This is a genomic window from Serratia sp. LACPHL-BACT-2024-00286, assembly GCF_043109535.1.
Classification (GTDB): domain Bacteria; phylum Pseudomonadota; class Gammaproteobacteria; order Enterobacterales; family Enterobacteriaceae; genus Serratia; species Serratia sarumanii.
Map to the genome: position 1 here is coordinate 168050 of NZ_JBICNA010000003.1, position 55468 is coordinate 223517.

Genomic DNA, 55468 nt, shown 5'->3' on the forward strand with positions numbered 1-55468 from the left:
TCGCCAATTCGTTGCTGCACTGCGCATTTTTGCACAGCGCATACTGGGTATCCGGCAGCGGCGGCAAACCTTCCACCGCCCCCAGCACCCGCAGGTCGGGGCTCATCATCTCGATCGGCCGCGCGGTCACGCCCAGGCCGGCCTTACAGGCCGCCCGCACCGCGGACAGCGTGGAGGCAACGTAGGCGATGCGCCACGGGATACCGGCTTCGTCCAACTGCTTGATCGCCAGCGCACGGAACGGGCTTGGCTCATCCATCACCACCAGCGGGATCGGTTCGCCGGCCTGATAGTGATAATCGGCGGCGCAGTACCACAGCGTCGGCGATGTGCGCAGCACGATGTGCGGGTGCCCGGCCGGATCGGCCGTGGTCACCGCCAGATCGATCTCGCCCTCTTCCAGCAGATCGACCATCGTCGTGCTGCGCTTTACGCGCACGTCAATGGACAGCTTCGGATAGATGGCGGTCACGCGGTTCAGCAGGAAAGGCAGAATGGTATCGGCGGTGTCGTCGGAAGCGCCGATGGTCAGAACACCTTTAATATTGTTGTACATCAGCGAGGTACAGGCTTCGTCGTTAAAGCGCAGGATCTTCCTGGCATAACCGAGAAGCTGAATACCATGCTCAGTCAGGAGTTTGTTGCGCCCATGGCGGGCAAACAGTTCTTTGCCGACCAGTTGCTCTAATCGCTGCATTTGTTGACTGACGGCTGATTGAGTACGGCATACGGCGACGGCCGCCGCCGCGAAGGTATTCAAATCAGCAACCGCAACAAAGGTTCTTAGCAGATCGAGGTCGAGATTAAGTATCGGACGATTTGCAGTTGTCATAGTGTATTCTTCACTTTTTTAAATTCTAATTTACGAACTACTACCCTGGTGTGTTTCTCAGACGCCGTTGAAAAGGACGGAGCCTGTTATGACAGTACCCCACTCATAAGTGGAGGGCAAAAAAATTACTTATGATTCGTTACCTCTATCGCTTTTTAAAATGCGATCTATCGATGGTGCTTATAGAACGCGGGGGGCTGAATATCGGTAGAAAGGGAAAACCCCCACCGAACCTGAGATTTTACTCATTCATACTGCCTAATTTCCACTCCATTCGTGCTACTGAGAACCCTTATCAACCGGCGTTCAGACTGCATTACAGAGCAAAACAGATAAATAATTAACGCTACCGACTTCGTGTTACTACTCAATGAATTTAATAAATTCAATCAGTAAGATTTTTACTTTAAATAATAATCCTATAACCACATAAACAATGCTTAAGCTAAAATATAAAGTAAAGCTAATGTAAATATGCCATTTTCTTAGTGTGGTGCGCTAACCGACAACCCGCTATCAGACAACTCCGGTATTATCGTTCCTTTACAGTTTATTGAAGCCCATTCTCACTTTCGGCTTATCAGTTCACTGCTGCCGGCCGCGATCGCCGGCACGTCGCGTTTATCGATGCGGGATTTTACAGAACAAAACCCTAGTAAAATTATAGTTCATGAAATTATGAACCACAAAATAACTTTACCTTTGCTTATCATAACTAAAATCTCCCGTTACGACATGCATTTGCACCAAAGGCGTGCAAAACCCTTCAAAAGCAACTACGCCAGGAGTACATTGGGCGGGTTGCGGCGTCCCATGGTAGGAGCGCCCCTATCCCAGCAAAAGGCTCAACTTTTTATGTCCCCCATTGAGAAATCCAGCAAACTGGACAACGTCTGCTATGACATTCGCGGCCCGGTGCTTAAAGAAGCTAAACGTCTTGAAGAAGAAGGCAACAAAGTCCTGAAACTGAACATCGGCAACCCTGCCCCGTTCGGTTTCGACGCCCCTGACGAAATCCTGGTCGACGTGATCCGCAATCTGCCCACGGCGCAAGGCTATTCCGACTCCAAGGGCCTCTTCTCGGCGCGTAAAGCGATCATGCAGCACTATCAGGCGCGCAACATGCGTGACGTGACCGTTGAGGATATCTACATTGGCAACGGCGTCTCGGAACTGATCGTCCAATCCATGCAGGCGCTGCTCAACAGCGGCGACGAAATGCTGGTGCCGGCGCCGGACTACCCGCTGTGGACCGCCGCGGTATCGCTGTCCGGCGGCAAGGCCGTGCACTACCTGTGCGATGAGCAGGCCGGCTGGTTCCCGGATCTGGACGACATCATCAGCAAGATCACCCCGCGCACCCGCGGCATCGTGATCATCAACCCGAACAACCCGACCGGCGCGGTTTACAGCAAAGCGCTGCTGGAACAGATCGTCGAGATCGCCCGTCAACACAACCTGATTATCTTCGCCGACGAGATCTACGACAAGATCCTGTATGACGAAGCCGAGCACCATTCGATCGCCGCGCTGGCGCCGGATTTGCTGACCGTCACCTTCAACGGCCTGTCGAAAACCTACCGCGTGGCGGGCTTCCGCCAGGGCTGGATGGTGCTGAACGGGCCGAAGAAGCACGCCAAAGGATATATCGAAGGGCTGGAGATGCTGGCTTCGATGCGCCTGTGCGCCAACGTGCCGATGCAGCACGCCATTCAGACCGCGCTGGGCGGTTATCAGAGCATCAGCGAGTTCATTCAGCCCGGCGGCCGCCTGTACGAACAGCGCAACCGCACCTGGGAGCTGCTCAACGACATCCCGGGCGTCTCTTGCGTGAAGCCGCAGGGCGCGCTGTACATGTTCCCACGCATCGACGCCAAGCGCTTCAACATCCACGACGACCAGAAACTGGTGCTGGATCTGCTGCTGCAGGAAAAAGTGCTGCTGGTGCAGGGCACCGCGTTCAACTGGCCTTATCCGGATCACGTGCGCATCGTCACCCTGCCGCGCGTAGACGAACTGGAAATGGCGGTCGGCAAGCTGGGCCGCTTCCTGGAAGGCTACCACCAGTAATCGCCTGGGGCGCAGCGCCTTGTTGCGCCCTTCTCTCACTGCCCGGTTGCAAAATTCGCCGTCACTGCTTCACAATGGGGCCCTCACTTGCCGTTAAAGAGAGCACCATGAGCCAGAGCCATTTCTTCGCCCATCTGTCCCGCCTGAAACTGATCAACCGCTGGCCGCTGATGCGCAACGTGCGTACCGAGAACGTTTCCGAACACAGTCTGCAGGTGGCTTTTGTCGCCCACGCGTTGGCGGTGATCAAAAACCGCAAATTCAACGGCAACCTCAACGCCGACCGCGTTGCGCTGCTGGCGATGTACCACGACGCCAGCGAAGTGATCACCGGCGACATGCCAACGCCGATCAAGTACTACAATCCGCAGATCGCCCACGAATACAAGAAGATCGAAAAAATCGCCCAGCAAAAGCTGCTGGACATGATCCCGGCGGAGCTGCGCAACGATTTTCGCACCATTCTCGATGAGCACTACTACAGCGAAGATGAAAAGCAGGTGGTGAAGCAGGCGGACGCGCTGTGCGCCTACCTGAAATGCCTGGAGGAACTCTCTGCCGGCAACAACGAATTCACCCTGGCCAAGGCGCGGCTGGATAAAACCCTGGAACAGCGCCGCAGCCCGGAAATGGACTACTTCATGGACGTGTTCATCCCCAGCTTCAGCCTGTCATTGGACGAAATCAGCCTCGACAGCTCGCTGTAACCCCGCCGGCGCAGCCTCGCTGCGCCGTTAAAAGCCGTAGAGCCACGGCACCACAATCACGCTGACCGCCATCACCAGCAGGGTGAACGGCACGCCGAGACGCACGAAATCGCCGAACTTGTAATTGCCCGGCCCCAGCACCAGCGTATTGACCGGTGAAGAAACCGGCGTCATAAAGGCGGCGGACGCGGCGATGGCGATAATCATCGCGAACGGGTATGGCGAAACGTCCATTTCGCGCGCGGCGGCGATGGCGATCGGCGCCATCAGCACCGCCGTCGCGGTGTTGGAAATAAACAAGCCGATGGTGGCGCACAAGACGAACAGGCACAGCAGCATCACGCGCGGCCCCGCGCCGCCGGCGACGTCCATCAGCCCGCTGACGATCAGATCCACCCCGCCGGTCTTTTGCAGCGCCTGCGCGAACGGCATCATGCCGACGATCAAAATGATGCTCGGCCAATGGATCGATTTATAGGCGCTCTCCATATCGATACAGCGGAACTTGCCCATCAGCAGACAGGCGATCAGCGCCGCGATCGGGTTGGGGATTTCGTCGGTCAGCATCATCGCCACCATCAGCGCCAGGCAAAACAGCGCGTGCGGCGCCTGCGTGATGGCCGGCGCCACTTCGTCCACCTCGGCCGGCAGATTGAGCACGATAAAGTCGTGGGTTTTGGCCTGCAGCTGACGGATCGCCTTCCAGTCGCCGATCACCAGCAAGATGTCGCCCAGCTCCAGCGGCTCGTCCACCAGCTTGCCGCCCAGCGTCTCGCCGTGGCGGCGGATGCCCACCACGTTGAGATCGTAGCGGCTGCGGAACGCCGCTTCGCGCAGGCTTTTGCCCAGCAGCGCCGAGTCCGGGATCAGCGACACCTCCGCCATGCCGACGTTGCGCGACTGTTCAGAGAAGTAATCACCGCGCAGCACCATCGGCTCCAGCCGCTGCTCGCCGCAGAATTCGCGCAGATCGACCTGGCTGTCCGACATGTCGATCAAGAGGACGTCGCCCTCGCGCAGCTCGGTGCTGCCGGAAGCGCTGACCATCACCCGCCGGAAGCGTTTCCAGCGCTCAATGCCCACCACGTTGGCGCCATAGCGCGCGCGCAGGTGCAGCTCATCCAGCGAACGCCCGATCAGCGGCGAAGCGCTGCGGACAGCCAGCCGCCGCGCGCGGCCGGTCAGCTTGTAGTCGCGGATCAAATCGCGGAAGGTTCGGCGCTGCCAGTCATCGCCGGCTTTGCCCGTGTCACCGCTACCCAGCCAACGCCGAGCGATCAGCATGTAACCGACGCCCAGCGCCAGCACCGCCAGACCGATGGGCGTCACGCTGAAGAAACCGAAACCATGGATGCCTTCACGCACCAGTTCGCTGTTGACCACCATGTTGGGCGGCGTGGCCACCAGCGTCATCATGCCGCTGATGAGCCCGGCGAAGCTGAGCGGCATCATCAGCCGCCCCGGCGCAATCTTCATTCTCGCCGTCACGCTGAGCACCACCGGGATAAAGATCGCCACCACGCCGGTCGAGCTCATGAACGCGCCCAGCCCGGCGACCGTCACCATCAGCAGCATCAACATTTTGGTTTCGCTGCTGCCGGCCACTTTCACCAGCCAGTCGCCGACCTGATAGGCCACGCCGGTGCGCACCAGCCCTTCGCCGATCACGAACAGCGCGGCGATCAAAATCACGTTGGGATCGCTGAAACCGACCGTCGCCTCCTGCAGGCTGAGCGTGCCGCTCAGCACGAAGGCGATGATCACCAACAGCGCCACCACGTCCATACGCAGCTTGTTGGTGGTAAACAGCACGATGGCAATCAGCAGTAAACTCAGCACCCACAGTAATTCGCTGTTCAAAACGGCCTCATCCGGCAAATGTCCAAGGGCCTAAAAAATAGCATAAAAAAACCCCGCCGAAGCGGGGTCTAATCAATTAGGGTAAAGATAATGCCGCTCAGGCCAGCCGGCGAACGATCGCGCCCTGCGCCGTTTTATCGACGGCGATCTGCGCCAGCGAATCCAGCCGCAGGTCGACCTGCTCCAGCTTCGGCGCATCCGCCGGCGCGTTGACCGCGATCACCTGGCAGCCCGCGGCCAGGCCGGAGAGAATGCCGGCCGGCGCGTCTTCAACCACCACGCACTCGTGCGGCGCCAGCCCCAGGCGCTCGGCGCCCAGCAGATAGGCGTCGGGCTGTGGCTTACCGTGTTTAACCTGCTCGGCGGTGATGAACACCTCCGGCTGCGGCAAACCGCCGGCCTGGCGGCGAGCGCTGGCCACCGGCACCGAACCGGAGGTGACGATCGCCCAAGGGATGCCGAGCGCGTTCAGGCGCTCCAGCAGCGCAATCGCGCCCGGCAGCGCGCGAACGCCGTCGGTATCCTGCGCTTCCACCTGCTCTAGCAACTCGAACTCGCGCTGAATTTCCGCTTCGCTTTCGCCCGGCATAAAGTGGCGCAGAGAAGTAATGGCCTGTTTACCGTGAATGAAGTCCAGCACCGCTTGCGGGTTGACGCCGCGGCGTTCGGCCCAGTGCGTCCAGGCGCGCTCTACCGCCGGCAGCGAATCCACCAGGGTGCCATCAAGATCGAACAGAAAACCCTTACACTCCACAGAAAACCTCTTCTTAATCAAGCATTGATGATTTGCGCTATCTCAACGGCGCTCAAGTGATACTGGCGCGGACAGGCCAACCAGATCGCCAGCATGCGCTGGTATTTTTCCCACATTTTGGTCTGGGCGTTGAAACCGTGGCTGCCGGAATCGAAGTGAGTATAGCGCCCCTCGGTGCTGACCAGGAAACGCACGTAGCTCAGGTAGCGCGCCTCGGTGGCGGCGTCGAAGCCGAGAAACGCCAGGCGGCGCTCGTCCAGATCCTGCTTCTCTTTCAGGTTGCCCCAGGAAACCTGCAGCGCATGGTGCATCTCCATCACGTTGATGATGGTGCGGCACACCTCTTCACTCAGTTCGCCGAAGTCGCGATCCAGTTCGCGCATTTGCAAACCGAAGCCGCGTTCGACGATGGTTTGCAACCGGCGATAACGGTCGCCGTTGTCCGGATCGAGCAGGGTCATCATCTTGTACTGGTTCGACAGGATCAGCCGCTGGGCGTTGGTCATTTCCATCAGGATTTCCTCATTTCTGTGTGATGGCGGGAGCATCGCACAGCGCAAGAACGCAGGAAATCACAACTCGACCGTTCTTTGATTTAAACCGGGGTTATTGGCGCTTTGACGAGAAAGGCCGCACAACGCGGCCTTTTTCATTTACAGATCGTCGAGGAAAGTTTTGTCCAGCTGCTTGAAAGCGCGCTTGAGCAGATCGGCCAACGTCTGATAGGTCGGCGTGCCTTCGAGCGGCGCCACCGCCTGCCCGGCTTCCGTCAGCTTGTTGCGCACCTCATGGAACCATTGCAGCAGCGTCGGCGGCAGCGGCGTGACCGAACGACGCCCCAGCCACCACAGCCCCTGCATCGGCAGGCTGCAGGCGAACAGCGCGGTGGCGATCGCCGGGCCGAGCTGGCCGCCGAGCGCAATCTGCCAGGTCAGCGTGAAAATCGCCAACGGCGGCATGAAACGGATAGCGAAACGGGTGGCACGCGCAACGCGGTTCTCCGGAAAGACCGGTGCCAGACGTTTGTCCGACGGCCAGGTTTTCATATAATGCTGCCCGCGCTGGAAGACCTGAAACCAGCTTACGGAACCGGACGGTTTGCTCGTCATTGCGTACCTCAACGTCACGTAAAGAAACTAAAAGCGTGCTGCCAGAGACCATACTAAAAAATTTGAAGCTTTAAATTTATTTTGTGTTTACACCGGGCTATCGGTATCCTAAGCCGGCCTTGTGGCCGGTAGAAGATGACGCAAACTTTGTCAACTTTTAGCCCTATAAAAATCAAGATTATTTAAACCGCAGAGAAATCATCGGTTTTTCCATCATCCTGTGATTTGTGCACGTCACATGATGTTAATCATAAATGTCATCGGCACTATGCGCTACGCTTGTTGTCTGATTGACGATTAATTCACCACGTGTTTTCGATTTTCTTTTAACAACACGACTATTTAAGTAGGTACTTCCATGTCGAGTAAGCTAGTACTGGTTCTTAACTGCGGCAGTTCTTCTCTGAAATTCGCCATCATCGATGCCGTTAACGGCGACGAATTCCTCTCCGGTTTGGCCGAGTGTTTCCACCTGCCTGAAGCTCGCATCAAGTGGAAAATGGACGGCGCCAAACACGAAGCTGCCCTGGGGGCCGGCGCTGCACACAGCGAAGCGCTGAACTTCATCGTTAATACTATTCTGGCACAAAAACCAGAGCTTTCCGCGCAGCTGACCGCCATCGGCCACCGCATCGTGCACGGCGGCGAGAAGTTCACCGCTTCCGCCGTGATCAACGACGAAGTTCTGCAGGGTATCAAAGATTCCGTGCCGTTTGCACCACTGCACAACCCGGCTCACCTGATCGGCATCGCGGAAGCGCTGAAATCCTTCCCTCACCTGGCCGACAAGAACGTTGCCGTGTTCGACACCGCGTTCCACCAGACCATGCCGGAAGAATCTTACCTGTACGCCCTGCCGTACAGCCTGTACCGCGACCACGGCGTTCGCCGCTACGGCGCGCACGGCACCAGCCACTTCTACGTGACTCAGGAAGCCGCGAAGATGCTGAACAAGCCGGTGGAAGAAGTGAACGTGATCACTTGCCACTTGGGCAACGGCGGTTCCGTTACCGCAGTGCGCAACGGCCAGTGCGTTGACACCTCCATGGGCCTGACCCCGCTGGAAGGCCTGGTGATGGGCACCCGCAGCGGTGACATCGATCCGGCTATCATCTTCCACCTGCACGATTCTCTGGGCATGAGCGTTGACCAGATCAACAAGATGCTGACCAAAGAATCCGGCCTGCTGGGCCTGACCGAAGTCACCAGCGACTGCCGTTACGTTGAAGACAACTACGACAGCAAAGCCGACGCCAAACGCGCCATGGACGTGTTCTGCCACCGTCTGGCCAAATACGTCGGCGCATACAGCGCGCTGATGGAAGGCCGTCTGGACGCGGTGATCTTCACCGGCGGCATCGGCGAGAACGCCGGCATGGTGCGTGAGCTGACCCTGAACAAACTGGGCCTGCTGGGCTTCGAAATCGACCACGACCGCAACATGGCCGCTCGCTTCGGCAAATCCGGCGCCATCACCAAAGACGGCAGCCGCCTGGCGCTGGTGATCCCGACCAACGAAGAGTTGGTCATCGCGCAGGACGCATCCCGCCTGACCGCGTAATGCTCTCAAAACACCGTCAGCCCAGGCTGACGGTGTTGTTTTAGCCTCATGTTAATCGTGAAGAGGACTATTCTGTGTCACGTACTATTATGTTGATCCCCACCGGCACCAGCGTCGGCCTGACCAGCGTCAGCCTGGGTGTCATCCGCTCCATGGAGCAAAAAGGCGTTCGTCTGAGCGTGTTCAAGCCTATCGCTCAACCGCGCACCGGCGACAACGCGCTCGACCAGACCACCACCATCATCCGCAGCAACTCCACCATCCCGGCGGCCGAACCGCTGCGCATGGACTACGTTGAGGGCCTGCTGAGCTCCAACCAGCAAGACGTGCTGATGGAAGAGATCGTGGCGCGTTACCACGAGAACACCAAAGACGCGGAAGTGGTGCTGATCGAAGGCCTGGTGCCGACCCGCAAGCATCAGTTCGCCAACGCGCTGAACTACGAGATCGCCAAAACCCTGAACGCCGAGATCGTCTTCGTGCTGGCGCTGGGCAACGACTCCCCGGCGCAGCTGAAAGAGCGCATCGAACTGGCGCGCACCAGCTTCGGCGGCAGCAAGAACAAAAACATCACCGGCGTGATCATCAACAAGCTGAACGCACCGGTCGACGATCAGGGCCGCACCCGTCCTGACCTGTCCGAAATCTTCGACGACTCCACCAAAGCCAGCATCGCCCACGTCGATCCTGCGCAGCTGTTCGCCAACAGCCCGCTGCCGGTTCTGGGCTGCGTGCCGTGGAGCTTCGATCTGATCGCCACCCGCGCCATCGACATGGCTCGCCACCTGAAGGCCCGCGTGGTCAACGAAGGCGACATCATGACCCGCCGCGTGAAGTCCGTGACCTTCTGTGCGCGCAGCATCCCGCACATGCTGGAACACTTCCGCCCAGGCTCTCTGCTGGTGACCTCCGCAGACCGTCCTGACGTGCTGGTCTCCGCCTGCCTGGCGGCGATGAACGGCGTGGAAATCGGCGCCATCCTGCTGACCGGCGGCTACGCCATCGACGAGCCGATCAAGAAGCTGTGCGAACGCGCCTTCCAGACCGGCCTGCCGGTGTTCATGGTCGATACCAACACCTGGCAGACCTCGCTGAGCCTGCAGAGCTTCAACCTCGAAGTGCCGGCGGACGACCACCAGCGCATCGAGAAAGTGCAGAACTACGTGGCCAGCCACATCAACACCGAATGGATCGACTCGCTGACCGCCACCTCCGAGCGTTCACGCCGCCTGTCTCCACCGGCGTTCCGTTACGAGCTGACCGAGCTGGCGCGTAAAGCCGGCAAGCGCATCGTGCTGCCGGAAGGCGACGAGCCGCGCACCGTGAAAGCGGCGGCCATCTGCGCCGAACGCGGCATCGCGGAATGCGTGCTGCTCGGCAACCCGGAAGAAATCCAGCGCGTCGCGGCAGCGCAAGGCGTTGAGCTGGGCAAAGGCATCGAAATCGTCGATCCGGTCGCCGTGCGTGAAAACTACGTGCCGCGTCTGGTTGAGCTGCGCAAGAGCAAGGGCATGACCGAAGTGGTCGCGCGCGAGCAGCTGGAAGACAACGTGGTGCTCGGCACCCTGATGCTGGAACAAGGCGAAGTCGACGGTCTGGTCTCCGGCGCGGTTCACACCACCGCCAACACCATCCGTCCGCCGTTGCAGCTGATCAAAACCGCGCCGGGCAGCTCGCTGGTGTCCTCCGTGTTCTTCATGCTGCTGCCTGACCAGGTACTGGTCTACGGCGACTGCGCGATCAACCCGGATCCGACCGCCGAGCAGCTGTCTGAAATCGCCATCCAGTCTGCGGATTCCGCCGCGGCCTTCGGCATCGAGCCGCGCGTAGCGATGATCTCCTACTCCACCGGCAACTCCGGCGCGGGCAGCGACGTCGAGAAAGTGCGCGAAGCGACCCGCCTGGCGCAGGAAAAACGCCCGGACCTGATCATCGACGGCCCGCTGCAGTACGACGCCGCCATCATGGCCGACGTTGCCAAGTCCAAGGCGCCGAACTCACCGGTAGCCGGCCAGGCGACCGTGTTCATCTTCCCGGATCTGAACACCGGCAACACCACCTACAAAGCGGTACAGCGTTCCGCTGACCTGGTCTCCATCGGGCCGATGCTGCAAGGCATGCGCAAGCCGGTGAACGACCTGTCGCGCGGCGCACTGGTTGACGATATCGTCTACACCGTCGCGCTGACGGCGATCCAGTCTTCCCAGGCTGACGCTGCCGCCGCCAAGGCGTAATAAACCGTTAAAAAAAGCCAGTCAGGTAATCCTGACTGGCTTTTTTATGCCTGATATTCTTGGTGATTATGCTGTTTTAGACAATATCCGCCAAATCCGCTGCACCCACCATCATCGCCAGGCGCTGACGCCCCGTGCAGAAAAATCAATGGTGGGCATGATGGGCGTTTGGCTGTTCGTGGTATAGAAAAATGCCGAATTCGTAAAGGAATACACCTTCCCGGAAAAATTGATGGTGATGCGGTTACCCTCGCCGCGGATAGTTGCATCAGCCCGATCCGCCGTCAAGATTGGCGCGCTTTGCCCCAGCACTTTGATAGGGTCCCCATCCAGGCTTCGGTTCAAATAGTAACGATACACATCCGTGTCGGTAGCCCCCGCATTCTGGTACTCGGTGATGTAGAGCCAAATATCGTCGGTCAACTGCTTTTTGCTATAGAGCTTATCGTCATAAGTATCGCGGGTGGCATACCAGTATCCCGCCAATCCGACGACAATAACCAACAAAATTGCCGTCAGCAGCCGATGAGCCCATTTAGTAACCATGCCGATTTGCATAATCAATTCCTTGCTTGATCCAATATTGATCCTGAGGGTCATCACCATACGGCGGGCGTTGATACCAATGACTCCATTCTGGCCGCGATGTTCCTGCTTTTGACTGAGCAAATCCAGCGCCCATCAACAAAATATCTGCGGGAATTCCAGCCGCGGTACCGGTCGCACCATAATTGAAATTACCAAAGTTAGCCAATGCGCGATTTTGCTGTTTGTAATCCCAAGGGCCCCGATTTTTTACCTGCTGGTAGAACCAATAGTAAGTACCTGGCAACGCCATGTTGCGAGGTTGCCCCTGCCTGCGCGCCTCGCGCAAATTTCTGGCAAGAACAGTAAAACCGCCTGGCGGCAGTAATGGAACCACGGCCATAATCTCCTCCTTGAGAGCCGAATGCAATTCAATCATAGGGTTAATGGAAAAATTACCCCCTCCCTTATTCACTCCATGTATGAATAAGAGAGGGTGATGTATATTATTCACAAAATAAATATAAACAATTGTTTTTATTTGCTTATTTACAAATAATAAATTTTTATTCCTGCATTGGCCAGTTATTATCAATAAAAAAAGAAAAAGTCCCCTAGGGGACTTTACAATGGGTAGCATGTTGATAAACGTCTCTGGGCAGAACAACACGCGGGGAATAACCGATTTGATTACCGAAGAGAATGCCGGTAATTCCTATTCTGCTTTACAATAGCTGCCCGGCGGCCTCCAGAATATGCTCGGCGGTCAGGCCATACTCCTGTTGCAAGAACGCTTGGGTGCCCACCTGGCCGTAACGCTCCTTCACCCCCACGCGCCGCATCGGCGTCGGGCACTCTTCCGCCAGCACCTCCGCCACCGCCGATCCCAGTCCGTTATGAATGCTGTGGTTTTCACAGGTGACGATGCGCCCGGTCTTGGCCGCGTAGGTTTTGATCAGTTCACGGTCGATAGGCTTGAGGGTGAACATATCGATCACCGCCGCGCTGACGCCCTGCTGCGCCAGCCTCTGCGCCGCCTTCAGCGCCTCCGACACCATGATGCCGTTGGCGATCAGCGTAATGTCGTCGCCGTCGCGCAGCAGGTTGCCCTTGCCGATGGTAAAGCGCGAGCCCTCCTGATAGATGCGCGTCGCCTGCTTGCGAATGGTGCGCACCCAGTAGAAGCCGCGCAGATCCATCAGCTGGCGCAGAATGTCGGCGAACATGGTGGCGTCGGTCACTTCCAGCACCACCGAATGCGCCAGCCCGCGCACGATGCCCATGTCCTCGAACGACATGTGGGTGCCGCCGTTGTGGCAGGCGCTCACCCCGGCGTCGGAGGCGATCACCTTGACGTTGTTGCGCTGATAATCCAGCGACATGAACAGCTGATCGAAACAGCGGCGGCTGGCGAAGGCGGTAAAGGTATGCACGAACGGCACCCGGCCGGTGAGCGACAGCCCGGCGGCGACGCCGATCACGTTGGCCTCCATGATGCCGCAGTTGATCACGTGCTGCGGGTGATCCTTGTGTACGCCGTCCATCGCCATCGAGCTCATCAGATCCGCCTCCAGCGCGATGATCGGCGCGCCCGCCTCAATCTGCCGACGCACCGCGCCGGCGTAGACTTTGCGCATTTCGACGGCGTCGTTTTCCAACTGCGTCACTACGTTAAACATGGGCGGCCTCCAGTTCGGCGATGGCTTTTTCGATTTCCTGCTGCACGTCCGGCGTCAGGCGCAGGTGGTGAGAGTTCGACAGGTTTTCCAGATAGGCAACGCCCTGCCCTTTGATGCTGTCGAGCACGATCGCCAGCGGCCGCTGTTCGCCGCCGCGCGCCGGCGCCACCGCCGCCAACAGCGCCGCGATGTCGTCACCCTTGATGGTCTGCACCTCAAAGCCGAAGGCGCGGAACTTGGCGGCCAGATCGAACGGTTGGATCACCTCGTCCAGCGCGCCGTCCAGCTGTTGCTTGTTGTAATCGATGAACAGCGTCAGGTTGTTCAGATTGTGGTGGGCGATAAACTGGAACGCCTCCCAGCACTGCCCTTCATTCAGTTCCCCATCGCCGAGGATGCTGAACACCCGATTGCGGCGCCCCGCCAGCCGATGGGACAACGCCATGCCGGCGGCGATCGACACGCCCTGCCCCAGCGAGCCGGTGGTGGCGTCCACGCCGCGCGTGCGCAGCCGGTCCGGATGGCTCGGCAGACGCGTGCCGTTCTGGTTGAGGGTCTTCAACTCCGCCAGCGGGAAGTAGCCCTTGATCGCCAGTGTGCTGTACAGCGCCGGGCCGGCGTGTCCTTTCGACAGCACGAAGTCATCGCGCTCCGGCCAGTCCGGATCCGCCGGATCGATGCGCATCACGCTGCCGTACAGCACCGCCAGCGTCTCCACCACCGACATGCAGCCGCCGTAGTGGCCGAAGCCCAGCCCGGTCAGCGCTTTCAGCGTTTCCAGGCGGATCGCGCGCGCCAGGGCATGCAGCTCTTCAATTTCCGTTTCGCTCGTTGTGTAGTTCATCAGTCTGCCCTCGTTATTTCTCGACGCGGTCAGCGGCCGGCGCGCCTTTGCGTTTTCCCAGGAAGTTATGCGCCACCAGCAGCGCGAACACGGCGACGATCGCCAGCATGATCATCTCTTTCGACATAAAGCGCGCCATATTGCCCAGCAGGATGCCGATCGCGCCGAAGTCGGCGTCGGAGAAGGTGGTGTTGGCAAAGCCCAACGCCCCCAGCACCGGCAGCAGTAATACCGGCAGGAAGGTGATCAGCAGCCCGTTGGCGAAGGCGCCCAGCATCGCGCCGCGCCGCCCGCCGGTGGCGTTGCCGAACACCCCGGCGGTAGCGCCGGTGAAGAAGTGCGGCACCACGCCGGGCAGGATCAGCACCATCTTCAGCTGCCCCAGCAGGAACAGCCCGGCCAATCCGCCAAGGAAGCTGAACAAGAAGCCGATCAGCACCGCGTTGGGGGCATAGGGATAGACCACCGGGCAATCCAGCGCCGGCCGCGCGTTAGGCACCAGTTTTTCCGAGAAGCCGGTGAACGCCGGCACGATTTCCGCCAGAATCAGGCGCACGCCCTGCAGGATGATGAACACCCCGGCGGCGAAGGTGATGGCCTGAATGATCGAATACACCAGGTAGTTCTGGCCGCCGCTGAGCTCGCTTTCCACATAGGCCCGCCCGGCGCAGATCGCCAGGATCAGGTAGATGACGATCATGGTCATCGAGATCGAAATGGAGCTGTCGCGCAGGAAGCTGAGGTTTTTCGGCAGGTTCATCTCTTCGGTCGAGCGCGAGTTTTTACCCACCTTCGAGCCGATCCAGCCGGACAGCACGTAGCCCAGGGTGCCGAAGTGGCCGAAGGCGATATCGTCGTTGCCGGTGATGCGGCGCATATAGCGCTGGGCGATCGCCGGGAAGAACGCCATCACCAGCCCCAGGGTCAGCGCGCCGGTAAACACCAACTGCACGCCCTCGAAGCCCGCCACCGTCAGGATGATGCCGATCATGCAGGCCATGTAGAAAGTGTGGTGGCCGGTCAGGAAGATGTATTTCAGCCGGGTGAAGCGTGCCACCACGATATTCGCCACCATGCCGAACGCCATGATCAGCGCGGTGGAAGCGCCGTATTTCTCCAGCGCGATGGAGACGATCGCTTCGTTATTCGGAATGATGCCCTGAATATTGAACGCATGTTCGAACATGCCGCCCAGCGGATTGAGCGACCCGACCAATACCGTGGCGCCGCCGCCTAAAACGATAAAGCCGAGAATGGTTTTTACCGTGCCTTTCACCACGTCGGAAAACGATTTCTTTTGCGCCAGCAAACCGATCAGCGCAATAAGCCCGACCAGCACCGAAGGCACCTTTAATATATCCACCACAAACTTAAGCGTTTCCTGGATAAACATATCCACCTCGCCAATCGTTTTATTCAGATGATTGAGTGGGCTTCGAAGTAAGCGCGCAGCTTGGCTTCCAGCTCATTAATGTCGATGATGTTGCTGATCACCACCAGCTGCTCGGCCGGTACGCTGGCGCTGTCGGCGATGTCTTTCGCCATCACGAACACGTCGGCGGCGCCGGGAGTGGCGGACGACAGATCGGAGTGTTCGACCTCGGCCTCCACGCCCATCTTTTTCAGCACCTTTTTAATGTTCATTTCCACCATAAAACTGCTGCCGAGACCGGAACCGCAAATCGCCATGATTTTCATAATATCCACCTGTTGAATTTAGCGTGTAGGGTAGCGCCGCCGGTCATATTCCCGGCGTTGTTAGCATTGATGGTATTCCTGGTGATTAAGCGTTAATAGCGGGCGATAATATCCTCGATTTGCCGTTTATCTTTGGCGTGAAATAACGCCGCCATGGCCTGATTGTCTGAAAATAATTCCGCCAGTTGCGAAATCAATTCGATGTGGCTGTCGCCGTCGGGCGCCGAAAGCATCACCACCACCTGAACCGGATCGTTATCTGCGGAATGAAAATTCACCCCCTGATGGATCTTCAACAGCGATAATCCCAACGCGTTGGCACCCTCTTCGGGCCGGGCGTGCGGCATGGCAATGCCCGGTGCCAGGACGAAGTAAGGGCCGAGCTTCTCCTGCTGATCAAAGATCGCCGTCAGGTAATTCGGCGTGATCACGCCGTCTTGCAGCAGCGGCTGCGCGCTCAGCGTGACCGCCTGGCGCCAGTCCTCCACCCGTTCGCACAGCTGTATATGATCGGCGGTCAGCCACTCTTTCAGCACGTTACCCTCCTAAAGGTTGATGGTTTCGGCCGGTGATTAATTCACCGACGACGGTAAAACTTTAATCAACCCCTCCCGGCCACACAGTGATGGATATCACAAAGATAGCGCTACCAAAGCGCTATCATGCAGATCTGTGATAGCGCTATCAAAACGCCGCGCCGCGGCATGGCGTTAACCACAATTTTTTCTCGCTCTTTCGGGTAACGGGGTAGAATGTGCCGCATACGGGGATCGTCGAAGCCGCGCCGTCGGCTTCCCGCCCTCACCATTTTTATGCGCCGCGCGCGCATTTCAGTCGGGATTAGGCATGTCGATCGGTAAAAAACGACGCAGCACGGGCAGGGTGACGTTGGCTGACGTAGCGCAGCTGGCGGGCGTCGGCACCATGACGGTGTCGCGCGCGCTGCGCACGCCGGAGCAGGTTTCAGACAAACTGCGCGAGAAGATTGAAGCCGCGGTAAGCGAACTGGGGTATCTGCCCAACCTGGCCGCCAGCTCGCTGGCGTCGGCCTCGTCCTACACCATCGCCATGGTGGTGCCCAGCCTGTCCGAATCCGGCTGCGCCGAGATGTTCGCCGGCCTGCAGAAAGTGCTGCAGCCGGCCGGTTATCACATCATGCTGGCGGAATCGCAGCACCATCTGGAGCGCGAAGAGAAGCTGCTGGAGACCCTGCTTTCCTACAACCTGGCGGCGGCGGTGCTGCTCAGCGTCGAGCATTCGCAAAACGCCCGCAACGCGCTGATCGCCGCCAACATTCCGGTGGTGGAGATCGGCGCCGTACGCGCCGATCCGATCGACATGAGCATCGGCATCGACTACGTGGCGGCGATGTATCAGCTGACGCAAACGGTGATCGCCAGCGGCTATCAGAACATCGGGCTGCTGTGCGCCAACCAGGAACAGTGGATCTTCCAGCAGCACCTGCAGGGCTGGCACAAGGCGCTGCTGCGCAACCATATGTCGCCGCATCGGGTGATCAACGCCGCGCAGCCCGCCAGCTTCAGCACCGGCGCGCAGCAGCTGCCGGAATTCTTGCTGGCCTGGCCGGAGCTGGACGCGCTGGTGTGCGCCTCGGACGAACTGGCCGGCGGCGCGCTGTATGAATGCCAGCGGCGGCGCATCAAGGTGCCGGACAATCTGGCGGTGGTGGGGTTCGGCAACAGCGAGTTCAGCCGGGTGTGCCAGCCGCCGCTGACCACCATGACCATTCCGCATCGCGACATCGGCATTCAGGCCGGCCAGGCGCTGCTGGCGCGGCTGAACGAGCAGCCCTGGCAGCCGGCAGGCTCCCTGCCCGCCACGCTGTGCCGCCGCGACAGCTGCTGAATCCGCACCATAAAAAAAGCCGGTCGATGACCGGCTTTCTTACGCGTTGGCGTCTCAGTGGTTGTCGAGCGGCTTGCCGTAATCCTGTTCGTTGTTGCGCGTCAGCCACAGCGACAGCGCCTTCAGCGAATCCGGAGTAAACTCGTCGCAGCGCGCGGTGATCTCTTCCGGCGTCAGCCAGCACACCTCGGCCACTTCTTCTTCCTGCAGCGCGAACGGGCCGTGCGATACGCAGCTGAACAGCGCGCCCCACACCCGGCACTGCTCTTCTTCGAAGTAGAAAAGACCGTGTTCGGCGAAAGGCACGCCGGCGATGCCCAGCTCTTCTTCCGCCTCGCGGCGCGCCGAGTCCAGCACGTTTTCACCGCTTTGCACCACGCCGCCCGCCGTCGCGTCCAGCCAGCCCGGGTAGAAGTCTTTGATCTCGGTACGACGCTGCACCAGAATTTTTCCCATTCCATCATGCACCACAATATAGGTAGCACGATGACGCAGCCGCTCCGCCCGCATCTGTTGACGACTGGATTGCGCAATCACCTCGTTTTGCTCGTCGACGATATCAACCCATTCGGTATCTGCAGCCTGACCCTGTTCCGCCATCCTCTAAAACCTTCTATTTTGGCGCGATGCATCCCGCGCGCTGGTTAATCAATGAGTGCTTTTCAAAGATTTTTATTGTGTGTGTATAAATTAGTGCGTTTAGCGTGTTAACGCCACTTCCGCGACGACCTTGCCGTCGTCGAGCGTCAGCACGCGCAAAGTGCCCCGATCCAACATGCCGTAGCTGGCCGGAAAGCCCCCTTTGGGGATGCTGACCGAGCCCGGATTGAAGCAATAGATCTCACCCTGCCGCTCCGCCTGCGGCAGATGCGTATGGCCGTAGGCCAGGACGTCACCGCGGGATAACGGCGGCAGTGCCGAGGGATGATAAAGGTGACCGTGGGTCAAAAACAATCGTCTTTTTTGCAGTAAAACCTGTTGCCAGGGCGCCTCGATGGGAAACGTCAGCAGCATCTGATCGACCTCGCTGTCGCAATTGCCGCGAACGGCGATGATCTTGTCGCTATAGCGATTCAATCGTTCGGCAACCTGAGCAGGCTGATAGCCGGCGGGCAGCGCGTTGCGCGGGCCGTGATTCAGCAAATCACCCAGAAGAATCAGCCAGTCGGCGCCGTTTTGTGCGAACAATTCCAGCACGCGTTCGGTGGCCGGCAGCGAGCCGTGGATATCCGAGGCGAACATCAGCTTCATAACCTTGTCCTATAGAGGGAAATAAGCGCCATTTTACCGCGCCGGCGCCGTGCGGCAAACCGCCGCCCGCCCCGATGGAGAATTGTGATCCAGCCGCGCAGATAGCATCGGACGAATCCCACATAGCCTGCTATCCTTAGCTGCTATTGTTGGATCTCTGATATACCTTTGTGCGCGGCGAAGACCGCAGCAACGTGTAATGAATTACAGATCACCTTACCGCAGGAGGCAACATGATTGACCTGTATTACGCGCCTACTCCCAATGGTCACAAGATCACCTTGTTTTTGGAAGAGGTCGGCTTACCCTACCGTATCCATCGCGTAAACATCAGCGCCGGCGAGCAGTTCAAACCGGACTTTCTGAGCATTTCTCCCAACAACAAAATCCCGGCGATCGTCGATCAGCAACCGGTGGACGGCGGCGAGCCGATCAGCCTGTTCGAGTCCGGTGAAATCCTGCTGTATCTGGCGGAGAAGACCGGCAAACTGCTGAGCAAGGGCCTGCGCGAACGCGCCGCCACCCTGCAGTGGCTGTTCTGGCAGGTGGCCGGGTTCGGGCCGATGCTCGGGCAGAATCATCACTTCAACCACTACGCGCCGCAGCCGGTGCCTTACGCCATTGAGCGCTACCAGCTGGAAACCAAACGGCTGTATGGCGTGTTGGAAGCCGAACTGCAAAAACATCCGTACCTGGGCGGCGACAACTACAGCATCGCCGATATCGCCACCTACCCGTGGGTGGTGTCGCATCCGCGCCAGCGCATCGATCTGGCGGATTACCCGGCGGTGCGCAACTGGTTCGAACGCATCAGCAACCGCCCGGCGACCGAGCGCGCCTATAAGCTGGCCGAACAGGGCTAATCCCGCTCCCCGACTCCCCGTCGACCGGGGAGTCACATCGTCCCTGCGTTATCATTTCCCTACTTTCCGTGTATTCTGAACGCCAATAATCAGACCTATGGAGAATCTCTGATGTCTTTCAGTCAACCCGACGCCGTTATTCGCATTAAAAATCTGCGGCTGCGCACGTTCATCGGTATCAAGGAAGAGGAAATCAACAACCGACAGGACATCCTGATCAACGTGGTGATCCACTACCCGGCGGACAAGGCGCGCAACAGCGAAGACATCGCCGATGCGCTCAACTACCGCACCATCACCAAAGCGATCATCCGCCATGTGGAAGATAACCGTTTCGCGTTGCTGGAAAAATTAACGCAGGATGTGCTCGATATCGTAAAAGAACACGCCTGGGTGACCTATGCTGAAGTGGAGATAGATAAACTTCTGGCTCTGCGCTACGCCGATTCTGTCTCCATGACCATGAGCTATCGCAGGGACTAACTCAGGGAGGTCGACCATGCGGATCCTGATCACCGGCGCAACGGGATTGATCGGCAGCAGCCTGACGGCCAGGCTGCTGGCGCTTTCTCACCATATTACGGTACTGACGCGAGACGAACGGCGGGCCCGGGCCCGGCTCGGCGACCAGCCGAGCTATTGGCGCACGCTGGACGACCGGCAGTCGCTGGATGACTTCGATGCGGTGATCAATCTGGCGGGCGAACCTATCGCCGACAAGCGCTGGAGCGCACAGCAGAAGCAGCGGCTGTGTCATAGCCGCTGGGATCTGACCGAACGCTTGGCGCAGTTGATCAAGGCCGGCAGCACGCCGCCCGGCGTGCTGATTTCCGGTTCCGCCGTCGGCTACTACGGCGATCAGGGGCAGGCGGTGGTCACCGAAGAGGAGCCGCCGCACGACGAATTCACCCACCAGCTGTGCCAACGCTGGGAAGCGCTGGCGCTGCAGGCGCAGAGCGACGCTACCCGCGTCTGCCTGCTGCGCACCGGCGTGGTGCTAGCGCCGCAGGGCGGCGCGCTGGCCAAAATGCTGCCGCCGTTCCGCTTCGGGCTGGGCGGCCCGATCGGCGACGGCCGCCAATACCTGCCGTGGATCCATCTCGACGACATGGTCAACGGCATTATTTATCTGTTGGATCACGCCACGCTCACCGGCCCGTTCAACATGGTCGCCCCCTACCCGGTGCATAACGAGCAGTTCGCCGCCCAATTGGCCAACGTGCTCGATCGCCCGGCGTTTCTGCGGGTGCCGGCGTTCGTCATGCGTTTGTTGATGGGGGAAGCGGCGGTGCTGGTGCTCGGCGGCCAGCGGGCGTTGCCGAAGCGGCTGGAGGAGGCCGGCTTCCACTTCCGCTATCTGGAGCTGGAGCAGGCGCTGGATGACGTGATTAATCAGCGGGCCGAAGCCCGCTGATCTGAAGTTACTTCAACGCGCCGGACAGGAACTGCTGCAGGCGCGGGCTTTTGGGGTTGCCGAACAGCTCGGCCGGCGGCCCCTGTTCTTCAATCAACCCTTTGTGCAGGAAGATCACGTGGTTGGAAACGTGGCGCGCAAACTCCATTTCGTGCGTCACCACCACCATGGTTTTCCCCTCCTCCGCCAGCTTCTGCATGATGCGCAGCACCTCGCCCACCAGCTCGGGATCCAACGCCGACGTCGGTTCGTCAAACAGCAGCACTTCCGGCTCCATCGCCAACGCGCGGGCGATAGAAACGCGCTGCTGCTGGCCGCCCGACAGGTGCACCGGGTATTTGCCGCGCGCCCGCTCATCGATGCCCACCTTATCCAGATAACGCACCGCGCGCTCGTGCGCGTCGGCCTTGCTCAGCCCCAGCACCTGCACCGGCGCCTCCATCACGTTCTCCAGCACCGTCATGTGGCTCCACAGGTTGAAATGCTGGAACACCATGGTCAGGCGGGTGCGCAGCAGCTGCAGCTGCTTCTTGTCGAACACCTTCAGCTGGCCGTCTTTGTCGCGCACCATGCGGATGTCTTCGTTGTTCAGGCTGATCGAGCCCTCGCTCGGCTTCTCGAGGAAGTTGATGCAGCGCAGAAAGGTGCTTTTGCCGGAGCCGGAGGAGCCGATGATGCTGATCACATCCCCGGCGTTGGCCGCCAGCGAGACGCCCTTCAGCACTTCGTGGTCGCCATAGCGTTTGTGCAGTTCCGTGACGGCTAATTTATTCTCAGACATGGTTTTTCTTCCCGTCATTTATCAGTGACTAACGTGTGCCATCCAGCGTTTTTCAGCCTTGCGGAACAGGCTGATTAACACGTAGGAGATGATCAGGTACAGCACCGCCGCGATGCCGAAAGCGTAAAACGGCTGATAGGTCGCGGCGTTGATGTCGCGCGCAATCTTCAGCAGATCCGGCACGGTGGCGGTAAACGCCAGCGCGGTGGAGTGCAGCATCAGGATCACTTCGTTGCTGTAGGCCGGCAGCGCGGTGCGCAGCGCCGAAGGCAAAATGATGCAGCGATACATCTTGAAGCGCGAGAAACCGTAGGCGTTGGCGGCCTCGATTTCACCGTGCGGCACCGAGCGGATCGCCCCGGCGAAGATCTCGGTGGTATAGGCGCAGGTGTTGAGCGTCAGCGCCAGGATGGTGCAGTTGAGCCCGCTGCGGAAAAACGCATTGAGAAACTCGCTACCGCGCACGATCTCAAGGCTGTACATGCCGGAGTAGAACACCAGCAGCTGCACGTACAGCGGCGTGCCGCGAAACACGTAGGTATAGAGCCACACCGGGAAACGCACCCAGCGGATGGAAGAGACGCGCGCCACCGCCATCGGGATCGCCAGCAGCCCGCCCATCACCACCGAAGCGATCAGCAGCCACAGCGTTACCGCCACGCCGGTGAAACGGTAGCCGTCGCTCCACAGCAGCGACTGCCAATACTGTTGCAAAATCTCGATCATAGCTCGGCCCTCTTGACGCCCAGTGAGTAACGCCGTTCAAGCCACAGCAGCACGCCGTTGGAAACGGTCGTGAAGATCAGGTACACCACGCCGGCCACGATGGCGAAGAAGAACGGCTGATAGGTGCCTTTCCCCGCCAGCTGAGTGGCTTTCACCACGTCGTTCAGGCCGAGGATCGACACCAGCGCCGTCGCCTTCAGGATCACCTGCCAGTTGTTGCCGATGCCCGGCAAGGCGAAACGCATCATCGCCGGGAACAGAATGCGCCGGAAGATCTGCGCGCCGCTGAAGCCGTAGGCCGTCGCCGCTTCGATCTGCCCTTTCGGCACCGCCAGATAGGCGCCGCGGAAGGTCTCGGTAAAATAAGCGCCGTAGATAAAGCCGAGGGTAATGATGCCGGCGCCGAGCGGATCGATATCGATCTGCGAGAAGCCCAGCAGCGTAGTGATATTGTTCAGCGCGATTTGCAGACCGTAAAAGATCAGCAGCATCAGCACCAGATCGGGCACGCCGCGGATCAGCGTGGTGTAAGCGCCGAACAGGCCGGAAATAAGGGGGTTGTGGGAGAGTTTGCCGCCGGCGCCGATCAACCCGATCACCACCGCCAACAATACGGAACTGAGGGCCAACTCCAGCGTCACCAGAGCCCCCTCGAAAATCAGTTGGGAATAGCCTTGCAGCATCTACTTCACCCTGTGGTCTAGGATCCGAACCATCGGGGCCGGCGCACCGGCCCCGCAGTCACAGCATGGAACGGTTAGCGGATTACCCGCCGTAGACGTCAAAGTCGAAGTACTTTTTCGCGTATTTATCGTAGGTGCCGTCTTTGCGCATTTCGGCGAAGGCTTTATCCAGCGCGGCTTTCAGCTCGGTATCGGCTTTGCGCAGCCCCATGCCGGTGCCGACGCCGAAGAATTTGTCATCCTTCACCGATTCGCCGGCGAACGCGTAGTCTTTGCCCGGCGGCTGTTTCAGGAAGCCGTCGCTGCCCGCCACTTCATCCTGGAAAGCGGCGTCGATGCGCCCGGACGCCAGATCGGCGTAGACCAGATCCTGGTTCTGGTAAGGCACCACCGTGACGCCCTTCGGCTGCCACATGGCGTTGGCGTAGGCTTCCTGGGTGGTGCCCTGCAGCACGCCCACGCTCTTGCCTTTCAGGGCGTCCACGGTAGGCAACAGCTTGGAGCCCTTCGGCGCGATCAGACGCGCGTTGGCGGCATACAGCTTGTCGGTAAAGGCGATTTCCTGCTGGCGTTTTTCAGTGATGGACAGCGAAGAGATGATGGCGTCGATTTTCTTCGCCTTGAGGGATGGGATCAGCGCGTCAAAGTCGCTCTCCACGAAGGTGCATTGGGTATTTATGCGTTTGCACAGCTCTTTGGCCAAATCGATATCGAAGCCGACCAGCTCGCCTTTGGCGTTTTTGGATTCAAACGGCGCATAAGTCGGATCGGTGCCGATCTTCAATGTCGATGGGATAGCGGCGAATGCGCTGTTTGCGGCCGCCAAAGCCAAGACTAAAGGAAGAACCTTAACCAGCTTTTTCATAAATTACCCTCAAATTGATTTTTTTGATGCCACTACGGGCATTACTTTTCCCCACCAAATCAATTTGCAGTAATCGTGCCACATTAGGTGCTACGGGCGGAAGGAACGGCTCCGGCCTTCACAATACTGTTTCCTGGGACGATAACCGCAAAATTAAATCGGCCGCTCGGGGCCGCGCCACTGGCAGCCGCGACAAGGCGGCGCCATGAAACAGTGAACGTGATGAAGTAGGATCATTATGGTGCATGCGCCGCCCTAATTCAGTGCGGTGTTGCACAAATGTACCAATTTGGGGATTAAAATGTTAACTAACGCCCTGCCAACGGGTGAACAGATCGGCCGGCAGTTCGATATCAAACTGATCGATCACCCGATTGACGGTCTGATCGATGATGTCTTCCACGCTTTTCGGCTGGTGGTAAAACGCCGGCACCGGCGGCATGATCACCGCCCCCATCTCCGCCGCCTGGGTCATCAACCGCAGGTGACCCAAATGCAGCGGCGTTTCCCGCACGCACAGCACCAAACGGCGGCGCTCTTTGAGCACCACGTCGGCGGCGCGAGTCAGCAGCCCGTCGCTGTAACTGTTGACGATGCCGGACAGCGTTTTGACTGAGCATGGCAGGATCGCCATGCCCAGGGTTTTGAAGGAGCCGGAGGAGATGCCGGCGGCAATGTCGCGCGCATCGTGCACCACGTCGGCCAGCGCCTGCACTTCCCGCAGGCTGTACGGCGTTTCCAGCGCCAGCGTCTGTCTTGCCGCGTTGCTCATCACCAGATGGGTTTCCACCTCTGCGACGTCGCGCAAAACCTGTAACAGGCGCACGCCGTAGATGGCGCCGCTGGCGCCGGAAATGCCGATGATGAGTCGTTTCATGGAAAATGGCCTCTGCCGTAAAAAGTAAGATCAGGCAGACTTTGCCGCAATGGCGAGGGATAAGCAAGTCAGAGGAGCAAGGCGCACCGCCGCAGACGCGGCGATGCACCCTGATGGATCAACGCAGGCGGTTAGCCTTCGTTATGCAGTTCCAGGTTTTCCGCTTCGGTTTGCACCCGCAGCGCCTTGGCGTCGTCGCTGCGCAGCGACTCCAGGTATTCCAGATAGCTTTGATCGACGTCTTTGGTCACGTAGATGCCGTTGAACACCGAGCATTCGAACTGGGTGATGTCCGGGTTCTCTTCGCGCACCGCTTCGATCAGATCGTCCAGATCCTGGAAGATCAGCCCATCGGCGCCGATAATCTGGCGGATTTCATCCACTTCGCGCCCGTGGGCGATCAGTTCGTTGGCGCTCGGCATGTCGATGCCGTAAACGTTCGGGAACCGCACTTCCGGCGCGGCGGAAGCCAGGTACACCCGCTTGGCGCCCGCTTCGCGCGCCATCTCGACGATCTGTTCCGACGTGGTGCCGCGCACGATGGAGTCATCCACCAGCAGCACGTTCTTGTCGCGGAACTCGGCGCGATTGGCGTTCAGCTTGCGGCGCACCGACTGACGACGCGCCTGCTGGCCCGGCATGATGAAGGTGCGGCCGACGTAGCGGTTCTTCACAAAGCCCTGGCGGTAGGGCTTCTCGAGAATGCGCGCGATCTCCAGCGCGATGTCGCAGGAGGTTTCCGGAATCGGGATCACCACGTCGATATCCAGATCTTCCCACTCGCGGGCAATCTTCTCGCCCAGCTTCTGGCCCATGCGCACGCGGGCGCTGTAGACCGAGATCTTGTCCATAAAGGAGTCCGGGCGCGCGAAATAAACGTATTCGAACAGGCACGGGTTGGTTTTCGGGTTCTCTGCGCACTGGCGGGTGAACAGCTGGCCCTTGGTGGTGATATACACCGCTTCGCCCGGCGCCACGTCGCGCAGGAACTCAAAGCCCAGGGTATCCAGCGCCACGCTTTCGGAAGCCACCATGTACTCGCTGCGGCCATCCTCCAGCGTGCGCTTGCCGATCACCAGCGGGCGAATGCCGTTCGGATCGCGGAACGCCAGCAGACCGTGGCCGATGATCATCGCCACGCAGGCGTAAGCGCCGCGCAGTTGCTGATGCATGGCGGCGACCGCGGTAAAGATGTTGTCGGCCTCCAGCGGGTAGTGCGGGAAACGGTCCAGCTCGCTGGCCAGCACGTTCAGCAGGATTTCCGAGTCGGAGGTGGTGTTGACATGGCGGCGGCCGCTTTCGAACAGCTTTTGGCGCAGCTCATGGGCATTGGTCAGGTTGCCATTGTGGGCCAGCGTAATGCCGAACGGCGAGTTGACGTAGAAAGGCTGGGCCTCAGAGGCGCTCGAGCTGCCGGCCGTCGGGTAACGCACATGGCCAATGCCCATGTTGCCCTGCAAGCGTTGCATATGGCGCGCCTCAAACACATCCTTCACCAGGCCGTTGGCTTTACGCAAACGGAACCCGTTGTGGGCGTCAATGGTGACGATGCCTGCGGCATCCTGGCCACGGTGCTGAAGCACCGTCAGCGCATCATAAATCGACTGGTTTACCGGCATGAAACCGGCGATACCGACAATACCGCACATGTTGTCTTTTCCTCATCAGCGCTACCGCCCCGGCAATTGGGTCGGCAAGAAACTCGACGTGCTCTGCAGGTAGTCAAAGAACCACCTGATGACGTAACTGAACTGGGGAATGAGCTGCGACTGTTTCCAGTCGGCACTCTGTGAAAAGCCGGTAAAGGTATCCAGGAAGAACAGGATCGCCGCGACGATCAATACTCCGCGCAGCGCGCCGAAGCAGATGCCCAGCACCCGATCGGTGCCCGACAACCCGGTTTTCTCTACCAGTGAGCTAATCACATAGTTAACAATAGCCCCTACGATCAAGGTCGCGATGAACAAAATCGCGATCGCGATGCCGTTTCGCACCAGTTCATCTTCAAAACGAGTGAAATAGACCGCAAGGTAAGAGTAGAAATGGCTGGCAACAAAAAACGCACATCCCCATGTCACAAGTGACAATGCTTCGCGAACAAACCCTCGGATCAGGCTCACCAGAGCCGAAAATCCAATTACCGCTATAATGACGTAATCAATCCAGACCATGAACTATTCCAATGATGAATCGCCCCTGCATCCAATTCGCGGCGAATTCTAACAGAAAAAGAAAACGTTTGCGTAGGGGATTTCCTACCACGTTACAAATAAAAAGCGGCGATCAAAAAATTCTCAATCGCCGCGCCTACATAGGTGATTTCGCCGGTAAAAGGCGCGGTTTTTCTCGCTTTCTCTCCACCACTCCTTCATTCAGGGGCGCATCGTGCTGCGCCCCTGCGGGGTTTAACGGCCGTACGGCTTCACCTGCCCGCTCAGCCCGCTGATCGAGTTCAGCGACGGCAGCGCCGCCTGCAGCTTCTGCCTGGAGGCGTCCGGGCCGACGTAGATGCGGGTGATCTGCCCCTGCACCGGCGTTGATGGCACGGTGAAGGCGCGATAGCCCGAGAGGCGCAGCGAGGCGACAATCTCGTTCGCCTTGGCGGCGTTCTTCAGCGCCCCGAGCTGCACGACGTAGGCTTGCCCGGCCGGCGCTTTTTCTTCCGCCGGTTTCGGCTGCGGCGCCGGCTCAGGTTTCGGCGTCGGCTCCGGCTTCGGCACCGGCTTCACTTCCACCGGCTTCGGTTGCGGTGCCGGTTTCGGTTTCACTTCCACCGGTTTGGTTTCCACCGGTTTCGGCTTGGGCTGCGGCACCGGCTGAGGACGCGTCTCGACCGGTGGCGGCGCCACCTGCGTCGGCTGCTGAGCGCTCTGCCGCACCGCCTGTTGCGCCGCCGCTTCATTGGCCGCCTGCTGCTCGACCAGCGCGCCCGCCCCTTCCGGCGGCTGCGCCGGCAGCGGTTGCGTCACCGGCGGCAGCACGTCGTTCTCTTCGACATCGCCCGGTTTCGGCACCAACGGAATGGCCGCAAATTCATCCTCGTAATGCTTCTTTTTGCCGTCCAGCAGCCCTGGCAGGATGATCACCCCCAGCGCCACCAGAATCACGGTTCCGACCAGTCGGTTCTGAAATTTACTCGCCACTCACACTCCCCGCATCTCGTCTAACGCCGCCATCACCTGCGCCACGGTGTGGAACGATCCACAGACGATCACAATATCCTGTTTATCAGCATCCTGCATAGCCTGCCGCCAGGCAGTTTCGACATCATTAAAGCGGCGCGGTTCCTTCAGATGTTGCGCCAGCTGTTCGACGCTGGCGCCGCGCGGCCCGTCGAGCGGCGCGCAGTACCATTCATCCACCTGCTCGCTCAGGCAGGCCAGCGTGCCGGCGATATCCTTGTCCGACAGCATGCCCACCACCGCGCGCACCTTGCCGCCTTCGCGCGGCAGTTTGGCCAGACGCCCGGCCAGATAGCCGGCGGCGTGCGGGTTGTGCGCCACGTCGAGGATCAGCGTCGGCTCCCGCCGCACGATCTGGAAACGCCCCGGCAGCGTCGCCTGCTGCAGCCCGGTGAAGATCGCGCGTTCGTCGATTTCCAGCGGGGAGCAGTTCAGCGCCGCCAGTGCGGTAGCGGCGTTGGCCAGCGGCACGTTCGGCGTCGGCAGATCGGTCAGCAGCGTGTCGCCGCCCTGCCACTGCCAGCGATCGCCCTGCTCGCTGAAGCTCCAGGCTTCGCCGCGGCGATACAGCGGCGCGCCCAGCGTTTCGGCAACCTGACGAATGCTCTCCGGCATGTCGGGTTCGCCCACCACCGCCGGCTTGCCGCTGCGGAAAATGCCGGCCTTCTCGCGGCCGATGCTTTCGCGATCGTTGCCCAGCCAGTCGGTGTGATCGAGCGCGATGCTGGTAATCACCGCCACGCTCGGATCGACGATGTTGGTGGCGTCGAGACGCCCGCCCAGGCCCACTTCCAGGATCACCACGTCGAGCCGCGCCTGTTTGAACAGCTGCAGCGCCGACAGGGTGCCGAATTCGAAATAGGTCAGCGACGTTTCGCCGCGGCCGGCCTCAATGGCGGCGAACGAGCGGCTGTGCTCCGCTTCGCTCAGCTCTTCCCCCTGAATGCGCACGCGTTCGGTATAGCGCACCAGATGCGGCGAACTGTAGACGCCGACGCGCAGGCCGGCGGCCAGCAGAATGGCTTCGAGGGTGCGACAGGTGGTGCCTTTGCCGTTGGTGCCGGCAACGGTGAACACCGTGGGGGCGGGGGTCAGTAAATCCAGATGCGCCGCGACGCGCTGTACGCGCTCAAGGCCGAGTTCGATCGCCTGGCTGTGCAGACGTTCCAGATAATAAAGCCACGAGCTCAATGGCGACGTGGCTTGGGGAATTTGGTGGTTTTGCATGAGTCCCATCACTGAACTTGGGTTCATTAATCCATCAGGGCACCACCCTCACCGCGGTAAAGGCGATGCGCTTCGTGACTGCCGCCAGCCTGCAAACTGCAGCGAGATAGGCCACGGCCGGCAGGGAACGGGCATCAGCCGTCACTTAGCCACAAAGTGGCGGCTGAACCCGGGCGGGATCTGTCTTTGCCTCAGGCGTCGGCCTGCGGCTCCGGCTCAATGACCGGCGCGGCCTCATCGAAATGCGGCTGCGGCTGGTTGGTCAGCTTGGACAGAATGCTCGCCAACGTTTGGCGCATTTCCGGACGGCGAACGATCATGTCGATCGCGCCTTTTTCGATCAGGAACTCGCTGCGCTGGAAGCCCGGTGGCAGTTTCTCGCGCACGGTCTGCTCGATGACGCGCGGGCCGGCAAAGCCGATCAGCGCTTTCGGCTCGGCGATGTTGATGTCGCCCAGCATCGCCAGGCTGGCGGAAACGCCGCCCATAGTCGGGTCGGTCAGCACGGAGATGTACGGCAAGCCGCGCTCCTGCATCTTGGCCAACGCCGCGCTGGTTTTCGCCATCTGCATCAGCGACATCAGCGCTTCCTGCATGCGCGCGCCGCCGCTGGCGGAGAAGCACACCAGCGGACAGTTGTCCTCCAGCGCCTGCTCAACCGCACGCACGAAACGCGCGCCGACCACGGAAGACATCGAGCCGCCGATGAAGGCGAATTCGAAGGAGGCCGCGACGATCGGCATGCCGTACAGCGTGCCCTTCATCACCACCAGCGCGTCTTTCTCGCCGGTCGCTTTCTGTGCGGCGACCAGACGATCTTTATAGCGCTTGGAATCCTTGAATTTCAGAACGTCCTTCGGCTCCAGATCGCTGCCCAGCTCCACTTCGCTGCCTTCGTCCAGCAGGGTATGCAGACGCGCGCGCGCGCCCATGCGCATGTGGTGGTCGCACTTCGGACACACTTCCAGATTACGCTCCAGCTCGGCGCGGTAGAGGACCTGGCCGCAGCTGTCGCATTTGGTCCAGACCCCTTCAGGAATGCTCGCCTTACGGGTTTGTGTGATATTGCTCTTGTTAAGAATTCGTTCAATCCAGCTCATCGATGACCTTTCTGTTTGAACCTGGCACACGCCAGTCCGCTGTTCATGCTTTAACAATCCCCCTGAAAACACCCCAATGAAAAAATGCCCGTTCGCGGCGCGGCAAGCGCGGCGACTGAGGCATCGGCTTCAGGGTTGTTCGCAGGAACAGACCATAATGTCGCTCATTAAACCATATCGGCCCGACGCTGTGGACAAAAAACTGGTCGAACCGACAGGTTAAGCGATGTTTTTACTGTTTTTGCTGGCGGGCGGCCGCGCGCTTGTGGCGCCAAATTTCAATCACGCCCGGCAGAGTCGAAACGATGATGATCCCGACGATCAACAGTTTCAGGTTCTCCTGCACCACCGGCAGATCGCCGAACAGGTAGCCAGCATAAGTGAAGAGCAGCACCCAAACCAGTGCGCCAATCACGTTGTAGGCGGCGAAGTGGCGATAGGACATATGCCCCATACCGGCGACGAACGGCGCAAAAGTACGCACGATCGGCACAAATCGCGCCAGAATAATCGTTTTTCCACCGTGCTTCTCATAGAACTGGTGCGTCTTGTCCAGGTAGCTGCGGCGGAAAATTTTCGAGTTCGGGTTGCTGAACAACTTCTCGCCGAACAACCGCCCGATAGTGTAGTTCACCGCATCGCCGAGGATCGCCGCCACCACCATCAACGCCACCATGGTGTGCACGTTCAGATCGTTGGTCGGCAACGCCGCCAGCGCGCCGGCGACAAACAGCAAAGAATCCCCCGGCAGGAACGGCGTTACCACCAGACCGGTTTCGCAAAACAGGATCAGGAACAGAATAGCGTAGACCCACATGCCGTATTGTGCGACCAGTTCGGCCAGGTGCACATCAATATGCAGAATGAAATCAATAATAAACTTGATGATGTCCATAAATTCTCTCATTGATACCGGGTGTTTCAATCACCCGGCAGAAGCACAAGGGAGCGACGCGTTCAGGCGTGCCGGCGTTTAATCGTCGGGCAAAAACAGCGGCCCCATCGGCGGCCGCGGTAGACCAAAGTGGTCGGGATAATCCACGGCAACCAGATACAGCCCCTCGGCTCGCGCCGTCGCCGCCGCCAGATTGCGATCCTTCAACGCCAACAATTCGGCCATCCAGTTCTCATCCTGATTGCCGCAGCCGATCTCCATCAGGCTGCCGACGATGTTGCGAACCATGTGATGCACAAAGGCATTCGCCTTGATATCTACCACAATATATTCGCCGTAGCGCGTAACCTTAACGTGTTTTACGCAGCGCCACGGGGTGCGCGACTGGCACTGCACCGCGCGAAACGAAGTGAAGTCGTTCTCGCCCAGCAGCGCCTGCGCCGCCCGGTGCATGCGATCGGCGTCCAGCGGGTGATAAAAGTGCGTCACCCCCTGTTGCAGCACCGCCGGCCGGTAGCGATGGTTGAAAATAATATAGCGGTAGCGGCGCGCGGTGGCGCTGAAGCGCGCATGGAAATCGTCGGCGACGGGGCTCACCCAGCGCACCGCGATGTCCGGCGGCAGATGGGTGTTCACCCCCATCGTCCAGGCGGCGTCCTTGCGGCGCGCGGTGGTTTCGAAATGCACCACCTGCCCGGTGGCGTGCACTCCGGCGTCGGTGCGCCCGGCGCACAGCACGCTAATCGGCGCATCCGCCACCTTGCTCAACGCCTGCTCCAGGCGTTGCTGCACGCTGGCCACTTCTTGCTGCCGCTGCCAGCCGTAGTACCGGCTGCCGTCATATTCGATGCCCAGCGCGATCTTCAGCGTCGGCTGAGCGGGCGAGACCACCTCAGACATCAGTACATCTGCTCCTGCACCAGACGCTCGGCGGTTTCGACAGCCATCAACGCGCCGCCGAAGCGCACGTTGTCCGCCACCGTCCAGAACTGCAGCAGCTCGGGGATGCCGTAATCGTTACGCAGACAACCGATGCTGAGCGCATCGCTGCCGGAGGCGTCGGTGACCTGAGTCGGGTAATCGTCCTCTTCGCTCAGCTGAATGTCCTCGACCTCTTCCAGCTCGCTGCGCGCCTCTTCGGCGGACAGAGGGCGCAGCGCTTCCAGGTGCACCACCTGCGCGTGGCCGTAAAACACCGGCGACTGAACGCAGCTCACCGAAATCGGCAGCCCTTCATCCTGCAGCACCTTGCGCACCTGATCGACGATCAGGCGTTCTTCGCGCACGCTGCCCTGCTCGTCGGCAATCAGCGGCAACAGGTTGAACGCCAGCTGCTTGCCGAAAACGCCTTCCTCCGCCGGGATGCCGTTCAGCAGGCGCGCGCTCTGGCCGGCCAAGTCGTCCACCGCCGCCTTGCCGCGCGACGATACCGACATCAGCGTGGTGACGTGCAAACGCGACAGCCCCGCCTGTTCGGTCAGCGGCTTGATCGCCGTCAGCAGCTGGCTGACCATGCTGTCGGCCACCGCCACAATGTTGCGGTTGCGGTAATCCGCCAGCACCTGCGGGTTGACGCCCGGCACCACCAGCGGCACATCCGGCTCCATGGCGAACAGGCCGCTGGTGTCGATCACCAGGCAGCCCATGTTGCCGGCTTCTTCGGCATAGCGCGCGGAAGCGTCGCTGCCGGCGACGAAGAAGGCCAACTGCGCCTGCGACCAGTCGAACTCTTCGGCGTTTTGCACCAAAAGAGACTTGCCGTTGAAGCGCACATTGGCGCCCGCGCTGCGTTCGCTTGCCAGAGGATAGAGCTCACCCACCGGGAACTGGCGATCCTGCAACAATTCCAGCAACGCTTCACCTACCGCGCCAGTGGCGCCGAGCAGCGCGATATTCCAGCCGTCAGACATCGGGTTTTCTCCAGAGTATTTCATTCATAAAAGCAGACGGGCAGTGCAGCCACCGCCCGATAATCTTTGCCGCTCACTGTAGCGGCGTTGGCTTAAGACAACCTTACGCGCTATGCCACGCTGAAGCCCAGCTTGCCGAGCAGCTCGGCGCTGGCGCTGTCATCGCATTGCACGGCCAGCGAAGACCACTCGCGGCGCTCCTGGTAGTGCTTGCGCAGGCGATCGAATTCGCCCGGTTGCCCGGCGACTTTGCGCAGCGGCGCATCATCGCGGCGCACATCATACACCAAGTGCATCAATCGTTTTAACCGCGCTTCATCCAGCGGCCCGTTGAGTCGGATCTGGCTGAACTCCGGCACCGGCAGCAGCGAGGCCAGCGCCACCTGCTGCGGCTGCCCCAAATGGCGGCTGAACGCCTCGAACACTTGGGTGGTGCCGCGCGCCTTGCCTTCCAGCGTATACCCGGCGATGTGCGCGGTGCCGATATCCACCCGCGCCAGCAGCGGCAAGGAGAGATCCGGCTCCGGTTCCCACACGTCCAACACCGTGCTCAGCTTTTTGCCTTTTTCCAGCGCCTGCAGCAGCGCGGCGTTGTCCACCACCGGCCCGCGGCAGGCGTTGATCAGAATGCGGTTGTCAGGCAGCGCCGCCAACAGCTCGGCGTCCGCCAGATGCAGCGAATGGTATGGGCCGGATTTATTCAGCGGCGTATGGAAGGTCAGCACGTCGGCCTCGGCCACCAGCTTCTCCAGCGGCCAAAACTCCCCGGCGTCGCCGCGATCGGCACGCGGCGGATCGCACAGCAGCGTGCGCACGCCCAGCGCCTTGAGGCGCGCGTCCAGGCGGGAACCGACGTTGCCCACGCCGATGATGCCGACGGTTTTATCCCGCAGGTGGAAGCCGTCGCGTTCGGCCAGCAGCATCAAGGCAGAGAACACATACTCGACCACCGCAATGGCGTTGCAGCCCGGCGCGGCGGAAAAACCGATGCCCTGCCGTTGCAGCCAGGCGTCATCGACGTGATCGGTGCCGGCGGTGGCGGTACCGACAAAGCCGATGCGGCTGCCGGCCAGCAAGGCTTCATTGACCTTGGTGACCGAACGCACCATCAGCGCATCGGCATCCGCCAGCGCCTCGCGCGGGATCGGGCGGCCCGGCACCGCCTGCACGTCGCCCAGGCGGCTGAACAGCTCGGCCGCGTACGGCATATTTTCATCAACCAGAATTTTCACTGCGTTCTCCGACGGTTTACGGCTATTTGTCTGCGAAATAGTGTGCCACTGAATCATGCACGGCGAAAGCGCTCAGGGGTGGTGCCGGCGATCTGCTGGAACATGACGATAAAGGCCGACGCGGAGCTGTAGCCGACGTCCAGCGCCACGTCCTGCACCGTCTTGCCCTGCTCGAGCAGCGACACGGCGTGCAGGAAACGCAGACGCTGGCGCCATTCGCTGAACGACATGCCCAGATCCTGCTGGCAGCGGCGCGACAGCGTACGCTCGGTGGTGTAGACCCGAGCCGCCCACGCCGCCAGCGAGGTGTTGTCCGCCGGGCAATGTTCCAACGCTTCCAGCACCGGCGCCAAAAACTTGTCGTCCGACGACGGCAGATAGGTTTGCTGGCGCGGCGACAGACGCAGCTGGTCGATCAGCACCTGACACAGGCGCAAATCCTCCTCCGCCTGCGGAATGTACTGTTTGCGCGCATAGAAATCCTCGGCGATGGCACGGAAGATTGGCGTCACGCTCACCAGGCAGGGATCGGCGGGCATGCCGGCGCACAGTGCCGGCGTGATGTCCACCATGCGGCACTGCGCCAGCCGTTGGTTGTAACAGGAGTGTTCGATGCCCGCCGGCGCCCACAGCACGAACTCCGGCGGCGCCAGAAAGCGCTGCCCGCCGATGCGCAGCACCATCACCCCGGCTTTAACCCACATCAACTGGCCCCAGGTGTGGCTGTGCGGCTGGAATTCGGTGCGCGCATTGAACTCCTCGCAGCGGAACTGCACCGGGTTGGGTGCCGGGATCAGCGACTCGGGAAAATGGCGGATTTCTGGCATGGTTTCGTCCCGTGATTTGTCTTGTTTACGCCAATTTTTGTCTGGATATCGCTATATATGATAAACCGGACACGCGTAGACTAGCCAGCATGTTGGACGTTATTGAGAATAATTATCATGAATATGCTTTTCCCGCTGTTGGCCGTGCTGATTTGGTCGATTAACGCCGTCGTCAGCAAACTCTCCGCCACCGCCATCGATCCGGCGGCCATCTCGCTCTACCGCTGGCTGCTGGCGTTGATTGCCCTGACGCCGTTCGTGCTGCCGGGTGTGCTGCGCAACTGGGCGCAGGTGCGCGCCAACTGGTGGAAATTGATGATCCTCGGTTTGCTGGGCATGGTGCTGTACCAAAGCCTGGCGTATTACGCCGCACACAGCGTCAGCGCGCTGTTTATGGGCATCATCGTATCGCTGATCCCGCTGCTGACCATCCTGATCAGCATCGTACTGCTGCGCATTGCGCCGACCGTCGGCGTGCTGCTCGGCAGCATACTCTCCTTCTGCGGCCTGATCTGGCTGGTCAGCGGCGGTCAGCCCGGCGTGCTGCTGCAGCACGGTATCGGCAAGGGGGAATTGATGATGCTGCTCGCCACCGCCTCTTACGCGCTGTATGGCGTGTTGACCAAACGCTGGGCCATCGCGCTGCCGAACTGGCAATCGCTGTACGTGCAGATCCTGTTCGGCGTGCTGCTGCTGCTGCCTAATTTCCTGATGGCGCAGGATGTCGGCTTGAACGGCCATAACCTGCCGCTGGTGCTGTTCGCCGGCATTCCGGCTTCGATCATCGCCCCGTTCCTGTGGATCCAGGGCGTGATGCGCCTGGGCGCCAACACCGCCTCGATCTTCATGAACCTGGCGCCGGTGTTTACCGCCGCTATCGCCGTGCTGTTCCTGCATGAGCAGCTGCACGGTTACCACCTGATCGGCGGCGGCATCACCCTGCTGGGCGTTATCCTGTCGCAGCGGCTGCGCACGCCGCTGACGCGTAAAGCCAAAGCCCCGGCGGCCAACGTCGAGTCCTGCAAAGAACAGGCTTAAGGCAGCAGCCTAAATCGCACCCGCACCAACAGGCCGCCCAGCGCGGCGGAGCTCAGCAGCTCCGGGCGGGTGCCGTGATAGGCGGTGATGTCCTTCACCAGCGCCAGCCCCAGGCCGGCGCCCGGCTGATCGCCCACGTTGTCCAGCCGGTGAAACGGCTGCAGCGCCAGCGCCTTATCCTGCAAGGCGATGCCGGGGCCGCTGTCTTCAATCTCCAGCACGCCTTCCCCCGCCGCCTTATCCTGAGTGAGGCGGGCGGTCACTATCCCCTGACGCGGCGTGTATTTCAGCGCATTGTCCAGCAGATTGGCGCACAGTTCGGCCAACAGCAGCGGCTCCCCCGCCACCTGACACGCCGCCTCGCCTTCGAAACCCAGATCGATCTGTTTGCTGCGCGCCTGCGGCAAGCGGGAAAAGCAGGCGTCGCGCAGCACCTGCGCCAGATTGACCGGCTGCAGCTGGCGCTCGGCCTGGTGCTCGCTGGCCTTCAGGCGTGAGAGGTGCAGCAGGCGATCGGTCAGCGCCACGGTATTATCCAGCGTCGCGCTCATCGCCTGCAGGCTTTCACGCCACTGCTGCGGCCGATCGCTGGCCAGCGCCACCCCGACCTGAGTCTTCAACACCGCCAGCGGCGTGCGCAGCTGGTGGGAGGCGTCGGCGCTGAAACGTTCCTGACGCGCCACCATCAGCCGCAGCCGTTCGATGTAACGATTGAACGCCACCAGCAGCGGCTGCATCTCCGACCACGGCAACACCCGCGGCAAGGGCGTCAGCTCGCCCGGATCGCGCCGCAGCATGATGCCGGAGAGTTTACGCATCGGTTTCAACACCCGCTTGAGCAGCGCGAACGCCAGGATCAGGGTCAACACCACCACCGTGCCCTGGCTCAACAGCGCCGCGATCATCATCTGCCGCGCCAGGTAACGGCGCGACTCCAGGGTTTCCGCCACCAAAATGGTCGCCATGCCGCTCACCCCCGACTCGTTGACCGGTTGAAACAGCGCCGCCACGCGGATCGGCCGGCCGAGGTATTCCGCATCGTAAAAATGCACCAGCGCCGGGTAGAGCGTGGAACGCGGGATATGGGGCGGCAAAGGCGGCAAATCGTCATAGCCCGAAATGCTTTTCCCCTGCGGCGAAATCACCTCGTAATACAGCTGATCGTTCATGTTGCGCTCGAAGCTGTCGAGCACCACATAGGGCACATCGACCGCCAGCTTGCCTTCGCGCACCACCAGCCGCTCCGCCACGGTGCGCGCCGACGCCAGCAGCGTGCGATCGTAGGCCAGGGTGGCGGCGCTCATGGCGCTGAAATAGTGGGTGTAGATAGAGATGCCGCCCAACGCCAGCAACGGCAGGCCAAAAAACAGCAGCAGTTGATAGAACAGCGAACGCGGCGCGTTAAACCACCGCATTGCACAGCTCCAGGCTGTAGCCCAGGCCGCGCAGCGTGACGATCGCCACGTCGCTGCCCTGCAGCTTTTTCCGCAGGCGGTGTACGTAAAGCTCGATGCTCTCCGGGTTGGCTTCGTCGGACAGCGTGAACACCTGTTCGAACAGCTGTTGCTTGGCCACCGGGCGGCCGCGCCGGTGCATCAGCGCGGTCAGCACCGCCAGTTCGCGCGGCGTCAGCGCCAGCGGCTTGCCCTCCAGCAGAAAATAGCCTTCGTCGTGATAGGTCAACGCGCCGTATTGCAACGCCGGCTGCGGGGCGCCGACGCTGCGGCGCAGCAGCGCCCGGATGCGCGCTTCCAGCTCGTCCAGTTCGAACGGCTTGGTGAGGTAATCGTCCGCCCCCAGATTCAGGCCTTTCACCCGGTCGGCCACGTCGGTGCGTGCCGTCAGCAGCAGCACCGGCAGATCCTGCCCGCGCTTGCGCAGGCGCGCCAGCAAATCCAGGCCGTTCATACGCGGCAGCGCCACATCCAGCACCGCGAGCGCATAGCGTTCGTTGAGCAGCAGGTGATCCGCCGCCACGCCGTCCGGGGCGACGTCAACGGCAAAGCCGGCGCCGGTCAGCGCCTTTTGCAACCAGTGAGACAGCTCGGGGTGATCTTCAACCAATAACAGTCGCATGTTCCCATTCCATTGATTTACCTGAACAACCTGGCGCCGACACGGCGCCTGTTAACAGGCCGATAACAGAGAATGGCATGGAAAATAAGGGGATAAAAGAGCGCCGCGCCGCCAGTTTTGGGAGCTGGCACACAATTATGCGTATGGGGCGCGATCGCAGGGCGGTGTCAGATCAGCGGAATGGGGCTATCGGCAACGGCAATGTCCAGCACCGGGCGCAGTTTGTCGGCTGTAAACGGTGAAGATACCAGCACGGAGCGGTTGTTGACGGCAAACACCAGATCGATGCCGGTCACGCAGGCGGTCATCTGGCAAGCATATTTTTCACCGTCGGCGTTGACGAAATGCAGCTCAAAAACGCCAACGTCGGCACGCAGTCGCTTTAAACGGCACTGCCCGGCTTTTCCCGTCATTTCAGCGTAAACCTCAGGCAACCGTTTAATCGCACCTACTTTGGCGCTGTCCCTGCCACCAAACAATTTCCCTAACGAAAACATATCACTGCGTCTCTATTCATTTCACCGATCGTGATTTTATCGCGAAAGCAGAACGGCAAACCTGATATTACGCAGGATTTTGCCCGGTTTTGCGCCCTGTTCTTGCCTGCTTTTCTATGGTAGCGCATCCGTTATTCGCCGGCGACAAGAGACCCTAATCACAGACTGGAAACTTTTCCGGCCACTGAAAGGTAAATGAAAGGTTGTTGTTTTAACAATCCTGCAACCGCACCCGGCGGGATTTCACAATCAGAACAATACCGAGGGCAAGTCACAATGAAAAAAATAATGACCCGTACCTTTACCGCCGCCGCCCTGCTGCTGGCAGCCAATCAGGCCTTTGCCGTGGAAGCGCCCAAACGCACCGAATGCATCGCGCCGGCCAAGCCCGGCGGCGGCTTCGATCTGACCTGCAAGCTGATTCAGGTGTCGCTGCAGGACACCAAGGCCATCGATAAACCGATGCGCGTCACCTATATGCCCGGCGGCGTCGGCGCGGTGGCCTACAACGCCATCGTCGCGCAGCGCCCGGCGGAGTTCGGCACCGTGGTGGCCTTCTCCGGCGGTTCGCTGCTCAATCTGGCCCAGGGCAAGTTCGGCCGCTACAACGTGGACGACGTGAAATGGCTGGCGGCGGTCGGTACCGACTACGGCATGATCGCGGTGCGCGCCGACTCGCCTTACAAAACCCTGAAAGACCTGATGGACGCCTTCCAAAAAGATCCCAACAGCGTGGTATTCGGCGCCGGCGCCTCCATCGGCAGCCAGGACTGGATGAAAACCGCGCTGCTGGCGCGCGAAGTCGGCGTGGATCCGCGCAAGATGCGCTACGTGGCGTTCGAAGGCGGCGGCGAGCCGGTCACCGCGCTGCTCGGCAACCATATCCAGGCGGTCTCCGGTGATCTGAGCGAGATGGTGCCTTACCTGCAGGGCGACAAGATCCGCGTCCTGGCGGTGTATGCCGAGCAACGTTTGCCGGGCCAGCTGGCCGACATTCCGACCGCCAAAGAACAGGGATACAGCCTGGTGTGGCCGATTATTCGCGGCTTCTACGTCGGGCCGAAAGTCAGCGATGAAGAGTATCAGTGGTGGATCGACACCTTCCAGAAAATGATGGCGACCGACGAATTCAAGCAGCAGCGCGATCTGCGCGGCCTGTTCGAATTCAACATGACCGGCAAAGAGCTGGACGCCTACGTGAAGAATCAGGTTGCCCAATACCGTGAGCAGGCGAAAGTGTTCGGCCTGGCCAAATAACCGCAGGGGAAAACCATGAGCGATCGTATTTTTGCCGGCTTTTGGCTGCTGCTGTGTATCGGCGGGCTGTTCATCGGCTGGGGCATCCAAAGCGAATACAGCTATGAACCGCTGGGGCCGCGCCCGTTCCCGCTGGCGATCCTCAGCCTGATGGCGCTGTGCTCGGCCCTGCTGTTGCTGCGCCGCCCGCAGGCGGTGGAGTGGCCGCACAACAAGGTGCTGCAGCGGCTGTTGGTGCTGGTGATCACCCTGGTGCTGTATGCCTGGGGCTTTGAATGGCTGGGCTTCCCGCTGGCGACCGCGCTGCTGACGTTCAGCATCGGCCTGCTGTTTCAGGCCAGCCTGCCGGCGGCGGCGATCTCCGGCGTCGTCATGGGCGCAGTGCTGTATTACGCCTTTGACCGCCTTCTTGATGTCACACTGCCGCTCGGCGCCTGGCTGAGCTAACGGGAGCGATGATGGATACCTGGATGTATTTGACCCAAGGGTTCGAAGTGGCGCTGGTGCCGCAGAACCTGATTATCGCCCTGATCGGCTGCTTCGTCGGCACCATCGTCGGCCTGCTGCCGGGCCTCGGGCCGATCAACGGCGTGGCGATCCTGCTGCCGCTGGCGTTTGCCCTCAAGCTGCCGGCCGAATCGGCGCTGATCCTGCTGGCGACGGTGTATATCGGCTGCGAATACGGCGGGCGCATCTCGTCGATTCTGCTCAACGTGCCGGGCGACGCGGCGGCGATCATGACCGCGCTGGACGGCTACCCGATGGCGCAGCAGGGGCGCGCCGGCGTGGCGCTGTCCATCTCGGCGGTCAGCTCGTTCGTTGGCTCGATGATCGCCATCGGCGGCATCATCCTGTTCGCGCCGCTGCTGGCCCGCTGGTCGCTGGCCTTCGGCCCGGCGGAGTATTTCGCCCTGATGGTGTTCGCCATCGCCTGCCTCGGCAGCATGATGAGCCAGAACCCGCTGAAATCGCTGCTGGCGGCGCTGATCGGCCTGGGGCTGGCGACGGTGGGCGTCGACGCCAATACCGGCGTTTACCGCTTTACCTTCGACAGCGTGCACCTCTCCGACGGCGTGCAGTTTATCGTGGTGGTGATCGGCCTGTTCTCGGTCAGCGAAATCCTGCTGATGCTGGAAAGCACCAGCGCCGGACAAAAGCTGGTGCGTAAAACCGGCCGGTTGCTGTTCAACCGCAAAGAGGCGGCGCAGTGCGCAGGCCCTACCCTGCGCTCGTCGGTGATCGGCTTCTTCGTCGGCATTCTGCCGGGCGCCGGCGCCACTATCGCCAGCGCGCTGACCTACATGACCGAGAAGAAAATCAGCGGCAACAGCGACACCTTCGGCAAGGGCGACATCCGCGGCGTAGCGGCGCCGGAAGCGGCCAACAACGCCTCTGCCTGCGGTTCGTTCATTCCGATGCTGACGCTGGGGGTGCCGGGTTCCGGCACCACGGCGGTGATGATGGGCGCGCTGACGCTGTACAACATCACCCCCGGCCCGGCGATGTTCACCGAACAGCCGGATATCGTCTGGGGGCTGATCGCGGCGCTGCTGATCGCCAACGTCATCCTGCTGATCATGAACCTGCCGCTGGTCGGCCTGTTCACCCGCATGCTGACCATCCCGCTGTGGTTCCTGGTGCCGGCGATCGCCGCGGTTTCGGCGGTGGGGGTTTATGCGGTGCACAGCACCACCTTCGACCTGCTGCTGATGGTCGGGTTGGGCGTGTTCGGCTACATCCTGCGGAAAATGCACTTCCCGATGTCGCCGCTGATTCTGGGCTTCGTGCTGGGTGAGATGCTGGAGCAGAATCTGCGTCGCGCGCTGTCGATCAGCAACGGCGAGTTCGGCATCCTGTGGAGCAGCAGCATCGCGCAAACGCTGCTGGTGCTGGCGGTCGCGGTACTGGCGCTGCCGCCGCTGCTGCGCCTGATGCGCAAACGCCGCCAATCGGCGATCGAGGCCAAGGCCGAGTAACGCGAAACGGGCGGGGAATCCCCGCCCGTTGCGTTTAACGGCGCAAGGCCGCAATTCCCCTTTCCAACGCATCGATATCGCCATCGGCGAGCAGGGGCTGAATCACCGTAAAGTCCGCCTCGGACAAGTCATAGAGGCGCAAGGCAAGCAACCGCGCGATGACTTCCGGCGCGAACCGCCAACGGATAAACCTCGCCGGATTACCGCCGACGATGGCATAAGGCTCAACATCGCCGGCCACCACGCTGCCGGCGGCGACGATCGCCCCCTCACCTATCGAGATTCCCGGCATCAGCATCGCCCGCATGCCGATCCAGCAACCGTCGCCCAGCCGGGTATCGCCTTTGGGGCGGTACGCCTGCTTGATGGTTGCCATAAACGGATACAGGCTCAGCCAGTCGATGCGATGGGTATGGTTGCCGCCCATCAGGATCACCGCTTCGGCCGCGATGCACACGTAATCGCCGATCAGCAGGCGGTCTATGTCGCCCAGCGGCTGCCATTGCCGGCTGACCGCGTCGCCGTGCAGATAGCGCACTACCGAGCGTTCGAAGCCGTTATCCCAACAGTCGCTGTAGTAGCTGTGGGTGCCTTTGACGATAATGTTCGGGTTGGTCACCGTCTGATGCAGCAGCTCGGTGTTGGACCAGTGTTTTTCGGACATGGCGTATTCTCTGGTTACGGGAATAAAAGCCACGGAACGGAATGTCTGTGGCCGTGTTGTCGTTCACTCAACACGGCCATTCAAGCGATAAGCGCTCGTTTCAATCTCGGGTTATTCATCATTACGGCCTCTCTTGCGAGGCGTAATGGTAGCCGATCACGCCTCGGCGGTCTTGCTTTTCAACAGCAGCACCCCGCCCATCACCAGCGCGCTGCCCAGCAGCTGCAGCTGATTCATGCTCTCCCCCAGCAGGAAATAGGCGATCACCGCGGTGAACACCAGCTCCAGCGACAGGATCAGGTTGGCCACCGCCAGCGGCAGCGTTTTCAGGCTGATATTGTACAGCCCGAAGCCCAGCAGCGTCGGCCCGGCGGCCAACGCCAGCAGCAACAGCCAGCCGCTCCATTGAATGCCCTGCGCACCGTGCGACAGGAACCACAGAGAGCCGGCCATGCCGTGGAACGCCGCCAGCGGGAACGCCGTCAGCGCCGCGTTGAACACCAATTGGTACAGCGCCGAAAAACCGAACACGTACAGGATGGTGTTCCACACCGGATAGCCGCGTTCGCTGGCCACCCGCCCGCCGAGGGTATACAGGGTATAGCCGATGCCCGACAACATCCCCACCAGCAGCCCCAGCAGATCGAAGTGGCTGTTCCCCATACTGTCGCCGTTGCTGACCAGGAAGCAGCCGCCCAGGCTGATGGCGATCACCAGCAATTGGCGCAGCGTCAGGCGTTCGCTGTACATCACCCAGCCGAGGAACACGGTAAAACCCACCGAACAGTAGGTCAGAATGGTCGCCACCGATGCGCCGTTCAGCGCCACCGACAGCGTCCACAGGCTGTTGAACAGCGCCAGCAACAGCCCGTAAAGCGCGTAGAAAGCCACCTGTTTACGGCGCAGGCGCGCCCACTGCGGTTTCACCAGCAACAGCAGCGGCAACAGCACCAGCGCCACCAGCGCCGCGCGCCAGAACGCCAGCACGAAGGTCGGCAGGTGATAGTACTCGGTCAGCGCGCGGATGATGATGGCGGTAAAGGCCAGCAGCATCGCGCTGATAATGGCGATGGCGTAACCCTGGCTGCTGCCCTGAAAAAGACGCGCGCCGGGCAGCGCCGGCCGGGCGGAAACGCCTGACGGTAATGACATGAGATCCTCGGAAAAATGGCGACATAAATGCTCAGGCGCACAGTGTAACGCGGCCATTTTTTCTCACTATAGCCACTTTGCGGCGTTGTCATGCAGGCCACTTTTCTGCGCTTGAAGCCCTGTTGACATGGGGTATAGTAAAAACCTCTCTCCATAACCGGGCCAATTTCCCATGCATATCCCGTTGGATCGCGAGCAGGACGTTCCGCTCTATTTACAGATCGAAGAAGCGCTGCGGCGCGCCATCCTCACCGGCGTGTTTGTCGATGGCGACAAACTGCCCTCGACGCGCACGCTGGCGGCCGAACTGGCGGTCAGCCGTTTAACGGTGGATAACGCCTACGCCGAACTGGCGGCCAAGGGCTTTTTGCATCAGCGGCGCGGCAGCGGCGCCTATGTCGCGCATCCGCAGATGCAGGCACGCCCGGCCCGGCCGAGCAGCGATGCCCCTTTCCCGCTGGAAAGCTTCACCACCCTCACCTCGCGGCTGGACGGCTACGCCGACGCCCCGCTGCCGGAGGGGCTGATCAACTTCGCCGCCGGCGTCGGCAGCCCTAAGGTGTTTCCGCTGGAGGCGTTTCGCAAAGTGCTGCTGTCGGTGCTCAGCCGCCACGCGGAAGAGGCCTTCAGCTACGGCGAATACTGCGGCTACTACCCGCTGCGCGATACGCTGAGCCGCATTCTCAGCGCGCAGGGCATCCCCACGCAGGCGGAACAGGTGCTGATCACCAACGGCTCGCAGCACGCCATCAGCCTGGTGGTGCAAAGCCTGCTGGCGCCGGGCGATACGGCGATCGTCGAAGAGCCGACCTACGCCGAAGCGCTGGGCCTGCTGCGCCAGCACCGCGTCAATATCGTCACCGTACCGGGCGACCGACACGGCATGCGGGTGGATTTGCTGCCGGAATTGTTAGAACGCCACCGTCCCAAACTGATCTACACCATCCCCAATTTCCACAACCCGACCGGCCGCTGCCTGAGCGAGGCGCGTCGGCGACGCCTGCTGGCGATCGCTCAACAGGCCGGCGTGGTGATCCTGGAAGACGACTTCGTCGGCGATCTGCGTTATCAGGGCAAACAGCTGCCGTCGCTGCGCGCGCTGGCGCAGCCGGGCGCGGTGATCTACGTCAGCACCTTCTCCAAAATGCTGCTGCCCAGCATGCGCATCGGCTATCTGGTGGCGGACAGCGAACACTATCAGCGCTTCGCAAGGCTGAAGCACGTCGACAGCTTCACCAGTTCCAGCCTGATCCAGCGGGCGCTGGACGCTTTCGTCACCGTCGGCCGTTACGACAAGCAGCTGCGGCGCGCCGGGCGCGTTTACCGCCGCCATCTGGAGGTGATGATTGACGCCTTGCAACGGCGGCTGCCGCCGGGATGCCGCTTTGAAACGCCGCAGGGAGGCTTGTTTATCTGGCTGACGCTGCCGGCATCGGTGACCACCGCCGAGCTGATGCCGGTCGCCTGGCGATACGGCGTGACCTTCGCGCGCGGCGAATGCTTTTATGCGCAGGAACATTTGGGCGCGCACGGCCTGCGGCTGAATTTCGCCGCCAACTCGCCGCCGCAGATTGAAGAAGGTATCGCCCGGCTATGCCGGGCGATTGAGGAGGTGATAACGGAGAAAAACGCCGGTTAGACGGCGGCCCACCACAGCCGCAGCTTCATCCCCCAGTAGCTGGTCCAGCCGGTGGTGGTCTGCACCACCTTGCCCTGCGAGACCACCACGAAGGTCGGCGTCACGCCAATCTGCCACTGCGCCGAGAGCGTACCGGCCGGATCGTTGACCACCGGCAGCGCCAGCCGTTTGCGCGCCAGCCATTGTTTCACCTGGGCATCGTCGCCCGAGCGCAGCGCGACGGTCAGCACGTTGCCGCCCGCCGCCTGCAAACGGGCGACGTCCGGCGTGGTGAAACGGCAGACGCCGCACCAGCTGGCCCAGAAGTAAACCAGCAGCGGCCGCTCATGGCTGAGCTGCGCCAACGACACACTCTCGCCATCCAGCGTGGTCAGGGTCTGGGCATCGAAGGCCGGCGGCGCCTGCGGCGCGTTCAGCCAATCCATCACCGTCACCACCGCCAGCGCGATCAGCGCCAGCAGCAGCAACTCGCGCCCCCAGCGCTTGAGCTTAGCCATTGTTGGCCTTCGCCAGCTGCTGTTTCACCATCGCTTCCAGCTCTTCATAGGATACCGCCCCCGGCAGCATCCGATCGCCGATCAGCGTCGCCGGCGTCCCCTGCACGCCCAGTTGCTCCGCCAATTCCATGTTGGTGCGCAGCGTGGTCATGCTCTGTACGCTGGGCGCCACCGCCTTGACGCCGGTTTTCTCTTGCGCGGCGGCGATGCTGGCGTTGTCGTGGAAGCCCTTTTTCGCCATCAGCCGCTGGTGCAGGGCCCAGAATTGATCCGGATGTTGCTGCCAGGTGGTGAGCGCCACGCGCGCCGAACTGACCGAGCTTTCGCCCTTGAACGGCAGCAGTTTCACCACCAGCGCCACGTCCGGGTATTGCTTGACGATCTTCTCCAGCATCGGATCGAAACGCTTGCAGTACGGGCAGTTATAGTCGGTAAAGGTCACCAGCGTCAGTTTGGGGTTGGCGGCGCCGAGGCGCGGGCTGGCCGGATCCTGATACAGCGTTTTGGCGTTCTGCTTGATAGCCTGGCTGATCTGCTGGCCGGCGGTTTGCTGCTGCCAGGCGTCCACCGCCTGCGCCAGAATGTCCGGGTTGGACACCAGCGTTTCGCGGATCATCTCTTTGATACGCGCCTCTTGTGCCGGAGTGAAAGGCTCTGCGGCCCACACCGGGGCGGCGATGATCATCAGTAAAATCAGTAGCTTTTTCATTGTTCGGTTCCTTTGGCATGGGAAAGGGTTTGCAGCACGGCGTCACGGGTCAACAGCGGGGATAACACCTCGCCGTCCGGGCTGCCGGGGCCATAGATTTGGTTGAAAGGCACGGCGACGCTGCCGCGCTTTTGCAGGAAGGCGCTGATGTCGGCCGACGGGCGGCTCCAGTCGCCGCGCAGCGCGACCACGTCGTCGGCGCTCAGCGCGCGCTGCACGTCATCGCGCAACAGCACATTGAATTTGTTGGCTTTACAGGTCACACACCAGTCGGCGGTCACGTCGACGAACACCCGCTTATGCTGGGCCAGCGCTTCGGTAATCGCCTGTTCGCTCAGCGGTTGCCACTGCACCCGATCCTGCAAAGGCTGGCGCCACAGGCCGGCGGTCAGCGATCCGGCCAGCAAGGCCACGCCCGCCAGCACCAACGTGCCCGCCGCCAGCTTGGCCGCCAACCGTGCGCCCTGTTGACGCCACACCGCCAGCAGCAACGCCAGCAGCGCCAACGCCCCCAGCCACAGCGTGGCCTGCACGCCGATATGGTTGCTCAACAGGCTCAGCAGCCACAGCGACGACGCCAGCATCAGCAGCCCCATCGCCAGCTTGACGGTATTCATCCAGCGGCCGGGGCGCGGCAAGCGCAGCGCCAGCGACGGCCAGGCGGCGATCAGCAGCCACGGCAGGCTCATGCCGATGCCGAGCGCGATGAACATGCCCCACAACACCGGCAGCGACGCCGCCAGCGCGAAGGCCACCGCCGTGCCGAGAAACGGCGCCGAGCACGGCGTCGCCAACAGCGTGGCGAACGCGCCCTGCCAGAAATGGCCGCTCAGCCCCTGCCCGTTATGGGTGGCCAGCGACGTGTTTAGATCGGACGAGAGGCGCAGGTGGAACAGGCCAAACAGGTTGGCGCTGAACAGCAGCGTCACCAGCACCATAAAACCGATAAACCACGGATTCTGGAACTGAATGCCCCAGCCGAGCGCATGGTTGCCGAGCCGCAGCAGCGTCATCAACAGGGCCAGCGCCATAAACGAGGCGACGATACCCAGCGACGACGCCAGGAACTGCAAACGCACGCTGCGCCGATCGCGATGCTCCACCTGCAGGATGGAGCCGAGCTTGATGCCCAGCACCGGCAGCACGCACGGCATCAGGTTGAGGATCAACCCGCCCGCCAGCGCCATCAATACCGCCTGCCACAGCGGGAACGCCGCACCGACGGGCGCGGCCAACGGATCGCCAATCGGCAGCGTAATCTGCTGCGCCATGCCGCCGTCGTCGATCACCAGCGTCAGCGTTTTGCCGCGCAGATCCGGCGCCGCATCGCCCCAACCGTCGCTGACCGGCACCCGCGCCAACAGCTGAGCGCCGTCGGTCTCGACTTGAGGTTTACCGAGATCGGCATCCGCCAGCGTATCGAAGAACAGCGCGGGCTGCTGCCAGCCGGCGGCGCGTTCGGCGGCAATCTGCAGCTCGCCGTTGCGGTAACCGGCCTTGACGCTCTCCGCCACCCCGGCGGCGATCGGCACCTGCCCCATCGCCTGTGCGAAGTCGTGGTTAAACTGCGGATCGTTCGGCGTCGTCAGATCCAGACTGAACGGGTAGTCGGTCAGAATGCAGACGTTGCTGCAGGTGGACAGCGTCAGGGTGCCCGCCAGCGGGCCGGATACCGGGCCTGACATCACGATCGGCAGCGTGACCCGATCGTGATAGCCCTGGGTGGAAATGCCGGCCACTTCGAAACGCTGCGGCGTCGGCCAGTGCCAGGTCGCCGGCGGCGGGTTGCCCTGCCAGACGATAGCCGGCGCGATGCCGCCTTCGCCAGGGGAACGCCAGTAGGTTTTCCAGCCCTTTTGCAGCTCGACCGACAGCAGCAGGCGGGTCTCCCCCGGCTGTGACGTGTCGGCGCGCAGCCGCACCTTGGCATGATCGTTGGCCGGATTTTGCAGCCAGCCGCTGTCCGCCGCCTGCAAGGCAGGTAGCCACAGCATAAACAGGCAAGCGCAGGCCAGCCTGATAATTTTCAACATGTTAATTCTCCATAAATGATTAAATCACCGCGAAAAACGGGCGATTAACTCATTCACGGAAGACGCATAATCGAAGGTGCACCCTGAGGGTGGGGGGTGAAATGGCGCGGAGAGGAGGAATGCGCAGGCGCGCGGCGATGGTCGGCGCCAACAGCGCCAGCAGCAGACCCAGCCCGAACAGCACGGTTTCGAACATCACCGGCGGCGCGGCCAGCAATGACTTGGCGCTCAGCTCACAGGGCGTCGGCTGCGCTTCGGCGGCGGTATCACCGGACTGAACGGCAGTGGCCGCCGGGATCCCCAGCGTTTGCTGCAGCGCATGCAGGCCCGCCATGCGCTGGGTCATGCACGTCAGCACCACCAGGCAAGCCAGGCATAAAAACCATTTTGCAATCCGCTGCCGTTTAACCATGCCATCCTCACGTTCGGGTCTGGGGCTATCTTAGCGGCGCGGGCGCGATTAGCAACGTTTTGTCGGTAAAGAAATGTCTGAGCGGCGGTATTGATGGCGGCGATTTACAGGTATCATAGTGGGTAAGCCTGCGCTTTTCGCCGGGTACGATGATGATTCTCTCCTCCAGGCATTCTGCGGGGATACACAGCGAAGGACTGGTGATATGCAACCTTTGAGTGGGCCGGGCACCCCAATCGCCGGCGAACGCCCTCCCTCCCCGGGCAAAACGGCGGCCACTGACGATCAACCCCTCTCTCCGGCGCAGCGCACGACGCTGGAAAAGCTGATCGTGAAAATCATGACGCTCAGCCCGGCAAAGCCGGCGGAGATCTGGGCGACTCTGCGTCACGATCTCGGCGCCGATAACGGCGGTGAACTGCTGGCGCGTCATTTTCAACCGGCGGAACAGCTGCTGCAAACGCGCCTGACGCAGGCGCAGCAAAACCATGCCGGGCGCCAGCTGTTGCAACAGCTGGCCGAATTGCTGCCGCAGGGCAACAATCGCCAGGCGGTCAGCGACTTTATTCGCCAGCAGTTCGGCCACACGGTACTGAGCCAGCTGAGCCCACCACAGCTGCAGCAGGTGCTGAATCTGTTGCAAACCGGCGGCCTGGCCATTCCCCAGCCGCAGCAAACCGCCACCAGCGATCGCCCGCTGCTGCCCGCAGAGCATCAAAGCCTGCAGCAGCAGGTCACCAAACTTAGCGCGGCCACCGGTGAAGCGCCGGCTAAAATCTGGCAAACGCTGTTTGATTTGGCGGGCGTGAAAACCAACGATCCGCTGCCGGCGCGCCACTTCCAGCTGCTGAACCAATTCTTGCAGGTGAAGGTGGCCCTCAGCCCGCAGAGCGCGCCGACGCTGAACAATCTGCTGGCGGCACTCAAGCAGCCGGCGGACGAGCAAGAGCTGCAGCAGATGAACGACTATTGCCAGACGCGCTTCAACTGCGGCGCCAATGCGCCTCTGACGCATCCGCAAATGAGCGACGCCATTCATCAGCTGTTTGCCCGCCGCCTGGAGAAGGCCGGCCAGGCGCAGCCGATCGTCAGCCAGCCCGTCGAGCCGCAGCCGCTGCTCAACCCGCTGATCGCCGCCCTGCCGCTGCCGCTGCAAAAAGCGCTCAGCAAGCCTGCCGCGGCGCTGATCCTGCTGCTGGTGGCGCTGGCGATCGTACTGGCGCTGGTGTTTTAACACCTCAGGCGCAGCCGCAGTCCTCAGCAGCCGCCCGATCGCGCAGCGATCCCGGCTGTTCGTCGATGGCCAACGGATGGCCGTCGCGCAGCCAGAAATCCAGCCCGCCGATCAGCTCCTTCACCCTGAATCCCTGCTTCGCCAGTTTGTAGGCGCCTTTGGTGGAACCGTTGCAGCCGATGCCGTCGCAGTAGGTCACATACACCTTTTGGCGATCCAGTTGCGCCGTGCCGGCTTCATCCATCAGGCGATGCGGCAAGCTGATCGCCCCGGGGATATGCCCGGCGGCGTACAGCGCCTCTGCGCGGGTGTCGATCACCACTATCCCGTCCACGCCGTTGCGCAGATCTTCCGCCACGTCCCAGGCATCCGCATAGCGGCTCAGCTTGGCCGCCAGGTAAGCCAGGCTCTCTTCCGGCGCCGCCGGTGGAAAAGCCAGCACCAATGATTCTTTCGACATACCACTCACTCCCGTGCATCAAGACAGATGACAATAGTGCCTCATTTTGGTCTTATGATTGATACCCATTTTCCATAAATCATAAGGCCAATTATGCGGCACTCGCTGGTCACGCTGTTTCAGCAATCGCCCCACACCGCCGGCACGCTGCGCGATCGCCTGTGCGGCGCACTGCGGCAGGCCATCCATCAAGGGGCATTGAACGTTGGGCAACGCCTGCCTTCCAGCCGGGTGCTGGCCAGCGATCTGGGCCTCTCGCGAGTGACCGTCGAAGCGGCCTACGGTCAGTTGGAGGCGGAGGGATATCTGCAGCGCCGCGTCGGCCAGGGCACCTTTGTGGCGATTACCATCGCCAAATCACCGCCGCCGGCAGCCGGATCCGGCATGCCGCGCCTTTCGCAGCGCGGCCAACAGATCGTGCAAACCGGCGGCTGCCGCGATCCGCAGCAGCCACAGGCGTTCGCCGCCGGTTCACCGGACCTGCGCGCGTTTCCGCTGGCCTTGTGGAAGCAGCTGACCGCACAGCGCCTGCGGCTACAGGGAGAAAGCCTGCTGCGCTACGGCGACCCGCAGGGCTATTTACCGCTGCGTGAGGCGATTGCCGCCCACGTCAACCAAACGCGCGGCGTGATCTGCGATGCACGTCAGGTTATCGTGCTGACCAGTTCGCAGCAGGCGCTGCAGCTGATCGCCACGTTGCTGCTGGACAGCGGCGACAGCGTCTGGATGGAAGAGCCGGGTTACACCGGGGCAAGAAACGCCTTTATCAGCGCCGGCGCCGCCCTGACGCCGGTCGCGGTGGACGGCGACGGCCTGCGTGCTGAATCCTCCTTGCCGGACCCACGTTTGATTTATCTGACCCCCTCACACCAATACCCGACCGGCGCCGCGCTCAGCCTGGCGCGCCGATTGGCGTTGCTGGCGCTGGCAGAGCGGCAACAGGCCTGGATCATCGAGGACGATTACGACAGCGAGTTTCATTACGACGGCCTGCCGATACCGGCGATGCAGGGCCTGGATCGCCGTGGGCGGGTGCTGTACCTCGGCACCTTCTCCAAGTCGCTGTTCCCTTCACTGCGGTTGGCGTATCTGATCGCCCCGCCCGCGCTGGTTGAAGCGTTCGTCACCGCGCGTACGGTGTATGACGGCCACAGCGCGCAGCTGATGCAGGCGGTCACCGCCGAATTCATCCACCAGGGGCACTTCGCCGCGCATATCCGCTACATGCGCCAGCTCTACCGCAGCCGGCGCGATGTGTTGCTGGCGGAAGTACGCGAAAAACTCGGCCACTTCGCCACGCCCGCTCCCGCCACCGGCGGCCTGCAGCTCAGCGTCTGGCTGCCGCCCGGCCAGGAGGCGGCGCTCAGCCGACAGGCGCGGCGGCTCGGCATCCTCACGCCCAGGCTGAAGGCGCAATACCAGACGGCGCAGGCGCAGCGCGACGGCTGGCTGCTGGGCTTTTCGGCCCTGACGCCGGGCGAGATCCGCAGCGCCGTCGAGCGGCTGGCGCAGATCGCCGTGGCTTAACGCGGCCTCAATGGGATGCCCATCCGCTTATTGCTCGGTCAGGCGCATCTCCGCCACCAGCGGCAGGTGGTCGCTCACCGCCGGCCAATGCACGCCGTTCCAGTCGCCGCTGGCGTTCGGCACCGTCAGGCTGTCCAGATGCCAGCGCTGCGCGTTACCGGTGAAGATGTAATCCACCTTGATCTCGGCGTTTTCCGCCGGCCAACTGCGGCCATCCTGGCCGTCAGGCATGATGTCGTTCCAATAGCGGCTCAGCTCCAGCCAGGTCACGCTGCCCGGCACATCGTTCATATCGCCGAACAGCAGCTTGATGCCGCGCACTTCGATGGCGCGATCGTTCAGCTCCCGCACCTGATCCAGGCGCATCGTCGGATCTTCCTTGGTATCGAGGTGGGCGTTGAACAGGGTGATCGGCGCCGGGAACTCCGGCACGTCGACCTTGGCGCTGAAGGCGATGCGCTGTTCGCGCTGGCCGGACGGCAGCGGATAGATCACGGCATCGTGCAGCGGATACTTCGAGAGAAACGCCAGGCCATATTCGCCGCCGTCGTAATCGATCGCCCGGCCAAACACCGCCTGCATGCCGGTCAGCTTCGCCAGCTCCGCCGCCTGATCGACCCGGCCGCTGCGGGCGGTGAGTTTATCCACCTCTTGCAGCGCCACCACGTCGACGTTCATCGCGCGAATTGCCTTGGCGATGGCGGTCATGTCGCTGACCTTGCCGGCGGCGATATTGAAGCTGGCGACGCGGATCTTCGGCGCCTGTTCTAGTTCATAGGTTTTATTTTTCAGGCCACCCAACGCGCTGGCCACTTCGCGGCTGTTGGCGTTGCTGTTGGCATGGCCGGCATCGGCAGAGGCCCAGGCGCTGTGAGAGAGGCCCAGGGACAGTAAGGTGATAAGCAGAGCGTGACCGGTGTGCATGAATTCTCCTTGAGGGACAGATAAGTGTTATGTAGGCGCTTCCCGGCCCACAGCTAACACCGATTTTGCCGCAGAAACCTGCGACTATTTCCTAGTTGCACCGCTATTTTTCGTTTCTGCGCGATGCTTCGCATTCTGGCGGTTTACGCATTGCACCGTTGGACAAACGGCTGATTTCGTTTTAAAACCGGTAGATTGCCAACCGCGAGGAGTTCCGATGACCAGCCCGATTGCCGAACAGCTTACCGAACGTTTCTTCCGCTACCTGGCGGTCACCAGCCAGAGCAACGCCGCCGCAACCGTCCTGCCCAGCACGCCGGGGCAGCATGAAATGGCGCAGCTGCTGGCGGAAGAGCTGCGCCGGCTCGGCCTGGCCGACGTGCAGATAGACGACCACGCCACCGTCACCGCCCGCAAGCCCGGCACCCAGCCCGGCGCGCCGCGCATCGGCTTCATCACCCATATCGACACCGTGGACGTCGGCCTGTCGCCCGAGATTCGCCCGCAGCGCCTGCGCTTCACCGGCGAAGATGTATGCCTGAACGCCGAGCAAGACATCTGGCTGCGGGTCGCCGAACACCCGGAGATCCTGCCCTACCGCAACGAAGAGATCCTGTTCAGCGACGGCACCAGCGTGCTGGGCGCCGACAACAAGGCGGCGGTCACCGTGGTGATGACGCTGCTGGCCAACCTGGCCGCCGCCGATCGCCACGGCGATATCGTGGTGGCGTTCGTGCCGGATGAAGAGATCGGCCTGCGCGGCGCCAAGGCGCTGGATCTGCAGCGTTTCCCCGTCGATTTCGCCTACACCATCGACTGCTGCGAACTGGGTGAAGTGGTTTACGAGAATTTCAACGCGGCGGCGGCGGAAATCCGCATCGAGGGGGTGACCGCGCACCCGATGTCGGCGAAAAACGTGTTAATCAACCCGATACGCATCGCCAACGACATCATCAACCGCTTCGACGTGCAGGATACCCCGGAACACACCGACGGGCGCGAGGGCTATTTCTGGTTCACCGATCTGGCCGCCAATGCCAATCAGGCGACGCTGAAGGTGTCGATTCGCGACTTCGATAGCGCGGCGTTCGAGGCGCGCAAAGCCCGCCTTGAGGAGACGGTGCGTCAGGTGGCGGCCGGCTATCCGCGCGCCAACGTCAGCTGCAGCATCAGCGACATCTACAGCAACATCAGCAACGCCATCGGCGAAGATCGGCGCGCCATCGATCTGATCTTCGGCGCCCTTGCCGCCCACGGCATCCCGCCGAAGGTGATCCCGATGCGCGGCGGCACCGACGGCGCGGCGCTCTCGAGCCGCGGCATCCTGACGCCCAATTACTTCACCGGCGCGCATAACTTCCACTCGCGCTTCGAGTTTTTACCCGTCAGCGCCTTCGTGAAATCCTACCAGGTGACCCGCAGCATTTGCCTGCTGGCCGCCCGGCAGAGCGGTAATCAGAGTTAGCTCAATAGCCAGCCGACCAGCGCGGCCCACGCCAGCAGCGGCAGCGAGTAATAGTGGAAGCGCAACCAGATCTTGCGCTCCCCCGCCATGCGCAGCGCAATCAGGTTGGCGAGCGATCCGATCGCCAACCCGAAGCCGCCGGCATTGACCGCATAGGCCAGTTGCGTGCTGGAGGGCGCATAGTTGAGCAGCAAAATGGTGGCCGGCACGTTGCTGACGATCTGCGACAGCCCAACGCCCAACGCATACACCCCACCGTCGCTCAGCCCGGCGATGGCGGCAAACGCCGGCTGAAGCGGCGGCAGGCGGGTAAACAGGCCAACATCGATAAACATG

The 55468-nt window shown here is 61.2% G+C and carries 57 protein-coding genes (2 of these 57 cut by a window edge); 16 read left to right on the forward strand and 41 right to left on the reverse strand.

Annotated elements, in window-relative coordinates; all coding sequences use genetic code 11:
* Positions 1-832, reverse strand: partial view of a transcriptional regulator LrhA gene (lrhA, locus tag ACF8MC_RS10495; RefSeq protein ID WP_033653761.1) — the 5' portion only. It extends 113 nt beyond the left edge of the window; the window shows 832 of its 945 coding nt (coding positions 1-832); it begins with the start codon at positions 830-832; the stop codon falls past the left edge of the window.
* An 855-nt stretch (positions 833-1687) separates the two neighbouring features.
* Here lrhA and ACF8MC_RS10500 point away from each other — a divergent pair.
* Positions 1688-2902 (forward strand): pyridoxal phosphate-dependent aminotransferase, encoded by a 1215-nt coding sequence (locus tag ACF8MC_RS10500; protein WP_004936047.1) that lies wholly within the window; start codon positions 1688-1690, stop codon positions 2900-2902.
* A 107-nt stretch (positions 2903-3009) separates the two neighbouring features.
* Positions 3010-3609, forward strand: a complete 600-nt coding sequence (gene yfbR / locus ACF8MC_RS10505; protein WP_025303666.1) for a 5'-deoxynucleotidase — start codon at positions 3010-3012, stop codon at positions 3607-3609.
* Positions 3610-3636: 27 nt separating this feature from the next.
* Here yfbR and ACF8MC_RS10510 read toward each other — a convergent pair whose 3' ends face one another.
* The 4 genes from ACF8MC_RS10510 to yfbV form a co-directional block, all read right to left on the reverse strand.
* Complete coding sequence (locus ACF8MC_RS10510; RefSeq protein WP_072270116.1) at positions 3637-5487, reverse strand: SLC13 family permease; 1851 nt, start codon at positions 5485-5487, stop codon at positions 3637-3639.
* 79 nt (positions 5488-5566) lie between these two features.
* The gene (locus ACF8MC_RS10515) at positions 5567-6223 is read right to left on the reverse strand and encodes a sugar phosphatase (protein ID WP_049213527.1); all 657 of its coding nucleotides are present in this window, start codon (positions 6221-6223) and stop codon (positions 5567-5569) included.
* Between the two features lie 17 nt (positions 6224-6240).
* Complete coding sequence (locus ACF8MC_RS10520) at positions 6241-6735, reverse strand: YfbU family protein (protein WP_016926898.1); 495 nt, start codon at positions 6733-6735, stop codon at positions 6241-6243.
* Between the two features lie 141 nt (positions 6736-6876).
* A complete protein-coding gene (gene yfbV / locus ACF8MC_RS10525; RefSeq protein WP_004936061.1) occupies positions 6877-7332 on the reverse strand; it encodes a terminus macrodomain insulation protein YfbV in 456 nt (151 codons plus the stop codon).
* Between the two features lie 358 nt (positions 7333-7690).
* On the opposite strand from yfbV, the gene ackA reads away from it, so the two are divergent.
* Both ackA and pta read left to right on the forward strand, forming a co-directional pair.
* Complete coding sequence (ackA, locus tag ACF8MC_RS10530; protein ID WP_004936063.1) at positions 7691-8893, forward strand: acetate kinase; 1203 nt, start codon at positions 7691-7693, stop codon at positions 8891-8893.
* Positions 8894-8967: 74 nt separating this feature from the next.
* Positions 8968-11127 carry a phosphate acetyltransferase gene (gene pta / locus ACF8MC_RS10535; protein WP_033653759.1) on the forward strand — a complete coding sequence of 720 codons (2160 nt, stop codon included), beginning with the start codon at positions 8968-8970 and terminating at the stop codon, positions 11125-11127.
* A gap of 111 nt (positions 11128-11238) precedes the next feature.
* Here pta and ACF8MC_RS10540 read toward each other — a convergent pair whose 3' ends face one another.
* The 7 genes from ACF8MC_RS10540 to ACF8MC_RS10570 form a co-directional block, all read right to left on the reverse strand.
* On the reverse strand, positions 11239-11685 hold the full coding sequence (locus ACF8MC_RS10540; RefSeq protein ID WP_086580219.1) for a hypothetical protein: 447 nt from the start codon (positions 11683-11685) through the stop codon (positions 11239-11241).
* Entirely contained in the window at positions 11663-12055 is a 393-nt protein-coding gene (locus ACF8MC_RS10545; RefSeq protein WP_164105206.1) for a polymorphic toxin type 44 domain-containing protein, read from the reverse strand. The genes ACF8MC_RS10540 and ACF8MC_RS10545 overlap by 23 nt, the downstream gene beginning before the upstream one ends.
* A gap of 322 nt (positions 12056-12377) precedes the next feature.
* A complete protein-coding gene (locus ACF8MC_RS10550) occupies positions 12378-13331 on the reverse strand; it encodes a transketolase family protein (RefSeq protein ID WP_164098853.1) in 954 nt (317 codons plus the stop codon).
* Entirely contained in the window at positions 13324-14175 is an 852-nt protein-coding gene (locus ACF8MC_RS10555; RefSeq protein ID WP_033635336.1) for a transketolase, read from the reverse strand. Before ACF8MC_RS10555 ends, ACF8MC_RS10550 begins: the two co-directional genes overlap by 8 nt.
* Before the next feature lie 13 nt (positions 14176-14188).
* A complete protein-coding gene (locus tag ACF8MC_RS10560; RefSeq protein WP_004936074.1) occupies positions 14189-15568 on the reverse strand; it encodes a PTS ascorbate transporter subunit IIC in 1380 nt (459 codons plus the stop codon).
* Between the two features lie 23 nt (positions 15569-15591).
* On the reverse strand, positions 15592-15873 hold the full coding sequence (locus ACF8MC_RS10565) for a PTS sugar transporter subunit IIB (protein ID WP_025303676.1): 282 nt from the start codon (positions 15871-15873) through the stop codon (positions 15592-15594).
* 92 nt (positions 15874-15965) lie between these two features.
* Complete coding sequence (locus tag ACF8MC_RS10570; RefSeq protein WP_047571198.1) at positions 15966-16409, reverse strand: PTS sugar transporter subunit IIA; 444 nt, start codon at positions 16407-16409, stop codon at positions 15966-15968.
* A gap of 310 nt (positions 16410-16719) precedes the next feature.
* Between ACF8MC_RS10570 and ACF8MC_RS10575 the strand changes: the two genes are divergently transcribed.
* The gene (locus tag ACF8MC_RS10575) at positions 16720-17739 is read left to right on the forward strand and encodes a LacI family DNA-binding transcriptional regulator (RefSeq protein ID WP_004936083.1); all 1020 of its coding nucleotides are present in this window, start codon (positions 16720-16722) and stop codon (positions 17737-17739) included.
* Between the two features lie 54 nt (positions 17740-17793).
* Here ACF8MC_RS10575 and yfcD read toward each other — a convergent pair whose 3' ends face one another.
* Together yfcD and yfcE are read right to left on the reverse strand one after the other, a co-directional pair.
* Positions 17794-18339: an NUDIX hydrolase YfcD gene (gene yfcD / locus ACF8MC_RS10580; protein ID WP_004936086.1), complete on the reverse strand. Its 546-nt coding sequence runs from the start codon at positions 18337-18339 to the stop codon at positions 17794-17796.
* A 99-nt stretch (positions 18340-18438) separates the two neighbouring features.
* Complete coding sequence (gene yfcE / locus ACF8MC_RS10585) at positions 18439-18990, reverse strand: phosphodiesterase (protein ID WP_033635338.1); 552 nt, start codon at positions 18988-18990, stop codon at positions 18439-18441.
* 233 nt (positions 18991-19223) lie between these two features.
* Here yfcE and yfcG point away from each other — a divergent pair, with 233 nt between their 5' ends.
* The 3 genes from yfcG (at position 19224) to ACF8MC_RS10600 (ending at position 21267) form a co-directional block, all read left to right on the forward strand.
* The gene (yfcG, locus tag ACF8MC_RS10590; protein ID WP_033653754.1) at positions 19224-19853 is read left to right on the forward strand and encodes a GSH-dependent disulfide bond oxidoreductase; all 630 of its coding nucleotides are present in this window, start codon (positions 19224-19226) and stop codon (positions 19851-19853) included.
* 111 nt (positions 19854-19964) lie between these two features.
* Entirely contained in the window at positions 19965-20336 is a 372-nt protein-coding gene (gene folX, locus ACF8MC_RS10595) for a dihydroneopterin triphosphate 2'-epimerase (RefSeq protein WP_033635340.1), read from the forward strand.
* A 16-nt stretch (positions 20337-20352) separates the two neighbouring features.
* Entirely contained in the window at positions 20353-21267 is a 915-nt protein-coding gene (locus tag ACF8MC_RS10600; protein WP_164105205.1) for a TIGR01777 family oxidoreductase, read from the forward strand.
* Positions 21268-21274: 7 nt separating this feature from the next.
* On the opposite strand, the gene hisP is transcribed toward ACF8MC_RS10600, so the two are convergent.
* From hisP to ACF8MC_RS10675, 15 genes are all read right to left on the reverse strand, one after another.
* On the reverse strand, positions 21275-22048 hold the full coding sequence (gene hisP / locus ACF8MC_RS10605; protein WP_004936098.1) for a histidine ABC transporter ATP-binding protein HisP: 774 nt from the start codon (positions 22046-22048) through the stop codon (positions 21275-21277).
* Positions 22049-22069: 21 nt separating this feature from the next.
* Positions 22070-22774 carry an ABC transporter permease gene (locus tag ACF8MC_RS10610; protein WP_033635343.1) on the reverse strand — a complete coding sequence of 235 codons (705 nt, stop codon included), beginning with the start codon at positions 22772-22774 and terminating at the stop codon, positions 22070-22072.
* On the reverse strand, positions 22771-23457 hold the full coding sequence (locus ACF8MC_RS10615; protein ID WP_033635345.1) for a histidine ABC transporter permease HisQ: 687 nt from the start codon (positions 23455-23457) through the stop codon (positions 22771-22773). Before ACF8MC_RS10615 ends, ACF8MC_RS10610 begins: the two co-directional genes overlap by 4 nt.
* Before the next feature lie 82 nt (positions 23458-23539).
* Entirely contained in the window at positions 23540-24322 is a 783-nt protein-coding gene (gene hisJ, locus ACF8MC_RS10620) for a histidine ABC transporter substrate-binding protein HisJ (RefSeq protein WP_033635346.1), read from the reverse strand.
* 304 nt (positions 24323-24626) lie between these two features.
* The gene (locus ACF8MC_RS10625) at positions 24627-25199 is read right to left on the reverse strand and encodes a UbiX family flavin prenyltransferase (protein ID WP_033635347.1); all 573 of its coding nucleotides are present in this window, start codon (positions 25197-25199) and stop codon (positions 24627-24629) included.
* Positions 25200-25330: 131 nt separating this feature from the next.
* A complete protein-coding gene (gene purF, locus ACF8MC_RS10630) occupies positions 25331-26848 on the reverse strand; it encodes an amidophosphoribosyltransferase (protein ID WP_019453742.1) in 1518 nt (505 codons plus the stop codon).
* A 21-nt stretch (positions 26849-26869) separates the two neighbouring features.
* Positions 26870-27370 (reverse strand): colicin V production protein, encoded by a 501-nt coding sequence (gene cvpA, locus ACF8MC_RS10635; protein ID WP_004936119.1) that lies wholly within the window; start codon positions 27368-27370, stop codon positions 26870-26872.
* Between the two features lie 234 nt (positions 27371-27604).
* A complete protein-coding gene (dedD, locus tag ACF8MC_RS10640; protein WP_033648058.1) occupies positions 27605-28342 on the reverse strand; it encodes a cell division protein DedD in 738 nt (245 codons plus the stop codon).
* Entirely contained in the window at positions 28343-29608 is a 1266-nt protein-coding gene (gene folC, locus ACF8MC_RS10645; protein WP_033653750.1) for a bifunctional tetrahydrofolate synthase/dihydrofolate synthase, read from the reverse strand. It abuts the gene before it with no gap.
* A gap of 191 nt (positions 29609-29799) precedes the next feature.
* Positions 29800-30708 carry an acetyl-CoA carboxylase, carboxyltransferase subunit beta gene (accD, locus tag ACF8MC_RS10650; RefSeq protein ID WP_025303691.1) on the reverse strand — a complete coding sequence of 303 codons (909 nt, stop codon included), beginning with the start codon at positions 30706-30708 and terminating at the stop codon, positions 29800-29802.
* Positions 30709-30940: 232 nt separating this feature from the next.
* Positions 30941-31603 carry a DedA family protein gene (locus ACF8MC_RS10655; RefSeq protein ID WP_164105204.1) on the reverse strand — a complete coding sequence of 221 codons (663 nt, stop codon included), beginning with the start codon at positions 31601-31603 and terminating at the stop codon, positions 30941-30943.
* A 78-nt stretch (positions 31604-31681) separates the two neighbouring features.
* Entirely contained in the window at positions 31682-32503 is an 822-nt protein-coding gene (gene truA / locus ACF8MC_RS10660) for a tRNA pseudouridine(38-40) synthase TruA (RefSeq protein WP_033635351.1), read from the reverse strand.
* Complete coding sequence (locus ACF8MC_RS10665) at positions 32503-33513, reverse strand: aspartate-semialdehyde dehydrogenase (protein WP_033635352.1); 1011 nt, start codon at positions 33511-33513, stop codon at positions 32503-32505. Before ACF8MC_RS10665 ends, truA begins: the two co-directional genes overlap by 1 nt.
* A gap of 110 nt (positions 33514-33623) precedes the next feature.
* On the reverse strand, positions 33624-34745 hold the full coding sequence (gene pdxB / locus ACF8MC_RS10670) for a 4-phosphoerythronate dehydrogenase PdxB (RefSeq protein ID WP_041036078.1): 1122 nt from the start codon (positions 34743-34745) through the stop codon (positions 33624-33626).
* Between the two features lie 53 nt (positions 34746-34798).
* On the reverse strand, positions 34799-35572 hold the full coding sequence (locus ACF8MC_RS10675; protein ID WP_033635354.1) for a helix-turn-helix domain-containing protein: 774 nt from the start codon (positions 35570-35572) through the stop codon (positions 34799-34801).
* 117 nt (positions 35573-35689) lie between these two features.
* On the opposite strand from ACF8MC_RS10675, the gene ACF8MC_RS10680 reads away from it, so the two are divergent.
* Complete coding sequence (locus tag ACF8MC_RS10680; RefSeq protein ID WP_060438452.1) at positions 35690-36610, forward strand: DMT family transporter; 921 nt, start codon at positions 35690-35692, stop codon at positions 36608-36610.
* On the opposite strand, the gene ACF8MC_RS10685 is transcribed toward ACF8MC_RS10680, so the two are convergent.
* From ACF8MC_RS10685 to ACF8MC_RS10695, 3 genes are all read right to left on the reverse strand, one after another.
* A complete protein-coding gene (locus tag ACF8MC_RS10685; RefSeq protein ID WP_033635356.1) occupies positions 36607-38025 on the reverse strand; it encodes a sensor histidine kinase in 1419 nt (472 codons plus the stop codon). The two genes, ACF8MC_RS10680 and ACF8MC_RS10685, sit on opposite strands and share 4 nt — an antisense overlap.
* Positions 38012-38686, reverse strand: coding sequence for a transcriptional regulator TctD (gene tctD, locus ACF8MC_RS10690; protein WP_033648064.1), 675 nt, complete (start codon positions 38684-38686; stop codon positions 38012-38014). Before tctD ends, ACF8MC_RS10685 begins: the two co-directional genes overlap by 14 nt.
* 167 nt (positions 38687-38853) lie before the next feature.
* Positions 38854-39183: a hypothetical protein gene (locus tag ACF8MC_RS10695; RefSeq protein WP_033648065.1), complete on the reverse strand. Its 330-nt coding sequence runs from the start codon at positions 39181-39183 to the stop codon at positions 38854-38856.
* A gap of 276 nt (positions 39184-39459) precedes the next feature.
* Here ACF8MC_RS10695 and ACF8MC_RS10700 point away from each other — a divergent pair, with 276 nt between their 5' ends.
* The 3 genes from ACF8MC_RS10700 to ACF8MC_RS10710 are packed head-to-tail and all read left to right on the forward strand — an operon-like array spanning position 39460 to position 42416.
* On the forward strand, positions 39460-40440 hold the full coding sequence (locus ACF8MC_RS10700; protein WP_033635359.1) for a tripartite tricarboxylate transporter substrate binding protein: 981 nt from the start codon (positions 39460-39462) through the stop codon (positions 40438-40440).
* A 15-nt stretch (positions 40441-40455) separates the two neighbouring features.
* Positions 40456-40887, forward strand: coding sequence for a tripartite tricarboxylate transporter TctB family protein (locus ACF8MC_RS10705; protein WP_033635360.1), 432 nt, complete (start codon positions 40456-40458; stop codon positions 40885-40887).
* An 11-nt stretch (positions 40888-40898) separates the two neighbouring features.
* Positions 40899-42416, forward strand: a complete 1518-nt coding sequence (locus tag ACF8MC_RS10710; RefSeq protein ID WP_033648067.1) for a tripartite tricarboxylate transporter permease — start codon at positions 40899-40901, stop codon at positions 42414-42416.
* 34 nt (positions 42417-42450) lie between these two features.
* Here ACF8MC_RS10710 and ACF8MC_RS10715 read toward each other — a convergent pair whose 3' ends face one another.
* Together ACF8MC_RS10715 and ACF8MC_RS10720 are read right to left on the reverse strand one after the other, a co-directional pair.
* Positions 42451-43080, reverse strand: coding sequence for a CatB-related O-acetyltransferase (locus ACF8MC_RS10715; protein ID WP_033653746.1), 630 nt, complete (start codon positions 43078-43080; stop codon positions 42451-42453).
* A gap of 156 nt (positions 43081-43236) precedes the next feature.
* Positions 43237-44232: a DMT family transporter gene (locus tag ACF8MC_RS10720; RefSeq protein WP_048321839.1), complete on the reverse strand. Its 996-nt coding sequence runs from the start codon at positions 44230-44232 to the stop codon at positions 43237-43239.
* 172 nt (positions 44233-44404) lie between these two features.
* Between ACF8MC_RS10720 and ACF8MC_RS10725 the strand changes: the two genes are divergently transcribed.
* Complete coding sequence (locus ACF8MC_RS10725) at positions 44405-45871, forward strand: PLP-dependent aminotransferase family protein (RefSeq protein ID WP_060425852.1); 1467 nt, start codon at positions 44405-44407, stop codon at positions 45869-45871.
* Here ACF8MC_RS10725 and ACF8MC_RS10730 read toward each other — a convergent pair.
* Genes ACF8MC_RS10730 through ACF8MC_RS10745 form a run of 4 tightly spaced genes read right to left on the reverse strand, consistent with a single transcriptional unit; the run spans position 45868 to position 49522 of the window.
* Positions 45868-46368 carry a protein disulfide oxidoreductase gene (locus ACF8MC_RS10730; RefSeq protein ID WP_033648071.1) on the reverse strand — a complete coding sequence of 167 codons (501 nt, stop codon included), beginning with the start codon at positions 46366-46368 and terminating at the stop codon, positions 45868-45870. The genes ACF8MC_RS10725 and ACF8MC_RS10730 overlap by 4 nt on opposite strands.
* A complete protein-coding gene (locus ACF8MC_RS10735; protein WP_164105203.1) occupies positions 46361-47077 on the reverse strand; it encodes a DsbA family protein in 717 nt (238 codons plus the stop codon). Before ACF8MC_RS10735 ends, ACF8MC_RS10730 begins: the two co-directional genes overlap by 8 nt.
* Positions 47074-49110, reverse strand: a complete 2037-nt coding sequence (locus tag ACF8MC_RS10740; protein WP_103774221.1) for a protein-disulfide reductase DsbD — start codon at positions 49108-49110, stop codon at positions 47074-47076. The genes ACF8MC_RS10735 and ACF8MC_RS10740 overlap by 4 nt, the downstream gene beginning before the upstream one ends.
* 49 nt (positions 49111-49159) lie before the next feature.
* Positions 49160-49522, reverse strand: coding sequence for a hypothetical protein (locus ACF8MC_RS10745; RefSeq protein WP_060438450.1), 363 nt, complete (start codon positions 49520-49522; stop codon positions 49160-49162).
* A 205-nt stretch (positions 49523-49727) separates the two neighbouring features.
* Here ACF8MC_RS10745 and flk point away from each other — a divergent pair, with 205 nt between their 5' ends.
* Positions 49728-50756 carry a flagella biosynthesis regulator Flk gene (flk, locus tag ACF8MC_RS10750; RefSeq protein WP_039564954.1) on the forward strand — a complete coding sequence of 343 codons (1029 nt, stop codon included), beginning with the start codon at positions 49728-49730 and terminating at the stop codon, positions 50754-50756.
* Between the two features lie 4 nt (positions 50757-50760).
* Here flk and ACF8MC_RS10755 read toward each other — a convergent pair whose 3' ends face one another.
* Entirely contained in the window at positions 50761-51216 is a 456-nt protein-coding gene (locus ACF8MC_RS10755) for a rhodanese-like domain-containing protein (protein ID WP_060438449.1), read from the reverse strand.
* Between the two features lie 93 nt (positions 51217-51309).
* Between ACF8MC_RS10755 and ACF8MC_RS10760 the strand changes: the two genes are divergently transcribed.
* Positions 51310-52743 (forward strand): PLP-dependent aminotransferase family protein, encoded by a 1434-nt coding sequence (locus ACF8MC_RS10760; protein WP_060438448.1) that lies wholly within the window; start codon positions 51310-51312, stop codon positions 52741-52743.
* A gap of 27 nt (positions 52744-52770) precedes the next feature.
* Here the strand turns inward: ACF8MC_RS10760 and ACF8MC_RS10765 are convergent, their stop codons facing one another.
* Entirely contained in the window at positions 52771-53667 is an 897-nt protein-coding gene (locus ACF8MC_RS10765; RefSeq protein WP_060438447.1) for an endonuclease/exonuclease/phosphatase family protein, read from the reverse strand.
* A 217-nt stretch (positions 53668-53884) separates the two neighbouring features.
* Between ACF8MC_RS10765 and pepT the strand changes: the two genes are divergently transcribed.
* On the forward strand, positions 53885-55132 hold the full coding sequence (pepT, locus tag ACF8MC_RS10770) for a peptidase T (protein WP_060452517.1): 1248 nt from the start codon (positions 53885-53887) through the stop codon (positions 55130-55132).
* On the opposite strand, the gene ACF8MC_RS10775 is transcribed toward pepT, so the two are convergent.
* On the reverse strand, positions 55129-55468 hold the 3' portion of the coding sequence (locus tag ACF8MC_RS10775; RefSeq protein WP_164040025.1) for an SLC13 family permease. Its footprint extends 773 nt past the window's final position; the window shows 340 of its 1113 coding nt (coding positions 774-1113); its start codon lies beyond the right edge, outside the window; it ends in the stop codon at positions 55129-55131. The two genes, pepT and ACF8MC_RS10775, sit on opposite strands and share 4 nt — an antisense overlap.

Excerpts from the sequence above, each read along its gene's own strand:
- ACF8MC_RS10500 (WP_004936047.1), top strand. The coding sequence starts at position 1,688 with ATGTCCCCCATTGAGAAATCCAGCAAACTGGACAACGTCTGCTATGAC.
- yfbR (WP_025303666.1), top strand. The coding sequence starts at position 3,010 with ATGAGCCAGAGCCATTTCTTCGCCCATCTGTCCCGCCTGAAACTGATC.
- ACF8MC_RS10520 (WP_016926898.1), bottom strand. The coding sequence starts at position 6,735 with ATGGAAATGACCAACGCCCAGCGGCTGATCCTGTCGAACCAGTACAAG.
- yfbV (WP_004936061.1), bottom strand. The coding sequence starts at position 7,332 with ATGACGAGCAAACCGTCCGGTTCCGTAAGCTGGTTTCAGGTCTTCCAG.
- ackA (WP_004936063.1), top strand. The coding sequence starts at position 7,691 with ATGTCGAGTAAGCTAGTACTGGTTCTTAACTGCGGCAGTTCTTCTCTG.
- ACF8MC_RS10540 (WP_086580219.1), bottom strand. The coding sequence starts at position 11,685 with ATGCAAATCGGCATGGTTACTAAATGGGCTCATCGGCTGCTGACGGCA.
- ACF8MC_RS10545 (WP_164105206.1), bottom strand. The coding sequence starts at position 12,055 with ATGGCCGTGGTTCCATTACTGCCGCCAGGCGGTTTTACTGTTCTTGCC.
- ACF8MC_RS10550 (WP_164098853.1), bottom strand. The coding sequence starts at position 13,331 with ATGTTTAACGTAGTGACGCAGTTGGAAAACGACGCCGTCGAAATGCGC.
- ACF8MC_RS10555 (WP_033635336.1), bottom strand. The coding sequence starts at position 14,175 with ATGAACTACACAACGAGCGAAACGGAAATTGAAGAGCTGCATGCCCTG.
- ACF8MC_RS10560 (WP_004936074.1), bottom strand. The coding sequence starts at position 15,568 with ATGTTTATCCAGGAAACGCTTAAGTTTGTGGTGGATATATTAAAGGTG.
- ACF8MC_RS10565 (WP_025303676.1), bottom strand. The coding sequence starts at position 15,873 with ATGAAAATCATGGCGATTTGCGGTTCCGGTCTCGGCAGCAGTTTTATG.
- ACF8MC_RS10575 (WP_004936083.1), top strand. The coding sequence starts at position 16,720 with ATGTCGATCGGTAAAAAACGACGCAGCACGGGCAGGGTGACGTTGGCT.
- yfcD (WP_004936086.1), bottom strand. The coding sequence starts at position 18,339 with ATGGCGGAACAGGGTCAGGCTGCAGATACCGAATGGGTTGATATCGTC.
- yfcE (WP_033635338.1), bottom strand. The coding sequence starts at position 18,990 with ATGAAGCTGATGTTCGCCTCGGATATCCACGGCTCGCTGCCGGCCACC.
- yfcG (WP_033653754.1), top strand. The coding sequence starts at position 19,224 with ATGATTGACCTGTATTACGCGCCTACTCCCAATGGTCACAAGATCACC.
- folX (WP_033635340.1), top strand. The coding sequence starts at position 19,965 with ATGTCTTTCAGTCAACCCGACGCCGTTATTCGCATTAAAAATCTGCGG.
- ACF8MC_RS10600 (WP_164105205.1), top strand. The coding sequence starts at position 20,353 with ATGCGGATCCTGATCACCGGCGCAACGGGATTGATCGGCAGCAGCCTG.
- hisP (WP_004936098.1), bottom strand. The coding sequence starts at position 22,048 with ATGTCTGAGAATAAATTAGCCGTCACGGAACTGCACAAACGCTATGGC.
- ACF8MC_RS10610 (WP_033635343.1), bottom strand. The coding sequence starts at position 22,774 with ATGATCGAGATTTTGCAACAGTATTGGCAGTCGCTGCTGTGGAGCGAC.
- ACF8MC_RS10615 (WP_033635345.1), bottom strand. The coding sequence starts at position 23,457 with ATGCTGCAAGGCTATTCCCAACTGATTTTCGAGGGGGCTCTGGTGACG.
- hisJ (WP_033635346.1), bottom strand. The coding sequence starts at position 24,322 with ATGAAAAAGCTGGTTAAGGTTCTTCCTTTAGTCTTGGCTTTGGCGGCC.
- ACF8MC_RS10625 (WP_033635347.1), bottom strand. The coding sequence starts at position 25,199 with ATGAAACGACTCATCATCGGCATTTCCGGCGCCAGCGGCGCCATCTAC.
- purF (WP_019453742.1), bottom strand. The coding sequence starts at position 26,848 with ATGTGCGGTATTGTCGGTATCGCCGGTTTCATGCCGGTAAACCAGTCG.
- cvpA (WP_004936119.1), bottom strand. The coding sequence starts at position 27,370 with ATGGTCTGGATTGATTACGTCATTATAGCGGTAATTGGATTTTCGGCT.
- folC (WP_033653750.1), bottom strand. The coding sequence starts at position 29,608 with ATGCAAAACCACCAAATTCCCCAAGCCACGTCGCCATTGAGCTCGTGG.
- accD (WP_025303691.1), bottom strand. The coding sequence starts at position 30,708 with ATGAGCTGGATTGAACGAATTCTTAACAAGAGCAATATCACACAAACC.
- ACF8MC_RS10655 (WP_164105204.1), bottom strand. The coding sequence starts at position 31,603 with ATGGACATCATCAAGTTTATTATTGATTTCATTCTGCATATTGATGTG.
- truA (WP_033635351.1), bottom strand. The coding sequence starts at position 32,503 with ATGTCTGAGGTGGTCTCGCCCGCTCAGCCGACGCTGAAGATCGCGCTG.
- ACF8MC_RS10665 (WP_033635352.1), bottom strand. The coding sequence starts at position 33,513 with ATGTCTGACGGCTGGAATATCGCGCTGCTCGGCGCCACTGGCGCGGTA.
- ACF8MC_RS10675 (WP_033635354.1), bottom strand. The coding sequence starts at position 35,572 with ATGCCAGAAATCCGCCATTTTCCCGAGTCGCTGATCCCGGCACCCAAC.
- ACF8MC_RS10680 (WP_060438452.1), top strand. The coding sequence starts at position 35,690 with ATGAATATGCTTTTCCCGCTGTTGGCCGTGCTGATTTGGTCGATTAAC.
- ACF8MC_RS10685 (WP_033635356.1), bottom strand. The coding sequence starts at position 38,025 with ATGCGGTGGTTTAACGCGCCGCGTTCGCTGTTCTATCAACTGCTGCTG.
- tctD (WP_033648064.1), bottom strand. The coding sequence starts at position 38,686 with ATGCGACTGTTATTGGTTGAAGATCACCCCGAGCTGTCTCACTGGTTG.
- ACF8MC_RS10695 (WP_033648065.1), bottom strand. The coding sequence starts at position 39,183 with ATGTTTTCGTTAGGGAAATTGTTTGGTGGCAGGGACAGCGCCAAAGTA.
- ACF8MC_RS10700 (WP_033635359.1), top strand. The coding sequence starts at position 39,460 with ATGAAAAAAATAATGACCCGTACCTTTACCGCCGCCGCCCTGCTGCTG.
- ACF8MC_RS10705 (WP_033635360.1), top strand. The coding sequence starts at position 40,456 with ATGAGCGATCGTATTTTTGCCGGCTTTTGGCTGCTGCTGTGTATCGGC.
- ACF8MC_RS10710 (WP_033648067.1), top strand. The coding sequence starts at position 40,899 with ATGGATACCTGGATGTATTTGACCCAAGGGTTCGAAGTGGCGCTGGTG.
- ACF8MC_RS10715 (WP_033653746.1), bottom strand. The coding sequence starts at position 43,080 with ATGTCCGAAAAACACTGGTCCAACACCGAGCTGCTGCATCAGACGGTG.
- ACF8MC_RS10720 (WP_048321839.1), bottom strand. The coding sequence starts at position 44,232 with ATGTCATTACCGTCAGGCGTTTCCGCCCGGCCGGCGCTGCCCGGCGCG.
- ACF8MC_RS10725 (WP_060425852.1), top strand. The coding sequence starts at position 44,405 with ATGCATATCCCGTTGGATCGCGAGCAGGACGTTCCGCTCTATTTACAG.
- ACF8MC_RS10730 (WP_033648071.1), bottom strand. The coding sequence starts at position 46,368 with ATGGCTAAGCTCAAGCGCTGGGGGCGCGAGTTGCTGCTGCTGGCGCTG.
- ACF8MC_RS10735 (WP_164105203.1), bottom strand. The coding sequence starts at position 47,077 with ATGAAAAAGCTACTGATTTTACTGATGATCATCGCCGCCCCGGTGTGG.
- ACF8MC_RS10740 (WP_103774221.1), bottom strand. The coding sequence starts at position 49,110 with ATGTTGAAAATTATCAGGCTGGCCTGCGCTTGCCTGTTTATGCTGTGG.
- ACF8MC_RS10745 (WP_060438450.1), bottom strand. The coding sequence starts at position 49,522 with ATGGTTAAACGGCAGCGGATTGCAAAATGGTTTTTATGCCTGGCTTGC.
- flk (WP_039564954.1), top strand. The coding sequence starts at position 49,728 with ATGCAACCTTTGAGTGGGCCGGGCACCCCAATCGCCGGCGAACGCCCT.
- ACF8MC_RS10755 (WP_060438449.1), bottom strand. The coding sequence starts at position 51,216 with ATGTCGAAAGAATCATTGGTGCTGGCTTTTCCACCGGCGGCGCCGGAA.
- ACF8MC_RS10760 (WP_060438448.1), top strand. The coding sequence starts at position 51,310 with ATGCGGCACTCGCTGGTCACGCTGTTTCAGCAATCGCCCCACACCGCC.
- ACF8MC_RS10765 (WP_060438447.1), bottom strand. The coding sequence starts at position 53,667 with ATGCACACCGGTCACGCTCTGCTTATCACCTTACTGTCCCTGGGCCTC.
- pepT (WP_060452517.1), top strand. The coding sequence starts at position 53,885 with ATGACCAGCCCGATTGCCGAACAGCTTACCGAACGTTTCTTCCGCTAC.